This is a genomic window from Streptomyces sp. S3(2020) (assembly GCF_013044505.1).
GTDB lineage: Bacteria > Actinomycetota > Actinomycetes > Streptomycetales > Streptomycetaceae > Streptomyces.
Window position 1 is genome coordinate 1 of the sequence record NZ_JABERD010000065.1, and the last position, 47,364, is coordinate 47,364.

A 47,364-nucleotide genomic window follows, 5' to 3' on the forward strand; every position below is an offset into this window, starting at 1 on the left:
CCCTGAGACACACCGCCCGACTCCTCCCCGCCTCCTCCCCGCCGAGATGCCGGTGGGTTTCCTCGCCGGCGCCCGCCCGCCAAGGCGCTGGTCGGTTTCCTCCGACACCCGCCCATTGAGATGCCGCCTGCCCACCGAGGTGCCGGTCCGTTCCCTCCGGCATCCGTCCACCGAAAGGATCCCGATGCAGATCGTCATCGTCCTGTTCGACCGCTTCACCGCCCTCGACGCCGTGGGACCGTACGAGACCCTCGGCCGGCTCCCGGACGCGGAGCTGTTCTTCGCCGCCGAGCGGACCGGGCCCGTCCGCGCCGACACCGGCAACCTCGCGATCACCGCCGACCGGGCGCTCGCCGACGTGCCGAGCCCGGACATCGTGGTCGTCCCCGGCGGCCCCGGCCAGACCCCGCAGATGGAGAACGAGACGCTCCTGGACTGGCTGCGCGCCGCCGACGCCACCAGCACCTGGACGACGTCCGTGTGCACCGGCTCGCTGCTGCTGGCCGCCGCCGGACTCCTTCAGGGCCGCCGCGCGACCTCGCACTGGCTGGCCCTGGACTTCCTGGAGCGGTTCGGCGCCGAGCCCACGGGGGAGCGGGTCGTCCTCGACGGCAAGTACGTCACCGCGGCCGGCGTCTCCTCCGGCATCGACATGGGGCTCACCCTGCTCGGCCGGATCGCCGGCGACGAACACGCCCAGGCCGTACAGCTGTTGACGGAGTACGACCCGCAGCCGCCCTACGACGCCGGCTCGCCCGAGAAGGCCCCGGCACACCTCGTCGAGGAGTTCCGCTCCAAGAGCCGGTTCATCCTGACGTAGTCCAGGTGAAGCGCGGCTGCCTGCGCTCCAGGAACGCGGCGACACCCTCCGCGGTGTCGCCGTTGCCGCGTGCCTGCTCGGCCCAGTGGCCGTCCCGGTCCGCGACCCCGCCCGCGAACTCCTTCGCCGCGGCCTGCGTCAGCTGCGAACGGGACGTCAGGATCCTGGTGAACTCGACCACCCGCTTGCCCAGTTCGTCCTCCGGCAGCACCTCGTCGACCAGTCCGGTGCGCAGCGCCCGGTCGGCGTCGATCAACTCACCGGAGAACAGCAGGTACTTGGTGGCGGCCGGCCCCACCAGCGCCACCAGCCTCCGGGTGGAGGAGGCCGGATACACGATCCCCAGCTTGGCCGGCGTCACCCCGAACAGCGAACCCTCGGCCGCGAACCGCAGATCGCAGGCCGCCGCGAGCTGCGACCCGCCGCCCACGCAGTGCCCGCGGATCGCCGCCAGCGTCGGCTTCGGGAAGGCCGCGAGGGCCTCCTCGGCCGCCATCGCGAGCCCCTGCGCCTCGTCCGGCGACCCCCGCAGCGTGGAGATGTCGGCCCCGGCGCAGAACGTCCCGCCCTCCCCGGTCAGCACCAGCGCCCGTACGTCCGGGTCGGCGGCGAGGGTGGCGAGCAACGGCGGCAGCGCCCGCCACATCGCGGCCGTCATCGCGTTGCGCTTGGCCGGATGGTGGATGACGACGGTGGCGACCGAATCGGTCACGCTGTACAGCAGCTGGGGCTCCATGGCCGGATGCTAACCGCCGTCGACGCCCGTACGATCGGGGAGGGGTCCCGTGCGAGGAGGCGCCGATGGCCAGGGACGAGACCGCCAGGCTGAGCAGGAGCTTCGGCTGGCTGGCCGCGCTCGGCGTGATCCTGGTGCTCGTCGGGCTCATCTACACCGGGGTGGCCACGCTCACCTCGATGCTCCTGTTCGGCTGGCTGCTGCTGATCGGCGGCGCCGTCGGTCTGCTGCACGCGATCCAGGCACGCGGCACCAACTTCTTCTGGCTGGGCGTCGTGGTCGCGGCCCTGAACATCGCGGCCGGTGTGGTCGTCATCCGCAGACCCGAGGCGGCGGCCGAGGCGCTGACCATGTTCGCCGCGCTGCTCTTCCTGACCGGCGGGGTGTTCCGGCTGGCCGGCAGCCTGGTGGTGCGCGGTACGCAGTTCGGCTGGACCCTGGTGCAGGGCGCCTTCGGGCTGCTCCTCGGCATCCTCGTGCTGGCCTCCTGGCCGAGCAGCAGCAAGTACGTCATCGGCTGCTTCTTCTCGCTCGCGCTGCTCTTCGACGGGCTCGGTCTGATCGCCACCGGGTTCGGCGGGCGGCGGGTCGTCGGCATGGTCTCCGAGCGGCTCGCCGCAGAGGACCGCGCACGGAGCGAAACGGACGAGGCGGTCGCCAAACCCGTACAACCCGAATAGTTCGCGAACGCGGCACAAGTGGGACATGAGCGGTCCCCTTGTCGACCAGGTCATGCGGGAGCGGTCGCAAACGCTCGATATCTGCTGACTTCTGTTCAGTCATCCGGCGCGGAGCGACGCGTTACCAACACTCGACGTGTGGTGACAATCGAGCGCGAGGGTGGCGACCGGACGATGGAGAACCATGGGCGCGGGTCCGGCCCACGCCCAGCAGCCGGCGAGGTCGAGGAGCCGGCCCCCGGTCTGCCCGGGCCCCTGCCGTACGAAGGCGTCTGGCGGTTCACCGCCCCCGCCGTCGACGCCTCGGTCCCGCAGGCGCGCCACGCCGTGCGGGACCTGCTGCTGCGTCAGGGCGTACCGGTCTCGGACGAGCTGGTGCAGGGACTCCTGCTGATCGTCTCCGAACTGGTCACCAACGCGGTGCGGCACGCGGCGCTGCTGTCGCCGATGCTCGCCGTGGAGATCGCCGTCGGCGCCGAGTGGCTGCGGGTGTCGGTGGAGGACGACCACCCCTACCGCCCGACCGCGCTGGAGGCCGACCACGGCCAGACCGGCGGCCGTGGTCTGCTGCTCGTGCGCGAGATCACCCGCGAGGCGGGCGGCGTCTGCGATGTCGAGCACACGGCGAACGGCGGCAAGGTGATCTGGGCCGCCCTGCCGCTCGTACCCGTGCGGGTGCCGTAGGGGGCGGCCGTCACCAGCCTGCGGACGGGCCCGTCAGCTCCCTGACCGCGGGACGGGCCGCGTCCAGCACCGTCATGAACCAGGACGAGAAGGTGTCCTTGGCATGCCGCTCCGTCAGCTCGGCGGGCGTCACGAAGACCGTCTCGCCGACCTCCTCCGGGTCCGGGCGCAGGGGTGACTGCACCAGGCCGACGAAGAGGTGGTTGTACTCCTGCTCCACCAGCCCCGAGTCCGGGTCCGGGTGGTTGTAGCGGACCGTGCCCGCCTCGGCGAGCAGCGACGGGGAGGCGCCCAGCTCCTCGTACGTGCGCCGGGCCGCCGCCGCGAAGGGCGCTTCACCCGGATAGGGGTGGCCGCAACAGGTGTTGGACCACACTCCGGGGGAGTGGTACTTGCCCAGCGCGCGCTGCTGGAGCAGCAGCCGGCCCCGCTCGTCGAAGAGGAACACGGAGAAGGCGCGGTGCAGCTGCCCCGGCGCCTGATGGGCGGCGAGCTTCTCCGCGGTGCCGATCGTGACGCCGTCCTCGTCGACCAGTTCCAGCAGAATCGCGTCAGCTGTGCCGTTCGACGGACTGTGCGTCGCGGTGGCAGGTGTGATCGGCATACCCATCCTTCGCATCGGTTTTTCGCGCCCCAAGTCTGCCGCACAAATACGGCACTCCCGGCAGTTGATCGTGCCCGGCGCGGCGGACGGGGAACCGTCCTGGGTGACGCTGTGGGGTGGAGGACGCGGCCGGGCACCGGATCGCTGCATTCCGCCCGAAGCGCGCTCTCGGGACTCTCCCGTGTCCCCACGGGACCCTTCAGTGGCAGAGCTTCGCCTCGTGCTCCGCGTGCCCCACCGGCTCCAGCTGGAAGGTGCAGTGCTCCACGTCGAAGTGGTCGCCGAGGCAGCCCTGGAGCTCGTGGAGCATCTTCTCGTGACCGATCGCACTGAGCACGTCCGAGCGCACCACCACGTGCGCGGACAGCACCGGCATCCCGGAGGTGATCGTCCAGGCGTGCAGGTCGTGGACGTCCTCGACACCGTCGAGGGCCAGTATGTGGGCCCGTACGTCGTCCATGTCGACGTTCTTCGGGGCCGCCTCCAGCAGGACGTCGAGGGTCTCCCGCAGCAGCTTCCAGGTGCGCGGCACGATCATCAGGCCGATGACGAGGGAGGCGATCGGGTCGGCGGCCTGCCAGCCGGTGGCCAGGATCACCACCGCGGAGACGATCACCGCGAGCGAACCCAGCGCGTCCGCCGCGACCTCCAGGAAGGCGCCCCGCACGTTCAGGCTCTCCGCCTGTCCGCGTACCAGCAGCGACAGCGAGATCATGTTCGCGACCAGGCCGATCGCGCCGAACACGATGGTCAGCCCGCCCTCGGTGCCGGCGGGCGTGATGAACCGCTGGATCGCCTCGTACAGGACATAGCCGCCGACGCCGAGCAGCAGCAGACAGTTGGCGAGCGCGGCGAGGATCTCGGCGCGGGCGTAACCGAAGGTGCGCTTGCCGCTCGGCGGGAGGCCCGCGAAGTGGATCGCCATCAGGGCCATGCCGAGGCCCAGCGCGTCCGTCGCCATGTGCGCCGCGTCCGCGACCAGGGCGAGGGAGTCCGCCATGACGCCGCCGACGATCTCGACCACCATGACGGTGAGCGTGATCGACAGCGCGACCCGCAGCCTGCCGCGGTACGCCGCGGTCGCCGTGCCGCCGGCCGGCGCATGCGAGTGCGCGTGCCCGTGATCGTGCCCTGCCCCCATGGAAGCCGCCTCCTGTCATCCGTCCGGAACAGTCCGTCCGGGGTCACAGTGAACTACGGGTGGGGGGTATGGGGCAACGCGGCACTGAACACCGTTGTCATGTGCCCTGACCTGCGGAAACGATCCGCAGGTCAGAACGCTCCCGAGTCACCCGGCGTGGTGCGTTCGCCAGCCCTGCCAGGCCGACTCGATCATCTCGCGCACCCCGCGGCGGGCGGTCCAGCCGAGCTCCTCGGCGGCCCGGGCGGCCGAGGCCACCGAGACCGGGGCGTCGCCGGGGCGCCGCGGTTCCACGACGGCGGGCCGCCGGTCACCGGTGACCTCGCCGATGACGGTGACCATCTCGCGCACGGAGACGCCCTCGCCGCGGCCGATGTTGACGGTGAGGTCCCCGCTGCGGTCGCCGAGCCGTCGCGCGGCCGCCAGATGCGCCTCCGCCAGGTCGGCGACATGGATGTAGTCACGGATACAGGTGCCGTCCGGCGTCGGATAGTCGTCGCCGAAGATCCGCGGGGCCTCGTCGCGGGTGAGCCGGTCGAAGACCATCGGCACGATGTTGAAGACGCCGGTGTCCGCCAGCTCCGGCGCGGCCGCCCCCGCCACGTTGAAGTAGCGCAGGCACACGGTCGAGATGCCGTGCGCCTGCCCGGCCGCCCGCACCAGCCACTCGCCGGTGAGCTTCGTCTCGCCGTACGGGTTCACCGGACCGCACGGAGTGTCCTCCGTGATCAGCTCCACGTCGGGGTTGCCGTAGACGGCCGCGGACGAGGAGAAGAGGAAGCGCTCGATCCCGGCCTCGGCGACGGCTTCGAGGAGTGTCGCCAGTCCGCCGACGTTCTCCTGGTAGTAGCGCGTCGGCCGGGCGACGGACTCGGCGACCTGCTTGCGCGCGGCCAGGTGCACGACCCCGGTCACCCCGTGCTCGGCGAGCACCCGCTTCAGCAGACCGGCGTCCAGCGACGAACCCCGTACCAGCGGCACGTCCGCCGGCAGCCGCGCCGGGATCCCGGCCGACAGATCGTCCAGCGCGAGGACGCGCTCCCCGGCGTCCGTCATGGCCCGCGCCACGTGGGCCCCTATGTATCCCGCTCCACCTGTGATCAGCCATGTCATGGTCGCCCACCCTATGTCGAGGCGATGGCGGGCCCCGCAATGTCCCGGATGTCCGGTCCGGTGGTCCGCGGTTTGTGGGCGAGGCCCGTGATCACCCATGATGATCGCGGCAAAGGCCGGGGGAGACGGCGTTGATCGGCCCGTGAACGGGCGGTGAACGCGGGCTTCCCGGCATCCGATAGCCTCTGCCGACATGCCGCCCGGGCGCGCCGAGCCACGCCGAGGGGCGCCCCCACCATGCAGATGACCGGCGCCTCGCGTCGGCACCCAGGGAGTGAGTTCGGTTGTCGACCGCCATCCTCACCGGTCAGCCGGTCCCCGGATCGTCGATCGAGGGCGATCTGCGGTCGCTCGGCTTCGACGTCCGGGTCGCCTCGGACGCCGCCGACGCCGAGACGCTTCTCGCCCAGGTCCCGGGTGAGGAGCGGGTCGCGGTGGTCGACGCCCGCTTCGTGGGCCATCTGCACGCCCTGCGCCTCGGCCTCACCGACCCCCGCTTCCCGCTCGCCGCGATCTCCGGCGCGGTCACCGCACAGCCGGCCGGGCGTCAGGCACTGACCCGTGCGATGGCCCGGGAGAGCAGCGCCGGCGGCGGGACGACGGTCGCCGTGGACAGCCTCGCCGACCGCATCGTCACCGCGCTGGACACCGAGCAGGCCGGTGTCCACCACCCCGAGCTCGGCAGCCTGGTCGCCGCCGTACCCACGGACCCGCAGACCCGCAACGAGGCACGGCAGGCCGTCGCCGACGTCGACGACGAAGCCGTACGCCTGAAGTCGGCCGTGAAGTCCCGGGACGGCTTCTTCACCACCCACTTCATCAGCCCCTACTCCCGCTACATCGCCCGCTGGTGCGCCCGCCGGGGCCTGACCCCGAACCAGGTCACCACCGCCTCCCTGCTCACCGCCCTGATCGCGGCGGGCAGCGCGGCCACCGGCACCCGGGCCGGCTTCATCGCCGCCGGCGTCCTGCTGATCGCGTCCTTCGTCCTGGACTGCGTCGACGGCCAGATCGCCCGCTACTCCCTGCAGTACTCCACGCTCGGCGCCTGGCTCGACGCCACCTTCGACCGGGCCAAGGAGTACGCCTACTACGCCGGTCTGGCGCTGGGCGCGGCCCGCGGCGGCGACGACGTATGGGCGCTGGCGCTCGGCGCGATGATCCTCCAGACCTGCCGGCACGTCGTCGACTTCTCCTTCAACGAGGCGAACCACGACGCCACCGCCAACACCAGCCCCACCGCCGCGCTCTCCGACAAGCTCGACAGCGTCGGCTGGACGGTGTGGATCCGCCGGATGATCGTGCTGCCGATCGGCGAGCGCTGGGCGATGATCGCGATCCTGACGGCGGCCACGACTCCTCGGATCACCTTCTACGCGCTGCTCATCGGGTGCGCGTTCGCGGCGACGTACACGACGGCGGGCCGGGTGCTGCGGTCGCTGACGCGCAAGGCGCAGCGGACCGACAGGGCGGCGCAGGCGCTCGCGGACCTGGCGGACAGCGGGGCGCTCGCCCAGTTGCTCGCGCGCTTCCTGCCGAGCCGGCTCCCCGCACTGGCGCCTGTCCTCGCGGCCATCGGTGCGGTGTCCGTCGTGCTGGCGGCCTGGATCGACGGACCGGGCTGGTCGGCCGTCGTGTGCGGCGCCGTTTATGTCCTGTTGTCCGCCGATGCCGTCTCGCACCCCCTCAAGGGCGCCCTCGACTGGTTGATCCCCCCGTTCTTCCGGGCGGCCGAGTACTGCACGGTCCTGGTGCTGGCGGCGAAGTCGGACGTGAACGGAGCCCTTCCTGCGGCTTTCGGGCTGGTGGCGGCTGTCGCCTACCATCACTACGACACGGTGTACCGCATCCGCGGCAACGCCGGCGCGTCCCCGGCCTGGCTGGTGCGCGCCATCGGGGGGCACGAAGGGCGGACGCTGCTCGTCACCGTCCTGGCCGCCGCGCTCACCGCCTCGCAGTTCACGGTCGCGCTCACGGCTCTCGCCGTGGCCGTGGCCCTGGTGGTGCTCTTCGAGAGCATCCGCTTCTGGGTGTCCTCCGGGGCGCCCGCCGTACACGATGAAGGAGAACCCGCATGATCGGCCTCGTGCTGGCGGCCGGCGCCGGACGGCGTCTGCGCCCCTACACCGACAGCCTTCCCAAGGCTCTGGTGCCGGTGGGTCCCGCGGGCATAGAGGGCGAACCGACGGTCCTGGACCTCACCCTCGGCAACTTCGCCGAGATCGGTCTGACCGAGGTCGCGATCATCGTCGGCTACCGCAAGGAAGCCGTGTACGAGCGCAAGGCGGCCCTGGAGGCGAAGTACGGCCTCAAGCTGACCCTCATCGACAACGACAAGGCCGAGGAGTGGAACAACGCCTACTCCCTGTGGTGCGGACGTGACGCCCTCAAGGACGGCGTGATCCTCGCCAACGGCGACACCGTGCACCCGGTCTCCGTCGAGAGGACGCTGCTCGCCGCGCGCGGCGAGGGCAAGCGGATCATCCTCGCCCTCGACACCGTGAAGTCCCTCGCGGACGAGGAGATGAAGGTCGTCGTCGACCCCGACAAGGGCATGACGAAGATCACCAAGCTGATGGACCCGGCCGAGGCGACCGGTGAGTACATCGGCGTCACCCTTATCGAGGGCGACGCCGCCCCCGAGCTGGCCGACGCGCTGAAGACGGTCTGGGAGACGGACCCGCAGCAGTTCTACGAGCACGGCTACCAGGAGCTCGTGAACCGCGGCTTCAGGATCGACGTGGCGCCGATCGGCGACGTCAAGTGGGTGGAGATCGACAACCACGACGACCTCGCCCGCGGACGGGAGATCGCGTGCCTCTACTGACCCGTCTCATCCCCGCCCCGGTCGTCGTCGACATCCGCCCGGGTGCCCTCGACGACCTGGTGGGCGTCCTCGCCGACGAGCGCATCTCGCACTCCGGCAGGCTCGCCGTCGCCGTCAGCGGCGGCTCCGGCGCCAAGCTGCGGCAGCGGCTCGAACCCTCGCTGCCCGGCGCCAGCTGGTACGAGGTCGGCGGCGGCACCCTCGACGACGCCGTACAGCTGGCCAGTGACATAAAGGCCGGCCACTACGACGCGGTCGTGGGCCTCGGCGGCGGCAAGATCATCGACTGCGCCAAGTTCGCCGCGGCGCGCGTCGGCCTGCCGTTGGTCGCCGTACCGACGAACCTCGCGCACGACGGCCTGTGCTCGCCGGTCGCGACGCTCGACAACGACGCGGGCCGCGGCTCGTACGGCGTGCCGAACCCGATCGCGGTCGTCATCGACCTGGACGTCATCCACCAGGCCCCGGCCCGGTTCGTGCGCGCGGGGATCGGCGACGCCGTCTCCAACGTCTCCGCGATCGCGGACTGGGAGCTCGCCAACCGCGTCAAGGGCGAGAAGATCGACGGCCTCGCCGCCTCGATCGCCCGCCAGGCCGGTGAAGCCGTCCTGCGGCACCCCGGCGGCATAGGGGACACCGACTTCCTCCAGGTGCTCGCCGAGGCGCTCGTCCTCAGCGGTATCGCGATGTCGGTCTCGGGCGACTCCCGCCCGTCCTCCGGCGCCTGCCACGAGATCAACCACGCCTTCGACCTGCTCTTCCCCAAGCGGGCCGCCGCCCACGGCGAGCAGTGCGGCCTCGGCGCCACCTTCGCGATGTTCCTGCGGGGTGCGCACGAGGAGTCGGCGTACATGGCCTCCGTACTGCGCCGGCACGGACTGCCGGTGCTGCCGGAGGAGATCGGCTTCACCGTGGACGAGTTCGTCCGCGCGGTGGAGTTCGCTCCGGAGACCCGGCCCGGCCGGTACACGATCCTCGAACACCTCGACCTCAAGCCCGACCAGATCAAGGATCTCTACGTCGACTATGTCAAGACCATCGGTAGCTGAACTCCGTCCGGTCGTCCACCCCGCAGGGGTGAAGGACCGGCGCAGCGGTGAGCACTGGATGGGGCGCCTCTACATGCGCGAGGTGTCCCTGCGGGTCGACCGCTATCTGGTCAACACCAGGGTCACACCCAACCAGCTCACGTACCTGATGACCGTCTTCGGCGTCCTCGCGGCCCCGGCACTTCTCGTGCCGGGGATCCCGGGGGCCGTGCTCGGTGTGGTCTGTGTGCAGATGTATCTGCTCCTCGACTGCGTCGACGGCGAGATCGCCCGCTGGAAGAAGCAGTACTCGCTCAACGGCGTCTACCTGGACCGGGTCGGCGCCTACCTCACCGACGCCGCCGTGCTGGTCGGCTTCGGACTGCGCGCCGCCGACCTGTGGGGCAGCGGCCGGATCGACTGGCTGTGGGCCTTCCTGGGCACCCTGGCCGCGCTCGGCGCCATCCTGATCAAGGCGGAGACCGACCTCGTCGGTGTCGCCCGGCACCAGACCGGCAAGCCGCCGGTCCAGGAGTCGGCGTCCGAGATGCGCTCCTCCGGCATGGCACTGGCCCGCAAGGCCGCCGCCCTGCTGAAGTTCCACCGGCTGATCCTCGGCATCGAGGCGTCCCTGCTGATCCTGGTCCTGGCCGTCGTGGACCATGTGCAGGGCGACCTGTTCTGGTCCCGGCTCGGCGTCGCCGTACTGGCCGGTATCGCGATGCTCCAGACCCTGCTGCACCTCGTGTCCATCCTGGCCTCCAGCAGGCTGAAGTGAGCGGCATGAAGGTCGGCGCGGTCATCATCACCATGGGTAACCGCCCCGACGAGCTGCGGGCCCTGCTCGACTCGGTCGCCAAGCAGGACGGCGACCGCGTCGAGGTGGCCGTGGTCGGCAACGGCTCGCCCGTCCCCGAGGTCCCCGAGGGCGTGCGCACCGTCGAACTGCCCGAGAACCTCGGCATCCCCGGCGGCCGCAACGTCGGCATCGAGGCCTTCGGCCCCGGCGGCCGCGACGTCGACATATTGCTCTTCCTCGACGACGACGGCCTCCTCGCCACCCACGACACCGCCGAACTCTGCCGGCAGGCCTTCGAGGCCGACCCCGAGCTCGGCATCATCAGCTTCCGCATCGCCGACCCGGACACCGGCGAGACCCAGCGCCGCCACGTCCCCCGGCTGCGCGCCGCCGACCCGATGCGCTCCTCCCGGGTCACCACCTTCCTGGGCGGCGCCAACGCCGTACGCACGAAGGTCTTCGCCGAAGTCGGCGGGCTCCCGGACGAGTTCTTCTACGCCCACGAGGAAACCGACCTGGCGTGGCGGGCCCTCGACGCGGGCTGGATGATCGACTACCGGTCCGACATGGTGCTGTACCACCCCACGACCGCGCCCTCGCGGCACGCGGTCTACCACCGCATGGTCGCCCGCAACCGGGTCTGGCTCGCCCGCCGCAACCTCCCCGCCCTCCTGGTCCCCGTCTACCTCGGGGTCTGGATGCTGCTCACCCTGCTGCGCCGCCCCTCGCGGCCCGCGCTCAAGGCGTGGTTCGGCGGGTTCCGGGAGGGCTGGAGCACCGCGTGCGGCCCCCGCCGGCCGATGAAGTGGCGTACGGTGTGGCGGCTGACCCGACTGGGCCGGCCCCCGGTCATCTGACAAGCTCGAAACCGAGAGCACCGCCGGGCCCGACCCAGGAACCCGGTCCATGCCCCCAGCCCGCACAGGCTGCGCATCCAGAGGACGAAAGTTTCCACAGGTGAGTGAGACAACGCATGACGGCGGAATCGCGGTGAGCGCGCCTCCGTCGCCCGACGAGGGCCTTACGGCGGCGCAGCTCGCCGACAAGTACGGGCTGTCCGTGAGCGGCGCCCGCCCCTCGCTCGTCGAGTACGTCCGCCAGCTCTGGGACCGCCGTCACTTCATCCTCGCGTTCTCGCGGGCGAAGCTGACCGCCCAGTACAGCCAGGCCAAGCTCGGCCAGCTGTGGCAGGTGGCCACACCGCTGCTGAACGCGCTCGTGTACTTCTTCATCTTCGGTCTGCTGCTGGGCGCCCGGAAGGGCATCCCGCACGACATCTACGTGCCGTTCCTGGTCACGGGCGTCTTCGTCTTCACCTTCACGCAGAGCTCGGTCCTCGCCGGCGTGCGCGCCATCTCCGGCAACCTCGGCCTGGTCCGCGCCCTGCACTTCCCGCGCGCCTCGCTGCCGATCTCCTTCGCCCTCCAGCAGCTCCAGCAGCTGCTGTACTCGATGATCGTGCTGGTCGTGGTCATGGTGGCGTTCGGCAGCTACCCGAGTCTGTCCTGGCTCCTTGTGCTGCCCGCGCTGGTCCTGCACTTCGTCTTCAACACCGGCCTCGCGCTGATCTTCGCCCGGATGGGCAGCAAGACCCCCGACCTGGCCCAGCTGATGCCGTTCGTGCTGCGCACCTGGATGTACGCCTCCGGCGTCATGTTCAGCATCCCGGCGATGCTCGCCGACAAGGACATGCCGGGCTGGGTCACCGAGGTCCTCCAGTGGAACCCCGCCGCGATCTACATGGACCTGGTCCGCTTCGCGATGATCGACGGATACGGCTCCGAGTACCTGCCCCCGCACGTGTGGCTCTTCGCCCTCGGCTGGGCGCTGCTCGCCGGAGCGTGCGGCTTCGTCTACTTCTGGAAGGCGGAAGAGAGGTACGGCCGTGGCTGAGCAGCAGCGGGACCCCCGCCCCACCGTCATCGCGGACGACCTGCACATCGTCTACCGAGTCAACGGCGCCAGGTCCGGCAAGGGCAGCGCCACCGCAGCCCTGAGCCGCATCGTCAGGCGGGGCTCCGACGACGCGGCGCGAGGGGTGCGCAAGGTGCACGCCGTGCGCGGCGTCTCCTTCGTCTCCTACCGCGGTGAGGCCATCGGACTGATCGGCTCCAACGGCTCCGGCAAGTCGACCCTGCTGCGCGCCATCGCGGGGCTGCTGCCCGCCGAGAGCGGCAAGGTCTACACCGACGGCCAGCCCTCGCTGCTCGGCGTCAACGCGGCCCTGATGAACGACCTCACGGGCGAGCGGAACGTCATATTGGGCGGGCTCGCCATGGGTATGTCCCGGGAGCAGATCAAGGAGCGCTACCAGGAGATCGTCGACTTCTCCGGTATCAACGAGAAGGGTGACTTCATCACCCTCCCGATGCGCACCTACTCCTCCGGCATGGCGGCCCGGCTGCGCTTCTCCATCGCCGCGGCCAAGGACCACGACGTCCTGATGATCGACGAGGCACTGGCCACCGGCGACCGCAAGTTCCAGAAGCGCTCCGAGGCGCGCATCCGCGAACTGCGCAAGGAAGCCGGCACGGTGTTCCTGGTCAGCCACAACAACAAGTCGATCCGGGACACCTGCGACCGGGTCCTGTGGCTGGAGCGCGGCGAGCTGCGCATGGACGGCCCGACCGAAGAGGTACTCAAGGAGTACGAGAAGTTCACGGGCAAGTAGTCCACCCGGGCCTGGACGTACCGGGCCACGACGCTTCGCAGGGCCCCGCCGGAACTGCTCCGGCGGGGCCCCGCGTCTGCAAAGGAAACGTCAACTTCGGTACGGCGTAGGAATCTTGAAGCCAATCGGTGTGTTGTTGTGATGTGCAGGACACCCCGACTCACCACGTTGAGTTGTACAACGTAAGCTGTACCGGTCCCGAATCGCGGCAAGTGGGGCGATAATGCCCGACACCTTCAGTTGGAGCGGCTGCGCGGAAGGCCGGGCGGCGTGTCCGAAATAGTGTGTATTGGGTCGGCGGTGTAGAACGGGAGATGTGACGGCTATGGCTACGGAAACTCCCCAGCTCAACGCATGTGCCGTCCCCGCTCCGGGCAGTCCGCGGTGACGGGTACCGACACGGCGCGCGTCCCGGATCCGGAGCGCGGCACGCTGGACAAGGCCGCGGGTGAGAACTTCCCCGTGGCACCCTTCTTCCTGCCCCGGGCCTGGCGCGCCGATCTCATGGCGGTATACGGCTTCGCCCGTCTTGTCGACGACATCGGCGACGGTGACCTCGCCCCCGGCGGCGCCGACGCCCGCCTGCTCGGCGTGGCGGCGCGGGACGCCGAGGACCGGCTGCTCCTCCTGGACGCCTTCGAGGCCGACCTGGAGCGGGTTTTCTCCGGAGAGCCCCGCCACCCCCTGCTGCGCCGCCTGCGGCCGACGGTCCGCCGCTGCTCGCTCACCCCCGAGCCCTTCCTCGGCCTGATCGCCGCCAACCGCCAGGACCAGCTGGTCAAGCGGTACGAGACCTACAACGATCTGCTCGCCTACTGCGAACTGTCGGCCAACCCCGTGGGCCGCCTGGTCCTCGGCGTCACCGGCACCTCGACCCCCGAGCGGATCCGGCTGTCGGACGAGATCTGCACGGCCCTCCAGATCGTCGAACACCTCCAGGACGTCGCCGAGGACCTCGGCCGCGACCGCATCTACCTGCCCGCCGAGGACATGAAGCGGTTCCATGTCCAGGAGGCGGATCTCGCCACGAAGACCGCAGGCGCATCGGTGCGCGCACTGGTCGCGTACGAAGCACAACGCGCCCGCGGTCTCCTGAATGAAGGCGCCCCCCTGGTGGGTAGCGTCCACGGCAGGCTGAAGCTGCTGCTCGCGGGGTTCGTGGCGGGGGGAAGGGCGGCCATCCACGCGATCGCCGCCGCCGAATACGACGTACTTCCCGGCCCGCCCAAGCCCGGCAAGATCCAGTTGCTGCGCGAGATGGGCACGACTCTGCGAGGAGAGGGGTGATCCGGACCGTGGAGGCCGAACCACACGTGTCCGCACCGGTACTCGCCGCCTACAGCTATTGCGAGGCCGTCACCGGACAGCAGGCCCGTAACTTCGCGTACGGCATCAGGCTCCTGCCGATGTCCAAGCGCCGCGCGATGTCCGCGCTCTACGCGTTCTCGCGCCGTGTCGACGACATCGGCGACGGCGCGCTGGACGACGACGTGAAGACCGTCAGACTCGAGGACACCCGGGCGATGCTGGCCCGGGTCCGCGAGGGCGCGGTCGACGAGGACGACACCGACCCGGTCGCGGTCGCCCTCGCCCATGCCGCCGAGACCTTCCCGATCCCGTTGGGGGGCCTGGACGAGCTCATCGACGGCGTCCTGATGGACGTACGCGGCGAGACCTATGAGACCTGGGACGACCTGAAGGTCTACTGCCGCTGTGTCGCCGGAGCCATCGGGCGGCTCTCGCTCGGTGTGTTCGGTACGGAACCGGGGGCGCGCGGTGTCGAACGCGCGCCGGAGTATGCCGACACGCTCGGTCTCGCGCTCCAGCTCACCAACATCCTGCGGGACGTCCGGGAGGACGCCGAGGGCGGGCGCACCTATCTGCCGGCCGACGACCTCGCGAAGTTCGGCTGCTCGGCCGGATTCAGCGGGCCGACGCCACCGGAGGGCTCCGACTTCGCGGGCCTCGTGCACTTCGAGGTGCGCCGGGCCCGCGCCCTCTTCGCCGAGGGCTACCGGCTGCTCCCCATGCTCGACCGGCGCAGTGGCGCCTGTGTCGCCGCCATGGCCGGCATCTACCGCCGGCTCCTCGACCGCATCGAGCGCGACCCCCAGGCGGTGCTGCGCGGCCGGGTCTCGCTGCCCGGACGCGAGAAGGCCTATGTCGCCGTGCGCGGCCTCTCCGGCCTCGACGCCCGGCATGTGACGCGGCGGACCGTCAGGAGGCGCACCTGATGGACAATCCGGTCCAAGGTGATGCCACCGGGGAAAAGTGGCACGCAACCCTCCGCTCAGGGACCGCGTCCCTGACTGCAACGGCCGGCCGTGCACCGTTCAAGCACCGCGGCGGCCGGGCAGGGGAGGGCGCACGATGACCGACGGCACTCAGTCGGGGCGGGACGCCGTGGTGATCGGCGGCGGACTCGCCGGCATCACCACCGCACTCGCCCTCGCCGACGCGGGTGTCCGCGTCACCCTGCTCGAAGGCCGGCCGCGCCTGGGCGGGCTCGCCTTCTCCTTCCAGCGCGGCGAACTGACCGTCGACAACGGACAGCACGTCTATCTGCGCTGCTGCACCGCCTACCGCTGGTTCCTCGACCGGATCGAGGCGACCGCGCTGGCGCCGCTGCAGGACCGTCTCGACGTGCCCGTGGTCGACGTCGGCAAGCCCGAGGGACGGCGGCTCGGCACGCTGCGGCGCGACGCGCTGCCGGTGCCCCTGCATCTGGGGCGCAGCCTCGCCACGTATCCGCATCTCTCGCTCGCCGAACGGGCCAAGGTGGGCCGGGCCGCGCTCGCGCTCAAGGGGCTCGACCCCGCCGATCCGGACCTGGACGCACAGAGCTTCGGCAGCTGGCTGACCGCGCACGGTCAGTCGGCGCGTGCCGTCGAGGCCCTGTGGGACCTGGTCGGGGTCGCCACCCTCAACGCGGTCGCGGGCGACGCCTCGCTGGGGCTCGCCGCGATGGTGTTCAAGACCGGTCTGCTGTCCGACCCGGGCGCGGCCGACATCGGATGGGCGCGCGTCCCGCTGGGCGAACTGCATGACCGGCTCGCCCGCAAGGCGCTCGACTCCGCGGGCGTGCGTACCGAGGTCCGTACACGCGTCACCTCCATCTCTACTGACGAGAACGGGACTTGGAGCGTTCAGGTTCCCGGCGAGACGCTGCGCGCGGACGCCGTCGTGCTCGCCGTACCCCAGCGCGAGACGTACGACCTGCTGCCCGACGGTGCCCTCGACGACCCCGAGCGGCTGCTCGCGATCGGCACCGCGCCGATCCTCAACGTGCACGTCGTGTACGACCGCAAGGTGCTGAACCGTCCCTTCTTCACCGCCCTCGGCACCCCGGTGCAGTGGGTGTTCGACCGCACCGACGCCTCCGGGCTCAGGGACGGGCAGTACCTGGCCCTGTCCCAGTCGGCGGCGCAGGACGAGATCGACGAACCGGTCGCCGTGCTGCGCGAGCGTTATCTGCCGGAGCTGGAGCGGCTGCTGCCCGGCGCGCGCGGCGCCGAGGTGAGGGACTTCTTCGTGACCAGGGAGCGGACGGCGACGTTCGATCCCGCCCCAGGCGTCGGACGGCTGCGGCCCGGCGCCCGCACCAGAACCCCCGGCCTGTACCTGGCCGGTGCGTGGACCGCCACAGGGTGGCCCGCGACCATGGAGAGTGCGGTCCGCAGTGGTGTGAGTGCGGCGGACGCCGCGCTGAGCGCCCTGGGCCGGCCCCGCCCCAGCCACCTCTTCGACGTAGAGGAGGCGGCGTGATGCTCGATCAGCACGCGGCAGGCCCCCGCACCCCCGGTACCGCAACAAGAGGAGAGACTGTGCCCACTGTGCCCCCGGCCTCGACGGCTGCCGAGGCGGTGGACGTGACCGCGCTGCTGGAGCGTGGCCGGACCCTGGCCACTCCGGTGCTGCGGGCGGCGATCGACCGCCTGGCCGCGCCCATGGACACCGTTTCCGCCTACCACTTCGGCTGGATCGACGCCGAGGGCAACCCGACGGCCGGCGACGGCGGCAAGGCCGTGCGCCCCGCGCTCGCCGTGCTCTCCGCCGAGGTCACCGGCTCCGCACCCGAGATCGGTATCCCCGGCGCCGTCGCCGTGGAGCTGGTCCACAACTTCTCGCTGCTGCACGACGACCTGATGGACGGCGACGAGCAGCGCCGCCACCGCGACACGGTCTGGAAGGTGCACGGCCCGGCCCAGGCCATCCTCGTCGGTGACGCCCTGTTCGCGCTGGCCAACGAGGTGCTCCTCGAACTCGGCACCGTCGCCGCGGGCCGCGCCACCCGGCGCCTGACCGCTGCCACCCGCGCCCTCATCGACGGACAGGCCCAGGACATCTCCTACGAGCACCGCGACCGCGTCAGCGTCGAGGAGTGCCTGGAGATGGAGGGCAACAAGACCGGCGCCCTGCTGGCCTGCGCCAGCTCCATCGGCGCGGTGCTCGGAGGCGCGGACGACCGCACCGCCGACACCCTGGAGAGGTACGGGTACCACCTGGGCCTCGCCTTCCAGGCCGTCGACGACCTGCTCGGCATCTGGGGCGACCCGGTCTCCACCGGCAAGCAGACCTGGAGCGACCTGCGCCAGCGCAAGAAGTCCCTGCCGGTCGTGGCCGCGCTCGCGGCGGGCGGCTCCGCCTCCGACCGGCTCGGCGAGATGCTCGCCGCGGACGCCAAGAGCAGCGACTTCGAGAACTTCTCCGAGGCGGAGTTCGCGGCCCGCGCCGCCCTCATCGAGCAGGCGGGCGGCCGGGACTGGACGGCCGGCGAGGCCCGCCGTCAGCACGCCATCGCCGTCGAGGCGCTCGACGCCGTCGACATGCCCGACCGGGTGCGGGCCCAGTTCACCGCGCTCGCCGACTTCGTCGTCGTACGAAAGAGATGATCACTATCGGTCGAATAGCCCTCGCGTAGTCGCCGGCCGGCGTCGCGGGAAACCGAGCACCGGCCGACGGCGGACCCACAGCAGAGCACCACATGCACACTGCACGAAGGGGAAGCCATGACAGCGACGACCGACGGAAGCACCGGGGCCCTGCCGCCCCGCGCTGCCGCGGCCAGCGAAACCGACATCGAGACCCCCGCGGCGACCGGGGTACAAGAAGCCGCCGTACGCGCCGTGCAACGCGCCACCGAGCACCTGCTCGCACGACAGGACGCGCAGGGCTGGTGGAAGGGCGACCTGGAGACCAACGTCACCATGGACGCCGAGGATCTGCTGCTCCGTCAGTTCCTGGGTATCCGCGACGAGTCCACCACCCGCGCGGCCGGCCTGTTCATCCGCGGCGAGCAGCGCGAGGACGGCACCTGGGCCTCCTTCTACGGCGGACCCGGCGAACTCTCCACCACCATCGAGGCGTACGTCGCCCTCCGGCTGGCCGGTGACGCACCCGACGAGCCGCACATGGCGAGGGCGTCGGAGTGGATCCGCGCCCGGGGCGGCATCGCCTCCGCCCGCGTCTTCACCCGGATCTGGCTCGCCCTGTTCGGCTGGTGGAAGTGGGAGGACCTGCCCGAACTCCCGCCCGAGCTCATCTACTTCCCGAAGTGGGTGCCGCTCAACATCTACGACTTCGGCTGCTGGGCCAGGCAGACCATCGTCCCGCTGACGATTGTCTCAGCGAAGCGTCCGGTACGGCCCGCGCCCTTCCCGCTCGACGAGCTGCACACCGACCCGGCGAACCCCAACCCGGCCAAGCCTCTTGCCCCGGCGGCGAGTTGGGACGGCGCCTTCCAGCGCCTGGACAAGGCGCTGCACCAGGTGCGCAAGGTCGTGCCGCGCAGGCTGCGCAAGGCGGCCATGAACACCGCGGCCCGCTGGATCATCGAGCGCCAGGAGAACGACGGCTGCTGGGGCGGTATCCAGCCGCCGGCCGTGTACTCGGTCATCGCCCTCCATCTGGTCGGCTACGACCTCGAACACCCGGTGATCCGGGCGGGGCTGGAGTCGCTGGACCGTTTCGCCATCTGGCGCGAGGACGGGGCCCGGATGATCGAGGCCTGCCAGTCGCCGGTGTGGGACACCTGCCTCGCCACCATCGCGCTCGCCGACGCCGGAGTGCCCGCCGACCATCCGCAGCTCGTCAGGGCCGCGGACTGGATGCTCGGCGAGGAGATCGTCCGGCCCGGGGACTGGGCCGTCAAAAGGCCCCAACTGCCGCCGGGCGGCTGGGCGTTCGAGTTCCACAACGACAACTACCCCGACATCGACGACACCGCGGAGGTGGTCCTCGCCCTGCGCCGTGTCCGCCACCACGACCCGGACCGGGTGGAGAACGCGATCGGGCGCGGGGTGCGCTGGAACCTCGGCATGCAGTCGAAGAACGGTGCCTGGGGCGCCTTCGACGTCGACAACACCAGCCCGTTCCCCAACCGGCTGCCGTTCTGCGACTTCGGCGAGGTCATCGACCCGCCGTCCGCCGACGTCACCGCCCATGTGGTGGAGATGCTCGCGGTCGAGGGACTCGCGCACGACCCACGCACCCGCCGCGGCATCGAGTGGCTGCTCGCCGAACAGGAGCAGGACGGCTCGTGGTTCGGGCGCTGGGGCGTCAACTACGTCTACGGCACCGGGTCGGTGGTGCCCGCGCTCACCGCCGCCGGCATCCCCGCCGCGCACCCGGCGATCCGGCGGGCCGTGCGCTGGCTGGAGTCCGTCCAGAACGACGACGGCGGCTGGGGCGAGGACCTGCGCTCCTACCAGGAGGCCAAGGCCTGGAGCGGCCGCGGGGCCTCGACCGCCTCGCAGACGGCCTGGGCGCTGATGGCCCTGCTGGCCGCCGGCGAGAAGGACTCCAAGGCGGTCGAGCGGGGCGTCGAGTGGCTCGCGGCCACCCAGCGGGAGGACGGCTCCTGGGACGAGCCCTACTTCACCGGCACCGGCTTCCCGTGGGACTTCTCCATCAACTACCACCTCTACCGGCAGGTCTTCCCGCTCACGGCACTCGGCCGGTACGTCCACGGAGAGCCGTTCGCCGAGGCGGGGGAGGCGTGAGATGAGCACCCGGCCGGCCGCCGCCCCGCTGCTGATCGCCTGCGCGCTCGGCATCGAGCACCTCGCCCTGCGCAGCGGCGACCGCTCCGGCGCCGACGGGCCGGTCACCGTGCTCCGTACCGGCATGGGCCCCAAGGCGGCCGAGCGGGCCGTCACCCGTGCCCTCACCGATCCCGCGCTGGCCGACGCCGCGGTACTGGCCACCGGCTTCTGCGCGGGCCTCGCCCCCGGCATGCACCCCGGCGATCTCGTCGTCGCCGAGGAGACCCGGGATCCGGACGGAACCGTTCCCTGTGTGGGGACCGACCTACTCGTCAAGGAGCTCGTCCGGGCGGTCCCCGGAAGCACCGTCCACACCGGACCGCTCACCGGCTCCGATCACGTCGTACGCGGTCACGAACGCTCCGGCCTCCTCGCGACCGGCGCGATCGCGGTCGACATGGAATCCGCGGCCACGCTCCACAGCGCCGTGCGCACGGGAGTACGCCCCGTTGCGGCCGTCCGGGTGGTCGTGGACGCTCCAGAACATGAACTCGTCCGGATCGGCACGGTGCGCGGTGGAATATCGGCTTTCCGCGTCCTTCGTTCCGTCCTTCCCGCTTTCTATGAATGGCACCGTTCCTTGCTGCTCCCCAGGAGGTGAGCCAGATGGCCATGCCGCTGCGTCAGTCCATCAAGGTCGCTACATACTTGGCCGAACAGAAGCTCCGCAAGCGGGACAAGTTCCCGCTCATCGTGGAGCTGGAACCCCTCTTCGCGTGCAACCTCAAGTGCGAGGGCTGCGGCAAGATCCAGCACCCGGCAGGCGTGCTGAAGCAGCGTATGCCGGTGGCGCAGGCCGTCGGTGCGGTGCTGGAGTCCGGTGCGCCGATGGTGTCCATCGCCGGGGGTGAGCCGCTGATGCACCCTCAGATCGACGAGATCGTGCGGCAGTTGGTGGCGAAGAAGAAGTACGTCTTCCTCTGCACCAACGCCATGCTGCTGCGCAAGAAGATGGACAAGTTCACGCCCTCGCCCTACTTCGCCTTCGCCGTGCACATCGACGGGCTGCGCGAGCGGCACGACGAGTCGGTGGCCAAGGAGGGCGTGTTCGACGAGGCGGTCGAGGCGATCAAGGAGGCCAAGAAGCGCGGCTTCCGGGTCACCACCAACTCGACCTTCTTCAACACCGACACCCCGCAGACCATCATCGAGGTGCTCAACTTCCTCAACGACGACCTGCACGTCGACGAGATGATGATCTCGCCCGCCTACGCCTACGAGAAGGCGCCCGACCAGGAGCACTTCCTGGGCGTGGAGCAGACCCGCGAGCTCTTCAAGAAGGCCTTCGCGGGCGGCAACCGCAAGAAGTGGCGGCTCAACCACTCCCCGCTCTTCCTGGACTTCCTGGAGGGCAAGGTCGACTTCCCGTGCACGGCCTGGGCCATCCCGAACTACTCCCTGTTCGGCTGGCAGCGCCCCTGCTACCTGATGAGCGACGGCTACGTGCCCACGTACCGCGAACTCATCGAGGAGACCGACTGGGACAAGTACGGCCGCGGCAAGGACCCGCGCTGCGCCAACTGCATGGCGCACTGCGGCTACGAGCCCACCGCCGTCCTCGCCACCATGGGTTCGCTGAAGGAGTCGCTGCGCGCGATGCGCGAGACGGTCTCCGGAAACCGGGAGTGAGGACATGACCGCCGTCTCCTTGGGCGTCCCCGAGGTACCGGTCCGGCCGATCGCCGAGCGGCGCGTGTCGCGGCAGATCCAGGTCGGGCCGGTGGCGGTCGGGGGCGGGGCACCGGTGTCGGTGCAGTCGATGACGACGACCCGTACGTCCGACATCGGCGCCACCCTCCAGCAGATCGCGGAACTCACCGCGTCCGGCTGCCAGATCGTCCGCGTCGCCTGCCCCACGCAGGACGACGCGGACGCCCTCGCGACCATCGCCCGCAAGTCGCAGATCCCGGTGATCGCGGACATCCACTTCCAACCCAAGTACGTGTTCGCGGCGATCGAGGCGGGTTGCGCGGCCGTACGCGTCAATCCCGGCAACATCAAGCAGTTCGACGACAAGGTCAAGGAGATCGCGCGGGCCGCGAAGGATCACGGCACGCCCATCCGGATCGGCGTCAACGCGGGCTCTCTCGACCGCAGGCTGCTCCAGAAGTACGGCAAAGCGACTCCGGAGGCGCTCGTCGAATCGGCGCTGTGGGAAGCGTCGTTGTTCGAGGAGCACGGCTTCCGGGACATCAAGATCTCGGTCAAGCACAACGATCCCGTGGTGATGGTGGGCGCCTACACGCTGCTCGCCGAGAGCTGTGACTACCCGCTGCATCTGGGGGTCACGGAGGCCGGTCCCGCCTTCCAGGGCACGATCAAGTCGGCGGTGGCCTTCGGGGCGCTCCTCAGCAGGGGCATCGGCGACACGATCAGGGTCTCGCTGTCCGCGCCGCCCGCCGAGGAGGTCAAGGTCGGCATCCAGATCCTGGAGTCGCTGAACCTCAGGCAGCGCCGCCTGGAGATCGTGTCGTGTCCGTCCTGCGGACGCGCCCAGGTCGACGTCTACAAGCTGGCCGACGAGGTCACGGCGGGCCTCACGGGCATGGAAGTGCCCCTGCGGGTCGCGGTGATGGGATGTGTGGTCAACGGTCCCGGCGAGGCACGGGAGGCGGACCTCGGGGTCGCCTCCGGCAACGGCAAGGGCCAGATCTTCGTCAAGGGCGAGGTCATCAAGACCGTCCCCGAGTCGAAGATCGTGGAGACCCTCATCGAGGAGGCGATGAAGATCGCCGAACAGATGGAGCAGGACGGCGTCGCGTCGGGGGAGCCGGCCGTCACCGTGAGTTGAACAGCACGGACCGAAGGGGGCCCGACGTGACGATCATGGAGAACATCCGGGGACCACGTGACCTGAAGGCGCTGTCCGAGGCGGAACTCGGTGAACTGTCCGAAGAGATAAGGGAGTTCCTGGTGCACGCCGTGGCCAGGACCGGAGGCCATCTCGGGCCCAATCTGGGCGTGGTGGAGCTGACCGTCGCGCTCCACAGGGTCTTCGAGTCACCCGTCGACCGCATCGTCTGGGACACCGGCCATCAGAGCTACGTGCACAAGATCCTGACGGGACGTCAGGACTTCTCGAAGCTGCGCGGCAAGGGCGGTCTGTCCGGCTACCCGTCGCGTGAGGAGTCCGAGCACGACATCGTGGAGAACAGCCACGCCTCCACCGCGCTCGGCTGGGCCGACGGGCTCGCCAAGGCCCGCCAGGTCCAGGGTGACAAGGGGCATGTGGTCGCCGTCATCGGCGACGGCGCGCTCACCGGCGGCATGGCCTGGGAGGCGCTGAACAACATCGCGGCCGCCAAGGACCGGCCGTTGATCATCGTCGTCAACGACAACGAGCGCTCGTACTCGCCGACCATCGGGGGCCTCGCCAACCACCTGGCCACCCTGCGCACGACCGACAGCTACGAGAAGGTCCTGGCCTGGGGGAAGGACGTACTGCTGCGGACCCCGGTGGTGGGCACCACGATCTACGAGTCGCTGCACGGCGCGAAGAAGGGCTTCAAGGACGCGTTCGCCCCGCAGGGCATGTTCGAGGACCTCGGGCTGAAGTACGTCGGCCCGATCGACGGCCATGACATCGGGGCGGTGGAGTCGGCGCTGCGGCGCGCGAAACGCTTCCACGGGCCGGTCCTCGTCCACTGTCTGACGGAGAAGGGGCGCGGTTACGAGCCCGCCCTCGCCCACGAGGAGGACCACTTCCACACCGTCGGGGTGATGGACCCGCTCACCTGCGAGCCGCTCGCGCCGTCCAACGGGCCTTCCTGGACCTCGGTGTTCGGGGACGAGATCGTCGCCATCGGGGAGGAGCGGGAGGACGTCGTGGCGATCACGGCGGCCATGCTGCACCCGGTGGGGCTCGGCAAGTTCGCCGCACGGTTCCCGGACCGGGTGTGGGACGTCGGCATCGCCGAGCAGCACGCGGCGGTGTCCGCGGCCGGACTCGCGACCGGCGGGCTGCATCCCGTGGTCGCCGTGTACGCGACCTTCCTCAACCGTGCCTTCGACCAGCTCCTGATGGACGTCGCGCTGCACCGGTGCGGAGTGACGTTCGTGCTGGACCGGGCCGGAGTCACGGGTGTGGACGGGGCCTCGCACAACGGCATGTGGGACATGTCGATCCTCCAGGTCGTCCCCGGGCTCAGGATCGCCGCGCCCCGCGACGCCGACCAGCTGCGCTCGCAGCTCAGGGAGGCCGTGGCGGTGGACGACGCGCCGACGCTCGTCCGCTTCCCCAAGGAGTCGGTGGGCCCGCAGATCCCCGCCGTGGACCGCGTGGGCGGCATGGACGTGCTGCACCGCGGGGAGCGGCCCGAGGTGCTTCTGGTGGCCGTCGGCGTGATGGCGCCCGTCTGCCTCCAGGCCGCGGAGCTGCTTGAGGCCCGCGGCATCGGCTGCACGGTCGTGGACCCCCGCTGGATCAAGCCCGTCGACCCGGCGCTGCCCGGCCTCGCCGCCGGGCACCGGTTGGTCGCCGTAGTCGAGGACAACAGCCGTGCGGCCGGTGTCGGTTCCGCGGTGGCCCTCGCGCTGGGGGACGCCGAAGTCGACGTACCGGTGCGGCGGTTCGGGATTCCGGAGCAGTTCCTCGCGCACGCCAAGCGCGGTGAGGTGCTCGCCGACATCGGGCTCACCCCGGTGGAGGTCGCCGGACGGATCAGCGCGAGCCTCGCGGTCAAGGAGGCCGAGGAGACGCTGGCCGCCAAGGAGGCCGAGGGAACGTCGGCCGTCGGCGAGCAGGCCGGCGGCCCCGTCAGGGAGAAGGCTGAATGACCACGGAGTTCGACCTCGGCAGACTCCTCGCCGAGCGCGGAGCCGAGCGCTACGAGCTGCACACGAAGTACCTGAACCACCAGCTCCCGCGCATGCTGCACACCATCGGCTTCGACAAGGTCTACGAGCGGGCCGAGGGCGCGTACTTCTGGGACGCGGACGGCAACGACTACCTGGACATGCTCGCCGGGTTCGGGGTGATGGGCCTGGGCCGTCATCACCCCGTCGTCCGCAAGGCGCTGCACGACGTCCTCGACGCCGGGCTCGCCGATCTCACCCGCTTCGACTGCCAGCCGCTGCCCGGGCTGCTGGCCGAGAAGCTCCTCGCGCACAGCCCGCACCTGGACCGGGTGTTCTTCGGCAACAGCGGTACGGAGGCCGTGGAGACCGCGCTGAAGTTCGCCCGGCGGGCCACCGGCAAGCCACGGGTCCTGTACTGCGACCACGCCTTCCACGGGCTCACCACGGGCTCGCTGTCGGTCAACGGCGAGGACGGCTTCCGTGACGGCTTCGCCCCGCTGCTGCCCGACACGGCCGTACCCCTCGGCGATCTCGACGCCCTGGCCGGGGAGTTGAGGAAGGGCGACGTGGCCGCCCTGATCGTCGAGCCCATCCAGGGCAAGGGCGTCCACGAGCCGCCGCCCGGCTATCTGCGGGCCGCCCAGGAACTGCTGCACCGGCACAAGGCGCTGCTCATCGCCGACGAGGTGCAGACGGGACTCGGCCGGACCGGCGACTTCTACGCCTACCAGCACGAGGACGGGGTCGAGCCGGACCTCGTCTGTGTGGCCAAGGCACTCTCCGGCGGCTATGTGCCGGTCGGCGCCACACTCGGCAAGGACTGGATCTTCAAGAAGGTGTTCTCCTCGATCGACCGCGTCCTGGTCCACTCGGCGAGCTTCGGGTCCAACGCGCAGGCCATGGCGGCCGGGCTCGCCGTGCTGTCCGTCATGGAGAACGAGCAGATCACCGCGAACGCCCGCGCCACCGGCGAGCTGCTCAAGAACCGGCTCGCGGCCCTGGTCGACAAGTACGAGCTGCTCGCCGACGTCCGCGGCCGGGGCCTGATGGTCGGCATCGAGTTCGGCCGGCCCAAGTCGCTGGGGCTGCGCAGCCGCTGGACCATGCTCCAGGCCGCCCGCAAGGGGCTGTTCGCGCAGATGGTCGTCGTACCGCTGCTCCAGCGGCACCGGATCCTCACCCAGGTCTCCGGCGACCACCTGGAGGTGATCAAGCTGATCCCGCCGCTGACCGTCGGAGAACGGGAGGTGGACCGGTTCGTCGACGCCTTCACGGACATCATGGACGACGCGCACGGCGGGGGCGGGCTGATGTGGGACTTCGGGAAGACCCTGGTCAAGCAGGCGGTGGCCAACCGGTAGCCAACGCGGTTTGCCTCTGAGGCAAGAAAATTGCCCTGGAGGCAAATCTCGGGCTGAATGGAGAGCATGAGCTCTCCGGAAGCCGAGCCGGCCGACGTCCTGCCCGTCGTCGCGCCGCAGCTCCGGGCGCTGCGGCGCCGCGCCTCCCTCACCCTGGAGGCCGCGGCCCGTGCCGCCGGGCTGTCGCCCGCGCACCTCTCCCGGCTGGAGACCGGGCAGCGCCAGCCCTCGCTGCCGATGCTGCTCGCGCTCGCCCGTATCTACGGTACGACGGTTTCGGAGCTGCTCGGCGAGACGGTCACCGAACGGGACGCCGTCGTGCGCGCCGCCGACATGGAACCGACCGCCGCCGGCGGCTGGACCTACTGGCAGGCCGGCTCGCCCGGCCGTGGCATGCAGGCGCTGCGCGTGCACGTCCCCCACGGCTCGCAGGGCGACATCGTGCGCGTCCACCCCGGCGAGGAGTGGCTGTACGTCCTCACGGGGCGGCTGAGGCTGCGCCTCGGCGACGCCACGCATCTGCTCGCCGCCGGCGACAGCGCGCACTTCGACTCGCTGACGCCGCACCGCATCGCGGCCCAGGACCCCGACGGGGTCGAGCTGCTCTTCGTCCACACCCTGTTGCAGAGCCCCACGGCCACGCTGTGCCTGGGCCCCACCCCTGGAGAGACGTCATGAAGCACACGGAGGAGAAGATCCCGCGCGGCGTCTGGGTGCGGCTGCTCATCTACATCGCGGTGGGGCATGTCTTCGCGGCCTTCATCTACCTGCTGTTCGAGCTCGGCGCCCAGCAGTAGAACCCGCGCCGGCCTCAGTCGAGGAGCCGCTCGCGCAGCCGCTCCCGGAGCCGGGGCGTGAGGCCGAGGCCCTGCTCCAGGTAGGTGTCGACGCCGCCCCAGGTCTCCTCGATCGTCTCGAACGCGGCCTGGAGGTACTCGGCGCGCGCGTCGAAGAGGGGGCCGAGCAGCTCCATCACCTCGGGGGAGTAGGCGGCGGTGGACTTGCTGCTGCGGCTCACCTTGTAGCGGCGGTGCTTGGCGTTCGACTCCAGGTAGTCCGCGACGATCGCGTCCCGCTCCACGCCGAGGGCGAGCAGCGTCACGGCGATGGACAGGCCCGCACGGTCCTTGCCCGCGGCGCAGTGCATCAGCGCGGGGACGCTCTCCTCGGCGAGGGAGTGCAGGACGCGGGAGTGCTCGTCGGTGCGCTCCTTCACGATCTTGCGGTACGAGGCGATCATCCGGTTCGCCGCCTTGCCGTCGCCGAGGATCTCGCGCAGCTGTTCGATCTCGCCGTCCCGGACCATCTTCCAGAACTCCGAGCCGTCCGCCGGGTCGCTCAGCGGGAGGTTCACATTGCGCACGCCCGGCAGCTCGACGTCGGGGCCCTCCAGCTTCTGGTCCGACGCGTTGCGGAAGTCGAAGATCGTGTGCAGCCCCAGGGAGGAGAGGAACGCGGCGTCCTCGTCGGTCGCGTGCGCCAGGTGACCGCTGCGGAACAGCACTCCGTACCGTACCCGCCGTCCGTCCACCGTCGGCAGGCCGCCGACATCCCGGAAGTTGCGGACTCCGGCCAGCTCGGGCTCGGTCGACGGGATCTGCTGCGTCACGGGGGCTCCTCCGGGCCGGTCCCGCCGCCACGGCACGTCAGCGGGCACTTCCACGACGATACGACATCGGTTCCTGGGGCAATCAGTTGTCCACAGGCGTTGCACCCGGGGCTCGCGGCCGTTGATGATGTTGGCAGTTGAGCGCACCTGTTTGTATCTGTGAGGATTTGATGCTGGAGATCTCCGAAACCGGCCGTACCTGGCTTCTCTCCGGGCCTGCCAGCAGTTATGCCGTCCACCTCACCGCGGACGACGTCCTGCTCCACCTCCACTGGGGCTCGAGAATCGAGCTCGCCGACGCCGAGGAGCTCGCCGGCCGCCCCCTGCCCGCCGAACGCGGCTTCGAGTCACCGATCGACGGCCGCGAGGAGTACCCCGTCGAGGGCGGCCCCCGCTTCGTGCGGCCCGCGCTGTCGGTGCGCACCGACGAGCGGCGCGGCACCGAGTGGAGCTTCGAGTCGTACGAGACCTCCGGCGACACGGAGGGCGACGAGCTGCGGCTCCGGTTCCGTGACGGCGGGCTGGCGATCACCCTGCACTACCGGATGCGCGGTGATGCGGTGGAGCGCTGGGTGGCCCTGGACAACGAGGGGCCCGAGGCCGTGGAGCTGCTGCGCGCCGACTCCGCCACCTGGACCCTGCCCGACCGCGAGGACTGGCGGCTCTCCCACCTGCACGGCCGCTGGGCCGCCGAGTCCCGGCTGACCAGCGCGCCGATCACCTACGGCGAGAAGGTCATCGGCAGCCGCCGCGGGCACACCGGGCACCAGTACCTGCCGTGGGTGGCGCTGGACACGGACGCCACCGAGGAGCGCGGCGAGGTCTACGGCTGCGCCCTCGGCTGGTCGGGCTCCTGGCGGATCGCCGTGGCCCAACTCTCCGACGCGCGCGTGCAGATCACCGGCGGGGTCGGACACGACGAGTCGGGTCTGCTGCGGCTGGCGGCGGGGGAGTCCTTCACGACGCCCGTCTTCGCCGGCCTGTGGAGCGACGGCGGCTTCGGCGGGGCGAGCCGGGCCTGGCACGCGTACCAGCGGGCGTACGTCATCCCGGACGCCGACCGGGACCGGCCCGTCCTGTTCAACTCCTGGGAGGCCACCGAGTTCGACATCTCCGAGGAGCAGCAGGGCACCCTCGCCCGGCGGGCCGCGGCGATCGGCGTCGAACTGTTCGTGGTCGACGACGGCTGGTTCGGTGCCCGCACCAGCGACCGCGCGGGCCTCGGCGACTGGACGCCCAACCGCGACCGCTTCCCGGGCGGCCTGAAGCCGCTGGCCGACTACGTGCACGCGCTCGGCATGCAGTTCGGCATCTGGGTCGAGCCCGAGATGGTCAACGCGGACAGCGACCTGTATCGGGCACACCCGGACTGGGTGCAGTACCAGCCGGGACGAAAGCGGACGGAATTCCGCAATCAGCTCGTACTCAACCTCGCGCGCGAGGACGTCCAGGAGTACCTCTGGAACTACCTGGACACGCTCCTGACCAGCACCCCGATCGACTATGTGAAGTGGGACTTCAACCGCAGCTTCACCGACGCCGGCTGGCCGGTCGAGCCCTATCCGCAGCGGCTCTGGACCGGCCATGTGCACGCCTTCTACGCCCTGTTGGACCGGCTGCGCGCCGCCCACCCGGGCGTCGCCTTCGAGTCCTGCTCGGGCGGGGGCGGCCGTATCGACCTCGGTGTCATGAGCCGCACGGACCAGGTGTGGACCTCCGACAACACCGATCCGCTCGACCGGCTCGCCATCCAGCACGGCTTCGGTCAGATCCACCCCGCGCGCGTGATGGCCGCCTGGGTGACCGACAGCCCGAACGCCATGCTCAACGGCCGGGTCAGCTCGCTGCGCTTCCGGTTCGTCAGCGCCATGGCCGGGGTGCTCGGCGTCGGCGGCGACCTCACGCAGTGGAGTGAGGAGGAGCTCGCGGAGGCCCGTGAGTGGGTGGAGCTCTACAAGGAGATCCGGCCCGTGGTGCAGCGCGGTGACCTCCACCGGCTGCGGCCGCCGCAGGGCGGGCTCAGCGCCGTCCAGTACGTCCTCGGGGACGAGACCGTCGTCCTCGCCTGGCTCCAGGCGCAGAGCTACGGCGAGCCCGTACCGGCGCTGCGGCTGCGCGGACTCGACCCGACAGCGTCGTACGAATGCCTCGAAACGGGCGAAGTTCACAGGGGTGCCGTATTGCTGCATCACGGACTTCGTGTCGGATTGCGCGGCGACCTGGATGCGGCAGTTCTCCGGCTGCGCCGCATCTGAGCCGTCTGTCCGAATTGGTGCCTTCCTCATCCTTCATTCCAACTCGCTCTGGAATAAGGGAAGCTGTGAATGTGCCACGTGAGGAGCGTCATAGCCGTGACCGTGCGTCGCCCGTCATGTTCACGTAATTCCCGTTCTTTTCCAGGGGTTTTGCATGGCGGGAGGCGTGCGCAATTCACGCAGGGTGACCGGTAATTCTCACAGCGGACCAAGAGGAACGCATTCACCTGGAACCTCTCACTTGTCCCTTTGCGTCTTGCTCGCTTACGTTCGCCATCAATCCGGACGGACGCCCAATCCTGCCGCCGCCCGGGGACCGCACAACTCACCCGTGAACGGCAGGAGCGGGGGACCCACAGGTACAACCGCCTGTTCCGGTCTCCGGAACGGCTAGGGGTTAAGTCGCACCTCGGTGCGACCGGGCATCTCCAGTCCGAACCCGACAGCTCACCTCGCAGGCGCCGGAGAGGAATTCGCCATGCCCGCGAAGGGTAAGCACCGCCGTCCGAAGGCCCAGCGCCTCACCCGCTCGATCGCCGTCGCCGGCACCGGTGGCGCCGCACTCGCCCTCCCGCTGATGGGTGCCGCAGGCGCCCACGCGGCCACCCCGCAATCCGTTTCGGAAAAGGCCGTCCAGTCCCTTCCGGTCGCCGAGAAGACGGCCACCGAGAAGAAGGCCGCGGAGAAGAAGAGCGCCGCGAACACCGCGACCGTGCACACCTATTCGGTGCGGTCCGGTGACTACCTCTCGAAGATCGCCGACGAGCAGAACGTCACCGGCGGCTGGAAGAAGCTCTACTCGGACAACCGCGAGGCCGTCGGCTCCGACCCGTCGCTGATCCACCCCGGTCTGAAGCTCACCATCGGCAAGAAGGCCGCGGCGAGCACGGAGAAGTCGACGGAGGCGCGGAAGTCGACGGACACGCAGAAGTCCTCTTCGTCCGACTCGTCCGCCTCTGACTCGTCCACCTCCGACTCGTCCTCGTCGAACACGACGACCACGACCCAGAGCAGCGATACGACCGGCACCAGCAGCTCCAGCGGCTTCACCCTCCCCGTCGCCGGCGCCACCGTCGGTACCCCGTACCGCATGGCCGGCAGCATGTGGTCCAGCGGCTACCACACGGGCGTCGACTTCGTCGTCCCGACCGGTACCTCGCTCAAGGCCGTGGGCGCGGGTACCGTCGTCTCCGCCGGCTGGGGCGGCGCGTACGGCAACCAGGTCGTCATCAAGCTGGCCGACGGCTACTACGCCCAGTACGCCCACCTGTCCTCGCTCTCGGTCTCGTCCGGCCAGACCGTCACCGAGGGCCAGCAGGTCGGCCTCTCCGGCGCGACCGGCAATGTGACCGGTCCGCACCTCCACTTCGAGATCCGCACCACGCCGGACTACGGCTCGGACGTGGACCCGGTCGCCTACCTCCGCGCGAAGGGCGTCTCCGTCGGCTGACGCCCTCCCCCCTGTGCCACCGAAGGCCGGACCCCGATCCCCGGGTCCGGCCTTCGGTGTTGGTCCGTCCCTGTTCGGTCTTGCGGGTTCATGATCAACGTGTTGCGTTCTTGTGGCACGGCTGTCCAAAGCGTCGACAGCGAGGGGAGGGTGGGGACACAGTGATCTCCGAAGCGATGCAAGCGCTTTCTATCCGCATCATCCGGAGGTCCCCGTGCCCGGCGTCGACCGACGCACCGTCATCAAGGGCGCCGCAACCGCGGCCGCCGCGGCCCAGTTCTCCTGGGCCCTGTCCCGCACCGCCGCCGCGGCCGACGTGGACGACACCGAACTCCACTGGCTGGAGGGCACGACGCCCGACGTCCATGCCGGTGCCACCTGGGGTGTGCCGTGGGCGCGCGGGACGTACCGGCCGGAGCAGGGGTTCCGGCTGACGACCGCCGCCGGTGACGACGTCCCCGTCCAGAGCTGGGTCACCGGCTACTGGCCCGACGGCTCGGTGAAGTGGACCGCGCACGCGATCGCGCCCGGCGCCCCGAAGGCCGCCGCGTACAAGCTCGCGGCGGGCAGTCCGGCGGCCCCCGAACAGAAGGTCACCGTCACTCGCGCCGGGGGCCGGGTCGAGGTGTCGACCGGTGTGATCACGGCCGTGTTCGGCGCCAAGGGCTCCGACACCGTCGTCCGCAGCGTGCGGCGCGGGACGGCCGAGATCGCGCGGGACGGGAAGCTGGTCGCCCTGCGGCAGGAGTCCGTGCGGGAGGGCGCGGACGTCTCGCGTTTCCTCGGCCGGGTCGAGAAGGTCGAGGTCGAGCAGGACGGTCCCGTCCGGGCCGTGATCCGCGTCGAGGGCCGGCACCGCGAGGGCGGCCGGAGCTGGCTGCCGTACACCCTGCGCTTCTCCTTCTTCGCCGGCGCCGACTCCTTCCGCCTGGTGCACACCTTCGTCTGGGACGGCGAGCAGAAGCCCGGCTCCGACCAGGGCGACTTCCTGCGCGGCCTCGGCGTCCGCTTCACCGTGCCGCTGCACGACCAGCCCTACGACCGGCACATACGGTTCGCCGACTCCGGCGGCGGGCTCTTCAGCGAGGCCGTCCAGGGCATCACCGGGCTCCGACGCGACCCCGGGGCGGCGGTGCGCAGCGCCCAGATCGCGGGCTCACGACTGCCGGACACCTCGACCTGGGACACCCGCGTCTCCAGCCGCCTGGCCTCCATCCCGACCTGGGGCGACTACACCCTCACCCAGCCCAACGCCGACGGCTACACCGTCCGCAAGCGCACCAGGGCGGGCTACGGCTGGATCCACGCGGCGGCCGGACGGCGCGCCGGGGGCTTCGGCTACGTCGGCGGCGCGAGCGGCGGACTCTCCTTCGGCCTCAGGGACTTCTGGCAGCGGCACCCGGCCCAGCTCGACGTCCGCGGGGCCGCGGGGGACGCCGCCGAGGCCACCGTATGGCTGTACTCACCCGAGGCACCCCCGCTCGACCTGCGCTTCTACCACGACGGCCTGGGGCAGGACACGTACGAGGAGCAGTCCGAGGGTGGTCTGGAGATCACCTACGAGGACTACGAGCCCGGCTTCGGCACGCCGTACGGCATCGCGCGGACCAGTGAACTGACCTTCTGGGCAACGGAGAAGACCCCTTCGGCCGCCGTCCTCGCCGCCCAGGCGACCGCCGCCGCGACCCCGCCGCTGCTCACCGCCACCCCCCAACGGCTGCACGCGGCAGGGGTGTTCGGGGACTGGGCACCCGTCGACCGCTCCGACAAGGCCCGGACGGCCGTCGAGGACCGCCTCGACGAGCTGTTCGCCTACTACGTCGGCCAGCGCGAACAGCACCGCTGGTACGGCTTCCTGGACTACGGCGACGTCCAGCACACCTACGACAACGACCGGCACGTCTGGCGTTACGACATCGGCGGATTCGCCTGGGAGAACTCGGAGTTGGGCACCGACCTCTGGCTCTGGTACCACTTCCTGCGCACCGGCTCCGCCGAGGCCTTCCGGTTCGCGGAGGCCATGACCCGCCACACCGGCGAGGTCGATGTGTACCACCTCGGCAAGTGGGCGGGCCTCGGTACCCGGCACGGCGTCCAGCACTGGGCCGACAGTGCCAAACAGGTCCGTATCTCCACGGCCGCCAACCGTCGCTTCCACTACTTCCTCACCGGCGACGAGCGCACCGGCGATCTGCTGAGCGAACTCGTCGACGTGGAGCTGACGTTCCTGGAGGTCGACCCGCAGCGCAAGGTCCGCACCGACGGGTACACGCCCGGCGACCGGCACGCGCTGTCGGTCGGCTTCGGCACCGACTGGGGCGGCATCTCGGCGGCCTGGCTCACCGAGTGGGAGCGGCACGGCCCGAACGCCGCGCAGGCCAAGGCCAAGCTGGTCAACTCGGTGCGGACGATCGCCGCCCAGCCGAACGGGTTCTTCACCGGGACGGGACTGCTCGACGCGGACACCGGCAAGTTCGCCGTCACCACCGGCACGGCAGTGAGCGTGTCGCATCTGAGCGCCGTCTTCGGGCTCGTCGAGACCAACAGCGAGCTTGTGTCGCTGTTCGGGGACGAGGAGCCCGAGTTCCGTACCGCGTGGCTCAACTACGCGCGGTACTACAACGGCACCGACGCCCAGAAACGGCAACTCACCGGTTCCACCTGGAAGTCGGCGCTGCCCGCCGCCCACTCCCGGATCACCGCCTACGCGGCGCACCACCAGGACGACGCCACGCTCGCCAAGCGGGCATGGAACGAGTTCTACACCGGCAGCGACACCTACTTCCCGTCCAACGACTGGAACCCGGTCACCGTCAGGACGCCGGCCGTCCTGCGCACCACCGAGGAGATCCCGTGGATCTCCACCAACTCCTCGGCCCAGTGGGCCCTCGCCGCGATCCAGAACCTCGCCCTGATCGGAGACCGGATCCCGTCATGAGACGTGCCTTCCTGACCGTGGCGGTGGCCGCGGGGCTGGTCGCCGGGGCGATACGGCCCGTCATGGCGTCCGACGACTCGAACGTCGTACGGCCCGATGACCGGCGCCTCGCCTACGAGGGGCACTGGGGCCGTACCACCGAGGCGGCGGTCACCGTCAACTCCGGTTCCCGGCTGGGCTTCCGCTTCCTCGGCGACCGCGTCCACGTCCTGTTCGACGTCTCGTCGATCACCGTGCCCGCGCAGATCTACGTGTCGGTCGACGGCGGCCCGAAGCGGCTGTACGCCGTCGACCGGAGCGACATCGAGGTCCAGGCTCCGGGGCGCGGGCCGCACACCGTCGAGTTGTCCGTGAAGGACGTCTTCTCACGGGCCAACCGGTGGACGCCACCGTTGGAGACCGGCGTGGTGCTCACCGGGGTGCGGGGCCGGCTGCTGGTGCAAAAGGTCGCTCATGAACGGCAGTTGGCGTTCTACGGCGACTCCATCACCCAGGGCGTCATGGCCCTGTGCGACGTGAACACCTCCGACTGCGCTGACGGCACCGCCGCCTACCCCACCCTGGTCGCCGACGCCCTGCACGCCTCCCTCACCCAGGTCGGGTTCGGGCGGCAGGGCGTGATCCAGACCGGCAACGGGGGAGTACCGGCGGCGTCGGACGCCTACGGCTGGAACTTCGCGGCGTCCAGGGCGGACACGGACCGTGGGGCCGACGCGATCGTGGTGAACCAGGGCACCAATGACACCGCCTGGGGCCCGGACGAGTTCCGCACCGCCTATCGCGCCTACCTCGACAAGCTGCGGACCGCGGCACCGCACGCACGCATCCTCGCGCTGCGCCCCTTCAACGGCGCACACGCCGAGGACATCGCCGCCGTCGTGGCCGAACTCGCCGACGCCCGTATCGAGTTCGTCGACTCGACCGACTGGCTCTCCGCGGCGGACGGCGACTTCAACGGGACCGTCCACCCCAGTGCTCAGGGCCACCGCAAGGCGGCCGACCGACTGATCGCCCTTCTCGCAAAGGAGCACTAGTGCAGCGCCTGCACCGCCGAAGAACCGTCGCCGTCGCCGCGGCGGCCCTGCTGGCCGGGATGTTCTCCGCACCCGCCGGTCACGCCGAAGAGGCCCCGCGCCGGGTGGTCGAGAACCTCGACCGCGGACTGGTCGCCGTACCGTCCGGCTCGGGTGGGGGCACGTTCCTGAGCTGGCGCCTGCTCGGCACCGAGTACGCCCGGTACGGGAACGCCATCGCCTTCAACGTCTACAAGAACGGGCGGCGGCTGAACCGTACGCCGGTCACCAAGTCCACGACGTACCAGGACGACTCGCCCGGCAAGGGCACGTACACCGTGCGGCCCGTCGTCAACGGGCATGAGCAGAGGCCGAGTTCGGCCGCGCTCGACTTCGCGCAGGGCTACGCCCAGATCCCGCTCGCGACCGCCGACGGCTACACCGTGCAGCACGCCTGGCCCGGGGACCTCGACGGCGACGGACGGTACGAGATCGTCGTCAGCCGGCTCTCCGGGACCCGTGACAAGCCCGACCTGCTGGAGGCGTACCGGCTGACCGGCGAGCGACTGTGGCGGGTCGACCAGGGGCCCGGTTCGTACACGCAGGCCGGCGGGAACGGTGCCAACGACCCGGCGCCCGCGGCGATCAGCGGCTCCACGGCGATCGGCGGCTACCGCAACGACGACAACGTCACGGTGTTCGACCTGGACAGCGACGGCAAGGCCGAGGTGCTGGTGCACACGGCCGACGGGACGACCTTCGCGGACGGTTCGAAGGTCAGCGCGGCCTCGCCCGCGAACCAGTTCGTGTCCGTCATCGACGGACTGACCGGCACCGAGCGCACCCGGCAGCCCGTCCCCGACGACTTCGTCGCCGACGGCCCTTCCGGCGGCCACTTCGGCATCGCCTACCTCGACGGTGAACACCCCAGCCTGGTCACCAAGTTGGTCACCCGGGTCGGTGCCAAGCGCGGTACCTTCCGGATCCTCTTCCAGACCTGGGACTTCAACGGCACCGAGCTGAGCCCGCGTTGGAAGTACGTGGTCCCGGCTGCCAGCGGCGCGACCAGCTTCCACCAGATCCGTACCGTCGACGTCGACCTCGACGGCAAGGACGAGATCGCCGACGGCAACTACGTCGTCAACAGCGACGGCACGCTCCGGTACGTCGTCGACGGCGCGGGGCACGGCGACCGCTTCCACATCGCCGACCTCGACCCCGACCGGCCCGGACTGGAGGGATTCGCCATCCAGCAGGCCGAGTTGGGCGTCGTCCCGAACTTCCCCTGGTACTACTACGACGCCGACACGGGTGAGCGGCTCCTGACCGGCCAACACCCCGCCGACTGGGTCAACGACACGGACATCGACGTCGGCCGCGGCAGCACCGGCGACATCGACCCTGACCACCCGGGCTACGAGTACTGGACCTCCACCGCCGACGTCACCGCCCCCGGCGCGGGCGTCCGCAACGTCCAGGACGGCAAGGTCTCCACGACGACGCCCAGTGTCAACTTCCGCATCTGGTGGGACGGCGACAAGGCCTCGGAGAACCTCGACCTCACCCACGTGGAGAAGTGGGACCCGGCGACCGAGACCACCTCGAAGATCTTCGAGCCGTCCGGTGTGGTCTCCGGCGCCCGCAACGCCACCCCGTTCTACGGCGACCTCCTCGGCGACTGGCGCGAGGAGATCCTCGCCGAGACCGCCGACCACACCGCGCTCAGGCTCTACACCACCACCGAGCCGACGCGGACACGTATCTACACGCTCGCGCAGAACGCCGAGTACCGCCTCGGCTGGACCGTGCGCGGCTATCTCCAGTCGACGTACACCGACTACTACCTCGGCACCGAGACCCGCAGGGTGCCGAAGCCCTCGATCACCCTCCCGGAAGGAGCCGTCCGCAGTGACGACCACGCGTAGAGCATTCGGAGCCCTGGCCGCCGGCACCGCCCTGGCCGCCCTGGCCCCCGCCGCGACCGCGAGCGCCCACTCCTCGAACCGCCGCGGCCGCCTCATCGCCCACGACGACTTCCGCCACGGCCTCGGCCAGTGGGCCGTGGAACTGGAGAAGGGCGGCACCGTCACCGCCGCCCGCGCCACCCTGGACGTCGAGGTACCGGCCGGCGCGACGATCTGGTTCAAGAAGCGGCTCGAAGGCCCGTACGTCATCGAGTACACGGCCACGCCCGTGTCCGAGGGCGGCGTCAACGACCGGGTCTCCGACCTCAACAACTTCTGGAACGCGGTCGACGTCCGTTCCCCCGACGACATCTTCGCCACCCGGCGCGGCGGGGCGCTGGCCGAGTACGACTACCTCAAGACGTACTACGTCGGCTACGGCGCCAACACCAACACCACGACCCGGCTGCGGCGGTACGTCGGCGAGGCCGGCGTCCGCCCGCTGATCTACGACTACACCGAGCCGCTGCTCGTGGCGAACCAACCCCACCGGGTCCGGATCGTCTCCGACGGCTCCACCCAGCGGTGGTGGAACAACGGGCGGCTCGTCTTCGACCTCACCGACCCGGAGCCCTACACGAGCGGGCACTTCGCCTTCCGGACCACATGGAGCCACTTCCGGCTGAACGACTTACGGGTGTGGCGGCTGAGCCCTCAACATCGCTGATCGGAGACGTATTCCAGGCTTGGCCAACACTTTAGGAGTGGCTTATCTCACCGCCCGTCAACCCTTCCTTACGGTCGCGTAGGTCACATTCGAAGGTGAATCATGCCGGGTGTGGCAGACGATTCGAAGAGTGACAGCGCAGCAGTGATCGGGTCGTACGTTGCGGTGGGGGACAGCTTCACCGAAGGCGTGGGCGACCCCGGCCCCGACGGGGCGTTCGTCGGCTGGGCCGACCGGTTCGCGGTACTTCTCGCGGACCGGCGGCCCGAGGGCGCCTTCACGTACGCCAACCTCGCCGTCCGCGGCAAGCTGCTCGACCAGATCGTGGAGGACCAGCTTCCCAAGGCCGTGGAACTCGGTCCGGACCTGGTCTCCTTCTGTGCCGGCGGCAATGACATCCTCCGACCGGGAACCGACCCCGACGAGGTCGCCGAGCGCTTCGAGCGGGCGATCGCCCGGCTCACCGAGGCGTGCGGCACCGTGATCGTGACGACCGGTTTCGACACCCGTGGCGTGCCCGTGCTCAAGCACCTGCGCGGCAAGATCGCCACGTACAACGGACATGTGCGGGCGGTCGCCGACCGCTACGGCTGTCCCGTCCTCGACCTGTGGTCCCTGAAGACCATCCAGGACCGCAGGGCCTGGGACGGCGACCGGCTCCATCTCTCCGCCGACGGCCACACGCGTGTGGCGCTGCGCGCCGGCCAGGTGCTCGGCCTGGAGGTCCCGGCCGACCCCGACCAGCCGTGGCCTCCGCTGCCGCCGCGCGGCACGCTCGACGTGCGGCGCGACGATGTGCACTGGGCGCGCGAGTACCTGGTGCCGTGGATCGGGCGGCGGCTGCGCGGCGAGTCCTCGGGCGACCATGTGACCGCCAAGGGCGCGCTGTCGCCGGACGACATCAAGCTGCGGATCGCGTCGGTGGCGTGACCCCTGTGCGGTGCGCGGGGGCGGCTCCACCAGTGAGGTGACCGCGCGGGAGTGGTGCGCGGTCCGGTCCCGGGGCCGGTGTTGGGATGACGGCACACCGTCACCCGACTCCCGGAAGGACCGGACGCGCATGCCCGTTCCCCGTACGACCGTCACGGCGATCGCCGTCGTCCTCCTGGCCCTGGGCCTGCCCGTCGCCGCCGCCCCCGGGGCCGCCGCCACGGGCGGTGCCGTGCCCGCGGTGCGTGTCGCGGCGGCGCCCGCCACCGTCACCGTGACCGGCGAGGGCAGCGCCGCCGGGGAGCCCGACATCGCCCTGGTCGGCGCCGGGGTGGAGGCCACCGCCAAGACCACCCGGGCCGCGCTCGACGCGCAGAACGAGGCGGCCGCGGCCCTGCTGAGGGCGGTGCGCGCCCAGGGGATCGTCGACCGGGACATCCGTACCGAGAACGTCTCCGTCAGCCCCGTGTACGACTACCAGGACGGCGTGTCGACGCTGAAGGGCTACCGGGCCGCCCAGTCCTTCTCGATCAGGGTGCGCGAGGTGGCCACCGCCGGTGCCCTGATCACGGCCGTCACCGAGGCCACCGGCGACGCCGGCCGTGTCGACTCCGTCGTCTTCGACCTCGACGACCGCCGCCCGCTCCAGGCCCGCGCCCGCGAGGCCGCCTATCAGGACGCCCACGCCAAGGCCGCGCAGTACGCCGAGCTCGGCGGCCACCGCCTCGGCCGCCTCGTCTCGCTCAGCGAGGGCGGCACCGGGTACGTCCTCCCGATGCCACCGGTCTCCGGGGACGTGCCGGGGGCAGGCATCGGCGCGGTGCCGCTCGCACCGGGGGAGATCCGGGCGACGGCCTCGGTGACGGCGGTGTACGAACTGGACTGAGGAACCCTCGTCCGCGTCACGCCCGGATCCACCGCCGCAGCGCCTCGACCGTGTTCTCCGGCGACGAGTTGAAGCACAACCGGATCCCCGGGGCCTCCTCGGTGAGGACGTTGACCAGCCGTTCGAACAGCACGGTGTGCTCCGGCAGCATCCGTACGCCGCCCCCGATCATCGCGAGGCCGAACGTGTGCGCCCGGAGCTGTTCCCGGACGGCCTCCTGCGCGTGGTCCGCGGCCGTGTCGATCAGGCAGGGCACCACGTCGAACCCCGCCTGGCGCAGGCCCGCGTTCGCCGCCTCGATCCGGGCGGCGAAGGTCACCTCGTCGACGCCCTCGGGCATCCGGCTGTAGTCGAGCACGCGCGGGTGCAGTCCGATGGACAGCACCTTCGTCGTGCCGGGGAGGGGTGCCGGGGCTGTCGGTCGCACCATGGGTGGTGTGCCCTCTCTGTCGGCGGGCCTGCTCTCGTGGGGCGCCGCTCAGCGCTCCTGGGCGCTCAACGTCTCGGCTCCCAGACCGAGTTCCCGGGCCAGGGCCTCGTCCACCCACTCCTGTGCGCGGGACCGGGAAACGGCTCCCGGGTAGGACGTCAGCTGTACGGCGAGACCGTCGAGCAGGGCGGTGAGGCGCAGGGCCGCGCCGTCCGGGTCGGGACAGTGGAACTCGCCCGCGGCCGTGCCCTCCCTGACGACCTCGGCGATCGCCGCCTTCCACCGTCTGTCGAGGTTGCGGGTGACCTCCTGGAGCGCGGGTTCGCGCAGCGCCGCCGCCCAGCCCTCGATCCACAGCCGCCAGCCCTTGGCCTGGCCGGTCGGGGCGTACCAGCGCACGGCGGACCGCAGCCGGCGCAGCGCGGTCGTACGGCGGCCGAGCAGCTTGCGCAGCTGCGCGAGGTCCTCCTCCGCGGCGTGGGCGAACGCGGCGGAGACCAGCTTCTCCTTCGTCGAGAAGTGGTACAGCACCAGCGCGTTGCTGACCCCGAGCGCCGAGGCCACGTCGGCGATCCTGACCGCCGCCACGCCCCGCGCCTCGATCTGCTCGACGGCGGCCCGCAGCAACTCCTCGCGCCGCTCGGCCACGCTCAACCGCACTCTCGCCACGCGGCCACCCTATCGAGGCAGCACCTGGGACCGCCGAGGGGCCGCGGTCATCGGCACCGGGCCGGAACAGCGGAGACGCTGCCGACGTAGGCCGAACGGTCGGCACAGCCGACACGGCCACCGGCCGGCCGGTGCGCCGAGAGCCACTGCCCCGGCGCCGACCGAACCGCCGCAGCGCCCTCTCGTCGGCGCGGACCGAGTTGCCGAACCGCCGGGACTCACCTCGTCGTACCCGCACCACCACCGACGGCACCCGTCACCGGTACCACCCGAACCGCTCCGCGATCACCGGCAGTCGGTCCGCGACGATCGCGTGTGCGGCGGCGCGTGGTGAGGTTCCGTCGGCCTCCGCGCGGGCCAGCATGAGCTCGACGAGGGCCCGCATGGCGCGGCGGGTGTGCGCGAACGCCTCCTGGGCGTCGGCGCCGATGTCGCCGAACAGGGTCCACCACCACCAGGCGTTCGTCCCGGAGTTCACGACCACGTCGGGCAGCACGGTGACGCCCCGCGCGGCCAGCAGCGCCTCCGCCGCGGGCAGGACGGGCATGTTCGCGGCCTCGACGATCCAGCGGGCGGTGATCCGCCCCTGGTTGGAGGCGTCGATCGCGTACGACACCGCCGCGGGCACCAGCACCTCCACGTCCGCGGACAGCCACGCGTCGCCCGGCAGTTCACGGTCACCGGGGCGCAGCACGGCACGGTCCACGGTGCCGTACGCGTCCCGCGCGGCGAGCAGCGCCTCGACGTCGAGGCCGGCGGGATTGGCGATCGTGCCCTTGATGTCGGCGACGGCCACGATGTCGAGCCCCGCGCGCGCGAGGAACCGTGCCGTGGCTGCGCCCATCGTGCCGAGCCCCTGCACCGCGACCCGCGTCCCCGCGTACGGCACCCCGGCCCGGTCCAGGGCCGTGAGCACCGACTCGGCGACCCCGCAGCCGCCGGCCAGTTCGTCGAGCCCGATGCCGTCCACCTCGACGGCGAACGCCTCCGCGAGCCGACGCCGGGCCGCCGTCTCGTCGTCGAGCAGCGGGTACACGGCCTGGATCGAGGAGACGAGCCCCGCCTCGGCCGCCGCCCGGTCCACGAGGTCCTGGGTGAGGCCGAGATCCTCGCCGGTGGTCCAGAGACTCTCGACGTACGGTCGCATCGCGCGCAGGAAACGCACGAGAACCGCGTACGCCGCCGGGTCCCGGGGATCGCAGTCGATGCCGCCCTTCGCGCCGCCCAGCGGGATGTAGCGGCCCTCGGGGTCGTAGTGCAGCGCCTCCTTCATGGTCATGCCGCGGGCCAGCCCGGTGACCTCGTCCAGGGTGCAGCCCTCGCGCATGCGCAGCCCGCCGCTGGACACGCCGCGTACGAGCCGGTCGACGACCAGGAAGCCCTGGCGGCCGGTGACGTGGTCGGTCCAGGTGAGCGACAGAAGGGGGGTGGTCACGGTGGCTTCTCCTGGTCGAATTACTGAATGGTGAGTCAGTATCGGGAGGGGGCCTGGCCCCTGTCAACGCGAGGCGGGACCGGTTGACGGGGTCGGAGCGGGGGCTGTTACGTTCCCTTTGGGAACGTACTGGTCGTCGGATGGGGGCGGGGACGTGGCGAACGTCGTCGAGTTGTCGTACTACCCGGTCAAGGGATGCGCCGGGATCTCGGCGAGCGAGGCGCTGGTGACGCCGGCCGGGCTCGCCCACGACCGCGCCTTCATGGTCGTGAGCGACGAAGGGGTGTTCCGGACCCAGCGGCGCGACCCGCGGCTCGCGCTGATCCTGCCCGGCATCGACGCCGACGGCGAGCGGCTCACGCTGCGCGCGCCGGACCACGGCGAGGTGACCGTCGACGTCGACACCACCGGAGCGCGCCGGCCCGTCGAACTGTTCGGGAACCCGTTCCGGGGCATCGACCAGGGCGACTCCGTCGCGCGGTGGCTCACCGACGTGCTCGGCGTCCCGAGTCGCCTCGTCCGGGTACCGCCCGAGCACGACCGGGTCACCGACGGCAGGACGCCGGGCACCGCCGGCTGGGCGGACAGCGGCGCGCTGCACGTGCTCTCGCGCTCCAGCCTCGACCTGCTCAACGAGAAGATCGCCGAGCGTGGCGGGGAACCTCTGTCGATGAACCGCTTCCGCCCCAACATCGTGATCGGCGGCTGGGACACCCCGCACACCGAGGACCGCGCCCACCGCATGCTGATCGGCGACACCGAGCTCGCCTACGCCAAGCTCGCCGTCCGCTGTGCCGTCACCCTGGTCGACCAGGAGCGCGGCGCCAACGGCGGCCCGGAACCCATCCGCAGCCTGGCCGGCTACCGCCGCGGCGCCGCCGGCACCGTGTTCGGCGTGAAGTTCTCCGTGCTGCGGCACGGGAAGCTGGCGGTCGGCGACGAGGTGGACGTCACCGCGTGGGGCGACTCCGAGGTGTCGTTCACGCGGCCGTGACCAGCGGGATCCCGGTTTGTCGGAGGGGTCGACCATAATGGAATGCCTCACCGACTCCACCTGGAGGTACCGTGTCCGGTTTCCGTTCCCTGAGCTCCGGGCTCCGCGCGCTGCAGCCCGCGGCCTTCGGCGTGGACCCGAGCGGTGAGCGCCTCGCGCGCATCCGTAGATCGCCGCACTTCAAGGACGGGGTCTTCCAGAACCCGGGCGGCACGGCCCGCATCCGGCCCTCCGGCTCGACGGTGGAGCTCGCGAAGGTCTTCTTCGACAAGGACGAGCGGCCCCGCCGCGCCCCCGGGGGCCGTATCCCCGTGCACCCCACCACCCTCGCCGACATCGCCCGGCCGCCCGCCACCGGACTCAGGCTGACCTGGATGGGGCACTCCAGCGTGCTCGCGGAGATCGACGGGCACCGGGTGCTCTTCGACCCGGTGTGGGGCGAGCGCTGCTCCCCGGTCCCCTTCGCCGGCCCCAAGCGCCTGCACCCGGTCCCCCTGCCGCTGGCCGCGCTCGGCCCGGTCGACGTGGTCGTCATCTCGCACGACCACTACGACCACCTGGACATGCCTTCCATCAAGGCACTGGCCGGCACCGACACCCTGTTCGCGGTACCCCTCGGCGTCGGCGCCCACCTGGAGCACTGGGGCGTCTCCGCCGACCGGCTGCGCGAGCTGGACTGGCACGAGGCGACCAAGGTCGGCGGCCTCACCCTGACCGCCACCCCGGCCCGCCACTTCTGCGGCCGAGGCCTGCGCAACACACAGCACACCCTCTGGGCCTCCTGGGTCGTAGCCGGCGAGGAGCACCGGGTCTTCCACAGCGGCGACACCGGCTATTTCGAGGGCTTCGAGGACATCGGCGCCGAGCACGGACCGTTCGACGCCACGATGATCCAGATCGGCGCGTACAGCGACTTCTGGCCCGACATCCACATGACGCCCGAGGAGGGCATGCGCGCCCACCTCGACCTCCAGGGCGGACCGTCGGCCGGACCGATGCTGCCGATCCACTGGGCCACCTTCAACCTCGCCACGCACGCGTGGGCGGACCCGGGCGAGGGGACCCTCGCGGCCGCCCGCAAGGAAGGGGCCCGGGTGGCCCTGCCCCGGCCGGGCGAGCCCTTCGAGCCCACCGCCGAGACCGTCCCGGACGAGCCGTGGTGGCGCGGGGTCGCGTCGGCGCCGGCGGGCGGGTGGCCGGCGGACGGTGTGGGCACCGAGGCGGGCCCGGCGACCGATACGGCCCGTGACATTCCCGGAGCCGCGACCGAGGGCTCAGGAGAGCCCGAAACCGTGCCCGCGGGCTGATCCCGGGCTGATTCCGGGCCGAGAACGGCTGACGGCGAGGGCCGGAGAGCATCACGCTCTCCGGCCCTCGCCGTCTGTGCGTGACCGCTTCTGACCAGGTTCGATCGAAGTCCGGCCGTTCCCGAACGGACGCCCGAGGGGCTTATCGGGCTGTCGTACGAGACCTCATACCAGAGCGGGACGCTCTCCGTACGAGTTTGTCAACTGCCCACCGCACATGATGCGTTGCCGACTACTGTGAGTGTCCGTCGGGCGACGCAGGGCCGAATTCTTCGGCGCTCTCGACCGACGCCGAGCCGGAGGAGGGAGTCGACGCGATGGGGATCCCCCCAGCTCGACCGCAACCGGGCACCGGGGGACACCGGTGACCGACGACCGCGTCGGAGTGCGCTCCGCCCGCAGCGAGCGCACCAGGGAACCGGCGGGGGCGCGCACCGGACCACGGGAACCCGGCCGCGGCCGCCCGAGCCCGCCCGGCGACCAGGCCCGACGGACCACCAGTACGAGGACACCGATGGCTCAGCTCCGCGCACCGGCCACCCGCGCAGACCGCCGCGAAGGCGGCCGGCACGGAAGGCCGGCCGCCCGGCCCGTACCCGCGCTGCCCGAGACGCACATACGGCCACAGCTGCTGCGGCTCGCCGTGCTGCCGCCCATCGCGGTCGCCCTCAGCGCCTCGGCAGCCGTCCTCTTCACGGTCCGCTCCACCGGTGCGCAACCCGGTCTCACCCTGTGGGGCGTCCTCGCCGGAGCCTTCTCGGTCGCCCTCGCGGGCATCCTCATCGCCGCCGTGGCCGCCGACCGCGCCGCCCGGGCGGTCAGCGACCGCATCGGCGCCCTGCGCCGCAGCAGCGCGCGCGGCGAGGCGGATCTGCGCGCCCTCGTCGAGGCGCTGCGCCGCGGCGAAGGGCCGCCCCAGCGCAAGCCGCGCGGCGGTCCCCCCGAGGACGCCGACGACTTCGAACTGCTCGCCGCCGACCTGTCCCGCGCCCATGACGGTGCCGTCACCGCGGTGGTCCAGGCCGCCCAGCTGTCCAGCCAGGCGGGCAGCGAACAGAAGCTGGAGGTCTTCCTCAACCTCGCCCGGCGCCTCCAGTCACTGGTGCACCGGGAGATCTCCATCCTCGACGAGCTGGAGAACGAGATCGAGGACCCCGACCTGCTCAAGGGCCTCTTCCACGTCGACCACCTCGCCACCCGCATCCGGCGGCACGCCGAGAACCTCGCCGTGCTCGGCGGCGCCGTCTCCCGCCGGCAATGGAGCCACCCCGTCTCCATGACCGAGGTGCTGCGCTCCGCCATCGCCGAGGTCGAGCAGTACTCCCGGGTCAAGCTCGTGCCGCCCATCGACGGAACCCTGCGCGGGCACGCCGTCGCCGACGTCATCCACCTGCTCGCCGAACTGGTCGAGAACGCGACGGTGTTCTCCGCCCCGCACACCCAGGTCCTGCTGCGAGCCAACCTCGTCACCTCCGGGCTCGCCGTCGAGGTCGAGGACCGCGGGCTCGGCATGCCCGTCGGCGAGCAGAACAAGATGAACGCCCTGCTCGCCGACCCCGACCAGGTCAACGTGGGCAGCCTGCTGGCGGACGGCCGCATCGGCCTGTTCGTCGTCTCGCAGCTCGCCCGGCGGCACGGCATCAACGTCCGGCTCCAGACCAACATCTACGGCGGCGTCCAGGCCGTACTCGTCGTACCGCAGGGGCTGTTGGGCGCGGACCCGGACGCGTCGGGCGCCGTACCGCGGTCACCGGGCGGGACGGGAGCACCGGAGCCCGGCCGGCCCCCGGCGCCCATGACGGGACCGGGCGGGCCCGGTGCCTCCGGGGCCCCGCAGCGGGAAGGGACGGGACCGGGGACCGCCGTACCGCCCCAGCAGTATCCGTACCCGGGAGCCGGTGCGGCCGCCGACACCGGGCCCCAGCGCGTCGTACCCTTCGCGCCCCGCCGGCAGCACGACGCCCCGCGTGCCGCCGCCCCGGCGCCCGGCCCCGCCGTACCACTGCCCGTGCGCGGCACCCACCAGGAGCGGCCCAACCCGGCGGAGGCCGTCCCGGGCATCCGCCCCGACGACCGGCACCGCGTCGCCGAACGCACCGCCGGGCCGCCCACCCCCCGCACCGGCACCGTGCGCGGCACCATGGGCAAGCCCCAACTGCCCCGCCGCCGCGCCCAGGAACACATCGCACCCCAGCTGCGCGACGGCCCGGCCGCACCGCGTCCCGAGACGGACCACCCCGCCGGTCACGACCCGGGCCTGATGGCGGCCTTCCAGCGCGGCATCGGCCTCGCCGAGGCACAGCAGCACCTGGAGGCCGAGCACGCGGGGGCGCCCCACCCGGAAGAAGCGGGCCACCCGCAGGCCCCGCACATGGAGGCCGTGCGCTTCGACACGGACCGGACCGGGTCCATGTACCTCGGCGTACCCCACTCCGCCCCGGCACCCCTGGACCTCACGCACCCGGACGCCCCCCACCGGGACGCATCGCCCCAGGACGTGCCCGCCATGGACC

General features: G+C 71.1%; 42 protein-coding genes and 1 riboswitch. Of the genes, 34 read left to right on the top strand and 8 right to left on the bottom strand.

Annotated features, from left to right (window positions below; translation table 11 throughout):
• The first annotated feature begins 184 nt into the window (after positions 1-184).
• Positions 185-820 (top strand): DJ-1/PfpI family protein, encoded by a 636-nt coding sequence (locus tag HLK59_RS21610; protein ID WP_171143141.1) that lies wholly within the window; start codon positions 185-187, stop codon positions 818-820.
• Here HLK59_RS21610 and HLK59_RS21615 read toward each other — a convergent pair.
• Positions 807-1,556 (bottom strand): enoyl-CoA hydratase/isomerase family protein, encoded by a 750-nt coding sequence (locus tag HLK59_RS21615; protein WP_171143142.1) that lies wholly within the window; start codon positions 1,554-1,556, stop codon positions 807-809. The two genes, HLK59_RS21610 and HLK59_RS21615, sit on opposite strands and share 14 nt — an antisense overlap.
• A gap of 65 nt (positions 1,557-1,621) precedes the next feature.
• Between HLK59_RS21615 and HLK59_RS21620 the strand changes: the two genes are divergently transcribed.
• Together HLK59_RS21620 and HLK59_RS21625 are read left to right on the top strand one after the other, a co-directional pair.
• The gene (locus HLK59_RS21620; protein WP_171143143.1) at positions 1,622-2,236 is read left to right on the top strand and encodes an HdeD family acid-resistance protein; all 615 of its coding nucleotides are present in this window, start codon (positions 1,622-1,624) and stop codon (positions 2,234-2,236) included.
• Between the two features lie 174 nt (positions 2,237-2,410).
• Positions 2,411-2,920: an ATP-binding protein gene (locus tag HLK59_RS21625; protein ID WP_171143177.1), complete on the top strand. Its 510-nt coding sequence runs from the start codon at positions 2,411-2,413 to the stop codon at positions 2,918-2,920.
• A 10-nt stretch (positions 2,921-2,930) separates the two neighbouring features.
• On the opposite strand, the gene idi is transcribed toward HLK59_RS21625, so the two are convergent.
• From idi to galE, 3 genes are all read right to left on the bottom strand, one after another.
• Positions 2,931-3,524, bottom strand: a complete 594-nt coding sequence (gene idi / locus HLK59_RS21630; RefSeq protein WP_171143144.1) for an isopentenyl-diphosphate Delta-isomerase — start codon at positions 3,522-3,524, stop codon at positions 2,931-2,933.
• Between the two features lie 199 nt (positions 3,525-3,723).
• Positions 3,724-4,665, bottom strand: coding sequence for a cation diffusion facilitator family transporter (locus HLK59_RS21635; RefSeq protein ID WP_171143145.1), 942 nt, complete (start codon positions 4,663-4,665; stop codon positions 3,724-3,726).
• A gap of 147 nt (positions 4,666-4,812) precedes the next feature.
• Entirely contained in the window at positions 4,813-5,778 is a 966-nt protein-coding gene (galE, locus tag HLK59_RS21640) for a UDP-glucose 4-epimerase GalE (protein WP_171143146.1), read from the bottom strand.
• A gap of 284 nt (positions 5,779-6,062) precedes the next feature.
• On the opposite strand from galE, the gene HLK59_RS21645 reads away from it, so the two are divergent.
• The 20 genes from HLK59_RS21645 (at position 6,063) to HLK59_RS21735 (ending at position 27,101) form a co-directional block, all read left to right on the top strand.
• Positions 6,063-7,856, top strand: a complete 1,794-nt coding sequence (locus HLK59_RS21645) for a DUF5941 domain-containing protein (protein ID WP_171143147.1) — start codon at positions 6,063-6,065, stop codon at positions 7,854-7,856.
• Positions 7,853-8,605: a phosphocholine cytidylyltransferase family protein gene (locus HLK59_RS21650; RefSeq protein WP_171143148.1), complete on the top strand. Its 753-nt coding sequence runs from the start codon at positions 7,853-7,855 to the stop codon at positions 8,603-8,605. The genes HLK59_RS21645 and HLK59_RS21650 overlap by 4 nt, the downstream gene beginning before the upstream one ends.
• Positions 8,593-9,654: an iron-containing alcohol dehydrogenase family protein gene (locus HLK59_RS21655; RefSeq protein WP_171143149.1), complete on the top strand. Its 1,062-nt coding sequence runs from the start codon at positions 8,593-8,595 to the stop codon at positions 9,652-9,654. The genes HLK59_RS21650 and HLK59_RS21655 overlap by 13 nt, the downstream gene beginning before the upstream one ends.
• Positions 9,632-10,411, top strand: coding sequence for a CDP-alcohol phosphatidyltransferase family protein (locus tag HLK59_RS21660; protein ID WP_171143150.1), 780 nt, complete (start codon positions 9,632-9,634; stop codon positions 10,409-10,411). Before HLK59_RS21655 ends, HLK59_RS21660 begins: the two co-directional genes overlap by 23 nt.
• A 5-nt stretch (positions 10,412-10,416) precedes the next feature.
• The gene (locus HLK59_RS21665) at positions 10,417-11,289 is read left to right on the top strand and encodes a glycosyltransferase (protein WP_171143178.1); all 873 of its coding nucleotides are present in this window, start codon (positions 10,417-10,419) and stop codon (positions 11,287-11,289) included.
• Positions 11,290-11,389: 100 nt separating this feature from the next.
• Entirely contained in the window at positions 11,390-12,325 is a 936-nt protein-coding gene (locus HLK59_RS21670; protein WP_171143151.1) for an ABC transporter permease, read from the top strand.
• Complete coding sequence (locus HLK59_RS21675; protein ID WP_171143152.1) at positions 12,318-13,103, top strand: ABC transporter ATP-binding protein; 786 nt, start codon at positions 12,318-12,320, stop codon at positions 13,101-13,103. Before HLK59_RS21670 ends, HLK59_RS21675 begins: the two co-directional genes overlap by 8 nt.
• Before the next feature lie 384 nt (positions 13,104-13,487).
• The gene (gene hpnC, locus HLK59_RS21680; RefSeq protein ID WP_171143153.1) at positions 13,488-14,390 is read left to right on the top strand and encodes a squalene synthase HpnC; all 903 of its coding nucleotides are present in this window, start codon (positions 13,488-13,490) and stop codon (positions 14,388-14,390) included.
• Positions 14,387-15,337: a presqualene diphosphate synthase HpnD gene (hpnD, locus tag HLK59_RS21685; protein ID WP_171143154.1), complete on the top strand. Its 951-nt coding sequence runs from the start codon at positions 14,387-14,389 to the stop codon at positions 15,335-15,337. Before hpnC ends, hpnD begins: the two co-directional genes overlap by 4 nt.
• Positions 15,337-15,477 carry a DUF6380 family protein gene (locus HLK59_RS51140; RefSeq protein WP_240982562.1) on the top strand — a complete coding sequence of 47 codons (141 nt, stop codon included), beginning with the start codon at positions 15,337-15,339 and terminating at the stop codon, positions 15,475-15,477. The genes hpnD and HLK59_RS51140 overlap by 1 nt, the downstream gene beginning before the upstream one ends.
• Positions 15,474-16,868, top strand: a complete 1,395-nt coding sequence (gene hpnE, locus HLK59_RS21690; protein WP_171143155.1) for a hydroxysqualene dehydroxylase HpnE — start codon at positions 15,474-15,476, stop codon at positions 16,866-16,868. Before HLK59_RS51140 ends, hpnE begins: the two co-directional genes overlap by 4 nt.
• Positions 16,868-17,995 (top strand): polyprenyl synthetase family protein, encoded by a 1,128-nt coding sequence (locus HLK59_RS21695; RefSeq protein ID WP_171143156.1) that lies wholly within the window; start codon positions 16,868-16,870, stop codon positions 17,993-17,995. Before hpnE ends, HLK59_RS21695 begins: the two co-directional genes overlap by 1 nt.
• A 117-nt stretch (positions 17,996-18,112) precedes the next feature.
• Complete coding sequence (gene shc / locus HLK59_RS21700; RefSeq protein WP_171143157.1) at positions 18,113-20,104, top strand: squalene--hopene cyclase; 1,992 nt, start codon at positions 18,113-18,115, stop codon at positions 20,102-20,104.
• A 1-nt stretch (position 20,105) separates the two neighbouring features.
• Positions 20,106-20,747, top strand: a complete 642-nt coding sequence (locus HLK59_RS21705; protein ID WP_171143158.1) for a 1-hydroxy-2-methyl-2-butenyl 4-diphosphate reductase — start codon at positions 20,106-20,108, stop codon at positions 20,745-20,747.
• A gap of 5 nt (positions 20,748-20,752) precedes the next feature.
• The gene (hpnH, locus tag HLK59_RS21710) at positions 20,753-21,775 is read left to right on the top strand and encodes an adenosyl-hopene transferase HpnH (RefSeq protein WP_171143159.1); all 1,023 of its coding nucleotides are present in this window, start codon (positions 20,753-20,755) and stop codon (positions 21,773-21,775) included.
• 4 nt (positions 21,776-21,779) lie between these two features.
• The gene (gene ispG, locus HLK59_RS21715; protein ID WP_171143160.1) at positions 21,780-22,937 is read left to right on the top strand and encodes a flavodoxin-dependent (E)-4-hydroxy-3-methylbut-2-enyl-diphosphate synthase; all 1,158 of its coding nucleotides are present in this window, start codon (positions 21,780-21,782) and stop codon (positions 22,935-22,937) included.
• A gap of 26 nt (positions 22,938-22,963) precedes the next feature.
• The gene (gene dxs / locus HLK59_RS21720; protein ID WP_171143161.1) at positions 22,964-24,922 is read left to right on the top strand and encodes a 1-deoxy-D-xylulose-5-phosphate synthase; all 1,959 of its coding nucleotides are present in this window, start codon (positions 22,964-22,966) and stop codon (positions 24,920-24,922) included.
• Entirely contained in the window at positions 24,919-26,304 is a 1,386-nt protein-coding gene (locus HLK59_RS21725; RefSeq protein ID WP_171143162.1) for an aspartate aminotransferase family protein, read from the top strand. Before dxs ends, HLK59_RS21725 begins: the two co-directional genes overlap by 4 nt.
• A gap of 66 nt (positions 26,305-26,370) precedes the next feature.
• The gene (locus HLK59_RS21730) at positions 26,371-26,982 is read left to right on the top strand and encodes an XRE family transcriptional regulator (RefSeq protein WP_171143163.1); all 612 of its coding nucleotides are present in this window, start codon (positions 26,371-26,373) and stop codon (positions 26,980-26,982) included.
• A complete protein-coding gene (locus HLK59_RS21735) occupies positions 26,979-27,101 on the top strand; it encodes a DUF6126 family protein (protein ID WP_171143164.1) in 123 nt (40 codons plus the stop codon). The genes HLK59_RS21730 and HLK59_RS21735 overlap by 4 nt, the downstream gene beginning before the upstream one ends.
• A gap of 14 nt (positions 27,102-27,115) precedes the next feature.
• Here HLK59_RS21735 and HLK59_RS21740 read toward each other — a convergent pair whose 3' ends face one another.
• Positions 27,116-27,913, bottom strand: coding sequence for a tyrosine-protein phosphatase (locus HLK59_RS21740; RefSeq protein ID WP_171143165.1), 798 nt, complete (start codon positions 27,911-27,913; stop codon positions 27,116-27,118).
• A 170-nt stretch (positions 27,914-28,083) separates the two neighbouring features.
• Between HLK59_RS21740 and HLK59_RS21745 the strand changes: the two genes are divergently transcribed.
• From HLK59_RS21745 to HLK59_RS21780, 8 genes are all read left to right on the top strand, one after another.
• Positions 28,084-30,168: an alpha-galactosidase gene (locus tag HLK59_RS21745; protein WP_171143166.1), complete on the top strand. Its 2,085-nt coding sequence runs from the start codon at positions 28,084-28,086 to the stop codon at positions 30,166-30,168.
• A gap of 316 nt (positions 30,169-30,484) precedes the next feature.
• A riboswitch (cyclic di-AMP (ydaO/yuaA leader) is annotated at positions 30,485-30,642 on the top strand.
• Between the two features lie 4 nt (positions 30,643-30,646).
• Positions 30,647-31,618, top strand: coding sequence for a LysM peptidoglycan-binding domain-containing M23 family metallopeptidase (locus HLK59_RS21750; protein WP_171143167.1), 972 nt, complete (start codon positions 30,647-30,649; stop codon positions 31,616-31,618).
• Positions 31,619-31,832: 214 nt separating this feature from the next.
• Positions 31,833-34,556 (top strand): Tat pathway signal sequence domain protein, encoded by a 2,724-nt coding sequence (locus tag HLK59_RS21755; protein WP_171143168.1) that lies wholly within the window; start codon positions 31,833-31,835, stop codon positions 34,554-34,556.
• Positions 34,553-35,590 carry a GDSL-type esterase/lipase family protein gene (locus HLK59_RS21760; RefSeq protein WP_171143169.1) on the top strand — a complete coding sequence of 346 codons (1,038 nt, stop codon included), beginning with the start codon at positions 34,553-34,555 and terminating at the stop codon, positions 35,588-35,590. Before HLK59_RS21755 ends, HLK59_RS21760 begins: the two co-directional genes overlap by 4 nt.
• Complete coding sequence (locus HLK59_RS21765; RefSeq protein WP_346779789.1) at positions 35,590-37,494, top strand: hypothetical protein; 1,905 nt, start codon at positions 35,590-35,592, stop codon at positions 37,492-37,494. Before HLK59_RS21760 ends, HLK59_RS21765 begins: the two co-directional genes overlap by 1 nt.
• Positions 37,478-38,200: a DUF6250 domain-containing protein gene (locus tag HLK59_RS21770; RefSeq protein WP_171143170.1), complete on the top strand. Its 723-nt coding sequence runs from the start codon at positions 37,478-37,480 to the stop codon at positions 38,198-38,200. Before HLK59_RS21765 ends, HLK59_RS21770 begins: the two co-directional genes overlap by 17 nt.
• 144 nt (positions 38,201-38,344) lie before the next feature.
• Complete coding sequence (locus tag HLK59_RS21775; protein ID WP_171143180.1) at positions 38,345-39,130, top strand: SGNH/GDSL hydrolase family protein; 786 nt, start codon at positions 38,345-38,347, stop codon at positions 39,128-39,130.
• A gap of 130 nt (positions 39,131-39,260) precedes the next feature.
• A complete protein-coding gene (locus tag HLK59_RS21780; RefSeq protein WP_171143171.1) occupies positions 39,261-40,016 on the top strand; it encodes an SIMPL domain-containing protein in 756 nt (251 codons plus the stop codon).
• 16 nt (positions 40,017-40,032) lie between these two features.
• Here HLK59_RS21780 and HLK59_RS21785 read toward each other — a convergent pair whose 3' ends face one another.
• The 3 genes from HLK59_RS21785 to HLK59_RS21795 all read right to left on the bottom strand — a co-directional run bounded on the left by HLK59_RS21785 (position 40,033) and on the right by HLK59_RS21795 (position 42,550).
• A complete protein-coding gene (locus HLK59_RS21785; protein ID WP_171143172.1) occupies positions 40,033-40,446 on the bottom strand; it encodes a hypothetical protein in 414 nt (137 codons plus the stop codon).
• Between the two features lie 48 nt (positions 40,447-40,494).
• On the bottom strand, positions 40,495-41,115 hold the full coding sequence (locus HLK59_RS21790) for a TetR family transcriptional regulator C-terminal domain-containing protein (RefSeq protein WP_171143173.1): 621 nt from the start codon (positions 41,113-41,115) through the stop codon (positions 40,495-40,497).
• A gap of 256 nt (positions 41,116-41,371) precedes the next feature.
• Entirely contained in the window at positions 41,372-42,550 is a 1,179-nt protein-coding gene (locus HLK59_RS21795) for a Glu/Leu/Phe/Val dehydrogenase dimerization domain-containing protein (protein ID WP_171143174.1), read from the bottom strand.
• Positions 42,551-42,704: 154 nt separating this feature from the next.
• Between HLK59_RS21795 and HLK59_RS21800 the strand changes: the two genes are divergently transcribed.
• The 3 genes from HLK59_RS21800 to HLK59_RS21810 form a co-directional block, all read left to right on the top strand.
• On the top strand, positions 42,705-43,544 hold the full coding sequence (locus tag HLK59_RS21800) for an MOSC N-terminal beta barrel domain-containing protein (RefSeq protein WP_171143175.1): 840 nt from the start codon (positions 42,705-42,707) through the stop codon (positions 43,542-43,544).
• A gap of 71 nt (positions 43,545-43,615) precedes the next feature.
• A complete protein-coding gene (locus HLK59_RS21805; RefSeq protein WP_171143176.1) occupies positions 43,616-44,851 on the top strand; it encodes an MBL fold metallo-hydrolase in 1,236 nt (411 codons plus the stop codon).
• A 514-nt stretch (positions 44,852-45,365) separates the two neighbouring features.
• On the top strand, positions 45,366-47,364 hold a 1,999-nt coding region (locus HLK59_RS21810; RefSeq protein ID WP_240982563.1), incomplete at its 3' end, for an ATP-binding protein.

What these genes read in the sequence shown, in the direction of transcription:
- HLK59_RS21780 (WP_171143171.1), top strand. Translation starts at nt 39,261, where the DNA reads ATGCCCGTTCCCCGTACGACCGTCACGGCGATCGCCGTCGTCCTCCTG.
- HLK59_RS21610 (WP_171143141.1), top strand. Translation starts at nt 185, where the DNA reads ATGCAGATCGTCATCGTCCTGTTCGACCGCTTCACCGCCCTCGACGCC.
- HLK59_RS21625 (WP_171143177.1), top strand. Translation starts at nt 2,411, where the DNA reads ATGGAGAACCATGGGCGCGGGTCCGGCCCACGCCCAGCAGCCGGCGAG.
- galE (WP_171143146.1), bottom strand. Translation starts at nt 5,778, where the DNA reads ATGACATGGCTGATCACAGGTGGAGCGGGATACATAGGGGCCCACGTG.
- HLK59_RS21620 (WP_171143143.1), top strand. Translation starts at nt 1,622, where the DNA reads ATGGCCAGGGACGAGACCGCCAGGCTGAGCAGGAGCTTCGGCTGGCTG.
- HLK59_RS21615 (WP_171143142.1), bottom strand. Translation starts at nt 1,556, where the DNA reads ATGGAGCCCCAGCTGCTGTACAGCGTGACCGATTCGGTCGCCACCGTC.
- HLK59_RS21785 (WP_171143172.1), bottom strand. Translation starts at nt 40,446, where the DNA reads ATGGTGCGACCGACAGCCCCGGCACCCCTCCCCGGCACGACGAAGGTG.
- HLK59_RS21750 (WP_171143167.1), top strand. Translation starts at nt 30,647, where the DNA reads ATGCCCGCGAAGGGTAAGCACCGCCGTCCGAAGGCCCAGCGCCTCACC.
- HLK59_RS21735 (WP_171143164.1), top strand. Translation starts at nt 26,979, where the DNA reads ATGAAGCACACGGAGGAGAAGATCCCGCGCGGCGTCTGGGTGCGGCTG.
- HLK59_RS21705 (WP_171143158.1), top strand. Translation starts at nt 20,106, where the DNA reads ATGAGCACCCGGCCGGCCGCCGCCCCGCTGCTGATCGCCTGCGCGCTC.
- HLK59_RS21745 (WP_171143166.1), top strand. Translation starts at nt 28,084, where the DNA reads ATGCTGGAGATCTCCGAAACCGGCCGTACCTGGCTTCTCTCCGGGCCT.
- hpnH (WP_171143159.1), top strand. Translation starts at nt 20,753, where the DNA reads ATGGCCATGCCGCTGCGTCAGTCCATCAAGGTCGCTACATACTTGGCC.
- HLK59_RS21730 (WP_171143163.1), top strand. Translation starts at nt 26,371, where the DNA reads ATGAGCTCTCCGGAAGCCGAGCCGGCCGACGTCCTGCCCGTCGTCGCG.
- HLK59_RS51140 (WP_240982562.1), top strand. Translation starts at nt 15,337, where the DNA reads ATGGACAATCCGGTCCAAGGTGATGCCACCGGGGAAAAGTGGCACGCA.
- HLK59_RS21635 (WP_171143145.1), bottom strand. Translation starts at nt 4,665, where the DNA reads ATGGGGGCAGGGCACGATCACGGGCACGCGCACTCGCATGCGCCGGCC.
- HLK59_RS21695 (WP_171143156.1), top strand. Translation starts at nt 16,868, where the DNA reads ATGCTCGATCAGCACGCGGCAGGCCCCCGCACCCCCGGTACCGCAACA.
- HLK59_RS21650 (WP_171143148.1), top strand. Translation starts at nt 7,853, where the DNA reads ATGATCGGCCTCGTGCTGGCGGCCGGCGCCGGACGGCGTCTGCGCCCC.
- HLK59_RS21665 (WP_171143178.1), top strand. Translation starts at nt 10,417, where the DNA reads ATGAAGGTCGGCGCGGTCATCATCACCATGGGTAACCGCCCCGACGAG.
- shc (WP_171143157.1), top strand. Translation starts at nt 18,113, where the DNA reads ATGACAGCGACGACCGACGGAAGCACCGGGGCCCTGCCGCCCCGCGCT.
- HLK59_RS21760 (WP_171143169.1), top strand. Translation starts at nt 34,553, where the DNA reads ATGAGACGTGCCTTCCTGACCGTGGCGGTGGCCGCGGGGCTGGTCGCC.
- HLK59_RS21725 (WP_171143162.1), top strand. Translation starts at nt 24,919, where the DNA reads ATGACCACGGAGTTCGACCTCGGCAGACTCCTCGCCGAGCGCGGAGCC.
- ispG (WP_171143160.1), top strand. Translation starts at nt 21,780, where the DNA reads ATGACCGCCGTCTCCTTGGGCGTCCCCGAGGTACCGGTCCGGCCGATC.
- HLK59_RS21660 (WP_171143150.1), top strand. Translation starts at nt 9,632, where the DNA reads ATGTCAAGACCATCGGTAGCTGAACTCCGTCCGGTCGTCCACCCCGCA.
- idi (WP_171143144.1), bottom strand. Translation starts at nt 3,524, where the DNA reads ATGCCGATCACACCTGCCACCGCGACGCACAGTCCGTCGAACGGCACA.
- hpnE (WP_171143155.1), top strand. Translation starts at nt 15,474, where the DNA reads ATGACCGACGGCACTCAGTCGGGGCGGGACGCCGTGGTGATCGGCGGC.